This window comes from Peribacillus sp. NPDC058075 (assembly GCF_042885195.1).
Taxonomy (GTDB): domain Bacteria; phylum Bacillota; class Bacilli; order Bacillales; family DSM-1321; genus Peribacillus.
Genome location: NZ_JBHVSL010000001.1, coordinates 2,547,962 through 2,605,632 on the forward strand (window position 1 = coordinate 2,547,962; position 57,671 = coordinate 2,605,632).

The following is a 57,671-nucleotide window of genomic DNA, read 5'->3' on the forward strand; positions in this document are numbered from 1 at the left end:
GGGCTGCACTTTCTCTTTCCGTCCTTCTCGTCCTCATGATCGTCAGTGCGGTTTTTCGCGGATGGCACGCGCCAGTTGCTGTAATGATCTGTGTCCCGCTTGCCCTGATTGGTTCCGTTTGGAGTATGGTCATTTTCAGGCTGGAATGGAACCTTGCTGCGTTAATCGGCATGCTGATGCTCGGAGGAATTGTTGTCACAAACGGAATTGTGCTCGTCGACAAAATTGAACGAAATCTTGCAGAAGGATTGGAAACAAAACAAGCGATTCTGAAAGGAACCGCAACAAGAGTAAGACCGGTGATAATGACAGCGGGAGCAACCATCTTCACTCTTCTCCCATTGGCACTTTCGGGCGGCAGTAATGTACTTATTTCAAAAACACTCGGCGCAGTCGTCATCGGCGGAATGTTGAGTTCGACGCTCATCAGCCTTCTTGTTATCCCTATCATGTATCAATGGCTCCTTTCAAAGGCAAGAAAAACTAAAATCGATCAGCGCAGGAAGCTGCCGGCATAACAAAAGAGCTGTCCCATTTGGGGCAGCTCTTTTTACTAGCATTATTTATGTTGTGAGTTTACCGCCGGGTAGTGTCCTTTAATCTTCTTCCAGTTTTCCTTGTTCAGGCGCTGTCTGTCCACTGAATCAGGCTTGGAGAAATCCATATCTTTCGGATACAGGCTTGTTTTTGAAGCCGAAGCGGCTGAAGCTGTTCCAGCTGTTTTTGTGCCTTTTAACTTGCCATCCGATGTCCAATAATTCGTTTCCTGGAAGGTATACGGAGTAAAATCAGGACGTGATGTAAAGGAATTAAACATCGGAATGGCCGCTGATTCGTATTGGGTCATTGGCTGTAAACCAAGGATCAGTTCCATCGTCCGGAGTACGGCCGGTGTGTCATAGAACGTGCTGTCCACTTTACCAATTTGGGTATAAGGGCTGATCGCCAGGGCGACACTTCGATGGGCATCTACATGATCCACACCGCCCTGGGCATCATCTTCCACCACAAAGATCGTTGTGTTTTTCCAATACTTTGAGTGGCTGACCGTATCAACGAGTTTCCCCAGGGCATGGTCATTCTGAGCAACGATTTCCTGAGGGCCCCATTTAGAACCCCCTGTGTGATCATTCGGTAAATAGACCGTTTCAAAGTTAGGAAGGTTCCCGTTTTTTTCAAATTGCTTAAATTCTTTATTCCATTCTTCATAACGCGTAATATCAGAAATGTCCATATCCCAGCTCGGGTAGTTGGGGTCGTAGTACCCGCCAAAATCGGTCGTATCGGGGTTGTTGGGCAAATACGTTTTCGTTTTCGCATCGTATCGGTAGGCGAACTCCCCATAATTTCGGAAAGATTTTCCCGCTTTCATGGCGACATCCCAAATATATCCTTCCTTGGACCGGGTATAAGGTACTTCATCCAATTGGCTGCCTCCACCGCCGCCGTCAAAATCGTAATCACGGTTTTTGCCGGCGTAATTGGCCAGCCAGTTCTTTTGCACATAATCATTGGCTTTTCCGGCTGTTGTCCAGTTATGACCATCAGCACTTACTTCTGCATCTGCATAAAAATTATCAAGCGTCACAAACTGCTTCGCAAGCTTATGGTGGTTTGGTGTCACAGCCTTGCCATAGATGGCAAGGCTAGGGTCGCCATTTGCGTTCTTAACGTCTCCGAAGACTTGGTCATACGTTTGATTCTCTTTTATTACATAAATGACATGTTTGATAGGAGATTTTCCATGCCCCGGATAGCGGGGAACCGGAAAGGCTGCCCTATGATCCTTATTCAGTTTCCACCAGCTGTTTTTGGAGGCTTGATGAACAATGTTGTTTTTATTTGTCTGTGCAGTATATTTCTTCAATTGGTTCTGGTCAGGAACATCAAGGATGGAAAGCGATCCATTAATCATATTTCCAAGCCATTCTTTTGATTTGTCATTGGGGCCCGCCCCAATTCCCTTCGCGTTGATCACGTACATTTTCTGACTATCCTTGCCAAGATAAACCCCTGTGGGATACCATCCGGTTGGAATTAAGCCCTTTACCCGTAAATCATTCTGTTTTTTTACATCAATTATTGCCACATCATTGTTTCCTGCATTTGCTGCGAGAAGTGTTTCTCCGTCCTTGCTAATGGTTAAGGAATCCGGCTGGCTTCCGGTCGGAGCACCCTTATACGGGGCGAGGGACACCTTATTTGTTACAGTTAACTGCTTTGGATTGATGATGGAGATGTCATCACTGTCTGAATTCGCGGCATAAACCATGCCATTCACGGGATTCACGGCAATCGCATTAGGATGGAGTCCTACAGGGATTGTCTTTTTAACCGAGAGATCCTTCGTATTCAGCGCGGTAATGCTGCTCTCTCCCCAATTGCTCACATAGAGTGTACTACCGTCTTTGCTCAGCTCAGCGGCATAGGGCCTCTTGCCTACAGGGGTAGTGGCAGTAATTTGGTTGTTTTCAAGGTTAACTTTGGATACAGAGTCATTCACGTTATTTGCTACATATAAAAATTTGCCATCGGGGGACACTGAAATTCCCGCTGGATAAAATTCGGATTTTTTTTCATCTTTCATAAGGATTGAATCTTTTTCGGTCAATTTTCCATTAACGAAATCAAACTCACGCACTTTGTTGTTGCCGCCGGCAGATGCGTACATTTTTTTGCCGTCCGGACTGAAGGCTACTCCGAAATACAAAGCTTCTGGCCAATCATAAGGAATCGTCTGTTCGATCGTTTTCGTTGCAGTATTAATCACCTGAATGGACTGCGTCCCCGCACCAGCATTTGAGACGATGAGATGCTTTCCATCAGGAGAAAGTGCACCGCCAATAGGAAAACTCCCCAAATTGACCTGTTTACCTGCCGGTGTCAGCTGCCAACCATTTGGTGTAACTGAAGTCCCATCCCCTTTGGGCCCTGCCAAAAGGGTGTAGGCCGCTGATGCGCTTGACCCGATAAAAAGAGATGCTAACGCCACACCGGCAATTGTCTTCTTATACTTTCTAATCAAATTCATACTATTAGCTCCTAATCTTTGAATTTGCAATCCTATAGAAGCTTAACCTTTCTGTGTGAATTTACTATATTAAAGAAGTGAAAAAATTGTAAAAGTTGATCATTAAATGCAACTATAGGCATTTGCTCTGAAACGATTCATTTCAGGGTTTTTTTATTGAACATAATCCTCTCGCTTTCAGGGTAAGATAACGCAAGATGAAACAATGAATGACGGAGACGGACATGAATGTAAACTATTTTTACACGTTCAAGGAAGTGGCAAAATGGGGCAGCTATACACGGGCCGGCCAGGAGTTGGGGTACGCACAGTCAAGCGTCACCACACAGATTAAGAAGCTGGAAGACCGATAAGTTTAAACTCTTTGAACTTTCAGGCCAATGATTCGCCTTCAAAAACTGCCAAGCGAAGGCTGATGCACCTATGTATCTTACCTTACCAGCCTTCACGAGATCATGTAGTGCTGCCATTGTCTCTTCAATTGGCGTGTTGTAATCCCAGCGATGAATTTGGTACAGATCCACATAATCCGTTCCAAGGCGTTTTAGACTCTTATCAATTTCTCTCATAATATTTTTTCGGGATAATCCTATACTGTTCGGGCCCTTGCTCTTTAAATCTTTACCCAATGGAAAGTAAACCTTTGTTGCAATGACTACTTCATCTCGATTTGCAATCATCAATTACCCACGGATGCATCCAACGTTCCTTTTCTCCAAATCCCATACAACCAAGGCAAAGTTTAAATACATCCAATCCTGTGTTACCAAGTTTGGTATATTCCACTTGCAAATCCTCACTTTCCAAATGTTTTTAATCTTTCATTATTAGTATAAAAATATACGTAATTCTTACAATCGTTAAATGAGTATGATTTGTTTATTAATGAACAAGTCGGTTGAAATTGTTTATTAATCAGGATAATAAAATGGAAACACGAATAGAAGCCTTAACTTTTTTGAAAAAAGAAAAATTTAATTACAATGGAGTCTATTATTTATCCATTATTAAACCAGATTGTGAAAAGTTGCATTTAAACTAAACTGCCCTTTAGTAGAATAACAAAAAAGCTGCTATAGCAGCCCCAACCTTATTTAACTAACGCACCCGTTAGTTCAATAACAATTAAGTTAATAGATATGTCTAAAAGTCTCATATTTCCCATACTTGATAACAGTTTTAAATTCTTCCTCACCATTTTTATCTTTTAATAAAGCGTCCATCTTATCATCTTTAATATTGTAATGTCTCTTATTCAGAAAGCCTACACTTCGGATTGTTGGATGGTTTAAAATTGGTGATAAGTCACCATCTAACACATTAGTATCAACAAATCTAAAGTCAATTAGGTTAGGAAATTGATTTAAAAAATTCAAATTCTCAAGATTACCGCAAGAATTAAGACGTAGAACTCGAAGATTTTTCAGAGATAATAATTCCTCATTTGGTACAAATTTCTTTGATTGTTCAATATGTAAGAATTCTAGCGTATTGGATAATCCAGACATTCCAAAATCATTTTGTAATTTAGTACAATAATGTAATTCTAAACGTTTTAATTTGTTCATTTTTTCTATCCCAAGGAAATTTTGTATATTAGACCAGTTTAATTCAAGATAGAGTAGATTTTCAGGAATACTTTCAAAATTGTCCAGCTTACTCTTTTTATGATGCCATAGAGTTAAATACTCAATGTTTTCAAGCTGCATCTCATTAAATTTATCTTCTTTTAAGTTTAAGTTAGCCTGAAGATTATCTGGTATCTGTTCAAACCAAATTGTATTATTTCTCCAGTTATCCATTTTGAATCACCCCTGTATTCGCCATTATTGCTTTTATCTTATCACTTGGACTTATTGAACTAAACTGCCCCTTTAGTTGAACAAGAAAAATCCTTACTCCTTATTGAAATAAAGCACCTGATAGTTTAAGTACATTGCTTCACAATCTTTGATGCTTCTTTTTGTTTCCTAAACGAATCTGTGTTAACGGTACCGCTCTTCTTTAAATGGATTTGCTGTCATCGAATAGCCAAGCTCTTCCCAAAAACCAGCCTCGTCTACTTTCATAAACTCAATCCCTGAAACCCACTTTGAGCCTTTCCATAGATAAAATACTTCTGGTGGAATAAACCTTAGTGGATAACCATGTTTTGGATCAATATCCTGCCAATCATGATTTTTATCCTTCCAACGGTATACAAACAAAGAATCGTCCCCTAATAAAGGCTCTAGCGGCAGGTTTGCAGAATAACCAAATCTGTCCCCATTGTAGTAACCGTAAATTTTAATGTATTTTACACCTTCATTAATTTCAACAAATTTCAATAACTCTCTAAGTGCAATTCCTTCAAAAGTTGTATCAAATTTAGACCAGGTGGTAACACAATGCATGTTAACGTTTGATATGGTCTTGGGAAGCTCCATGATTTCCTTATAGGATAAGAACTTTTCTTCCTTCACCTCACCAAAAAGTCTGAAATTCCATGTGATTTCATTAAACTCGGGAACATCCCCTGTGTGCAATATTGGCCATTTTTCTGTTTCGAATTGGCCAGGTGGAAGCTGCTTTTTCATCATACACCATCCCTTTTTCATCATAAACGTTAATTAATTCAAAGTGCTTTGTATAGTATGCTTCAAAATAATGAAAGCAACCTGTAGTCAAATCCGTTATTTGGGATATACCTAAAATTTGGAACCAGTATATTCCCATAAATTTCTTATTCGACTATCCTGCTTCGTTAGTGCCATAAGAAAAAGGCTACCGCAGCAACCCCTGTTATTGAACTAAAGCACCCGTTAGTTTAAGTAGATTTCTTCACAAACTTTTTAGTATTTCAGTTAATACAGGAATGCTGCCCCTATAGTTCAACAAGTAAAATTTATTTACGTTTTTTGAACAACTTTATATTTTGCGAAATAAGGGAAGCTAAGCATGACGGTAAAAAATAAAACTAGTATTATCGGAAATTCTACATAAAAAGGAATATTAAAAGGGAGGAGATTACTTGAGTTAAGAATGAATAAGAAAATTGGTACTAACAATGCAACTATGATTCTGGTCATCATAGTAACTTCATGTTTAGTTCCGCATTTCTTGCATATAAGTGGCTGATAACCAAAACCAGCAGTAGTAGTCCTTCCCACTTCTCTCCATGTATATTGATTCCCGCAAATTTCACACTTTTGTATGTTCAAAAAAACACCTCTTTTACAGAGAATCTTAGCATGAACTCTAACCTTATTCTTCAAGAAAAATCCCCCAAAACTTATGCAACTAACCTGCCCCGATAGTTGCATAAAGAAATAAGCTACCTTAAAGACAGCTCCAATCTTCAGCTACGCACCTGTTAGTTGATTAAGGATGGTCTTTACACCATTAGACTATCAAATAAAATTCCAGAAAAAATTAACACCATCCCAATAATGATATGGACTTTTTTTTCATTCACTTTTGAATTTTCTAAAATAGTAAAGATGATTCCAATTAGGCCAATATATACAACACTTCTTATAAAATAAGATGTATTTACAAGAAAAAGGTTAGGAAACTTTTGATAAAGACCAGATGTAACACCCATAACAAACAAAAAAAGAGGAATTCTTAATTTCCAATACATTTCTTCACCCCATTTAATCAAGGAAATTATTCCATTATTTTATCATTAATCAATTCATAAATGAGTTATTAATGAACTAACCTGCCCCGTTAGTGCCATAATAAAAGGCTACCTTAAAGACGCTCCGATCTTCAGCTAACGCACCCGTTAGTTGAAGAACATTCTATTCACTTGTTAATATTAACTTTCGTGTTTTGGCATTATATATTTTATAACCAATTTCAAACATATGATCTTTTGTAACTGTCACCTCACAATGATAAGGGACTGAACTCCCATAAGCATCAAGTGCAGGAATATCATTGAAAGTAAACATTTCACCTGTATCGAGCATTTTAAAGTCAGCTACAGAAGAACGACCTGCTGAATCTATTTCGATAACACATTTCCCGTTGACGACATCATATTCCTTTAGCACAACATATTTTAGGCTTGGGACAGTAATCGCTAAAATTAATACACCCATTAAAAAAATTCCAAAGCTTTTACCTACTTTTAATAATGGATAGACTTTATCACGATACAAAGCAACAAAAGCAAATAGTGCGACTATTACTAACAAAGTTCCAAGTATGAGCATAAAATAATAAGTAAACACTTTTTCACTTCCTATTACAATCGAATGGAATCTCTTATAATTCTTGTTTCAACTATAAATTTTCACTTGCTTTCATATACGTTTCCCGAACCAATGATGTTTCAATTTATTTATTGCCAAATTAACCACAAAAAAAAAGCAAATCCTTATTTAACTAAACTGCCCCGTTAGTTCCATAAGAAAAAAGCTGCCTCAGAGACAGCTCCGATCTTCAGCTAACGCACCCGTTAGTTTAAGTGCAATTTTTCACAAAATGAGCCTGTAGTTCACATACAATATTAAATAATTTTATAATATTCCATGATGAATCCACCTATAAAAATCATGAAGAAAACAATTGAAGTGATTATACTAATTTTTTTAAGTTTCTTTGTTTTAACGATCATTAAATTTATTATAAACAGTAAAGCCATAGTGAGACTTATTATTGTTAATGCAGAAATTAATTTTTCTAAGAGACACATCCTAACCTTTTTCATTTACTCCATTCTTACCACTACAGGGAATCTCTTTATGTATTGTTTTTACTTTTAGTTACAAAATGAATAAAGATAATTATTATTGCTATAGCTGCACCACACACTAAAATTGGGAAGAAACCTGTATTGATGAAATGACTATAAATCCATGTATCATACATTAAACTCCACCTCAGTTTTTGTTTTTATTTAGTGTGAACTAAATTGTGGTGTTCCACTCAAAGTAAAAGTCCATATTTTTTTAAGAGAAAACAACCAGCGACAATAAAGAAAAATACAAATAATACAAAACTTTAGCGAACTGTACGAGTACACAGTTCGAAGAAACTATGCTTGTTGAACTAACCTGCCCCTTTAGTTCCATAAGAAAAAGCGCTGCTGATCAGCACCTGGCATTGAAGTAAAGCACCTGTTGGTTCAACAAGAAAAACATAATCAAGTTCCTCTAATGCCAAAAGAGCCTTGTTATATACGTTCCTTTCTTCTGATTTAGCTGTAATGATTGGATGGAAAATAAGGGGGAAACAATCAATAAGCTCAAAGAAGCGATAATAACGATCTGTTTAAATTTCTCAAATGTATACCCCATATAAATTCCTCTTTCCCTAAACACATGGTATCAAGTGAATTTTACCAGCACCTAGAGAGAAAGTAATCAACTCTCTAAATTTCCTCCACCTAAGAAGACCAAAAGAATGCAGCAGAGCGTTAATTTGGATCTTTGAACAAAATAAAAGAGACCACTTATTGATTAATAAATCACCAAACCTATCTTCTTTGTTTATATATAAACAATGCAAAAAACCCTATAATAATAGGGTAATGAAAGAGTCAGTAAAGATAATTGCTTCAAAATCAGGCTTACCTTTAAATCTGTCACGATTATTTCACCGTCCAATATTGTTCCATTTGGAATATCCAACTGGAGCTATTCAGGGAATTTTGTTGTGACCTCATTGTTTATCAAGACCTAATTATAAAAAAACCTTAATAAAGCCATGTATACTATGTACTCTCCTTTTTTCTTTTAGTGAACTAACGCACCTGTTAGTTTAAGTGCATTTGTTCACAAACATTTTCTAAAACAAGCCGTTTTCCCATAAGGAAACGGCTTGTTTATTGTTATATCTCTAATTTTTCGGTTTGTGTTTTCTCTTTTAGTGAATTAAGTTTCAAAGCAGAAGCTAGTATGATTACCATACTTACTACTCCAATCCATACAAGGGTAGATAAAGGTGAACTCCAAGTTAGCCCCTTTCCAAAGAAGAACAATTCACGCAAACCTTCTATCATAAAACGCATTGGCAACCAAGAATATATCCAATCTCGATAAAATGGGGACATCATTTCTGGAGCCATCGCAAGCAATGGTGCACCAAAGAAAAGCATTAAGATAAAAATAGGCATACCTTTAAGCCCCAATAGTGAAAGTACAGCTAATATCATTAGAAAAAAGCTAAAGGATGTAATTGATAAAAATAAAGCCGTATCCATGAAGCTCGGGATATTTAAACCAACTATACCATCTACTATCCAGGTTAAGCCAAATCCAATTACCAGAGCTACAACCGCCCCCATAAAAATTTGCCCTATCTTTGTGACAAGGTTTTCTTTTCTAGTACGGATCGGCATTTTGCTAATGGAAATAAAGATTATCGCAGCACTTGCCAAACTAGCCATCCATAGTGGCTGGAATAAGGAAACAGGAGCATTTCCATTCGCACTATTCGTGCCGATTTCATTCACATTAGTAACTGTTTTTGTAATAGGAGTTGCTAAGCTTGCAGCTTGTTTTGCTGTTAGGGTTGCTCCTTGTTTTTCAAAACCATCAAGGAGTTGTTTACGGACGTTGTTGTTCATATTGTCAACTATCCCATTCAATACCTGTCCTGCCATTGTTGAAGCTGCTGTATTCATTCCCTGATTGATATATATTTGAACTTCAGGAGAAGAAGGTGCTGGTGTCCTTAATGATGCCTGTTTAGCACTAAAATCTTTCGGAATGACCAACGTTGCATAATATTTTTGGTTATCCATTCCTTTTTGTGCATTTTCTTCTATTTTTACTTTAACCCATTTCACAGCAGGGTCTTCAACTTTTGTTGCTTTTGAATTTTTTTGCATCATTTCAACAATCGTTTGACCCATATTCATTTTTGGCTGATTAGGAATTTCCACTCCTTCATCCTCATTCACGATTGCAATCGGCAGATTTTTCGGTTGTGGATGGACCGATGGAAATAATGTAAGTGAGAAAATAAAAATAACTGCCAATGCAATGATTGGTGAAACTAATAACAGTTTGTTTTTGAACATATATTTATCCCTCCCTGTTTGTTGGTTATAATAATAAACAACCTGTTGTTTATTATATTTTTAATTCTATAATTGAATCATTTTCTGTTCAATAATCAAAAATGTCGGATGTGTTGGTTATGGAACACTTTTTATTAATGTGTTGGATAAAAGTAAGGGAGGAAGTACCTTGCGTGAAAGTAATACGGATTTACGGGTCATTCGGACAAAAGAATCCATCCGGGTTGCCCTAGTAGAATTAATCGATGAAAAAGGTTTCGAGGCCATTACAGTTAAAGACATTACAACCAGAGCGAGGATTAATCGAGGAACATTTTATGCACACTATCAAGACAAATTCGATTTAATAACTAAATGTGAAGACGAAATTATGCTTGAGATGTACAGAATTGCAAAACAGAACATCCCAGGAGTTATTGCCGTACTTGAAACCAATTCACCGACTTTAACACCATTACCCTTTGCAGTTTCAATTTTTGAATATCTAAATGAAAATAGTGGTTTTATGAAAGCGGTGTTAGGTCCAAAAGGAGATTTATCATTTCAAACAAGGCTGAAAGATTTTATTTGGAGAATAATGTTTGGGAATAACCCAGATGCACTTTTTAAGAAGGAGAATTTACTTGTTCCAGGACAATATTTAGCTTCCTATGTTGCATCTGCCCATATAGGAGTAATTCAACAATGGTTGGATAGTGGCAGGAAAGAATCTCCTCAAGAAATGGCACGAATTCTATCGACTATTACAGTTAATGGTCCCTTCTTTGCTGCTGGATTAAAAAAATAAATTAGTAAAAGGGACAGTACCTAAAAAAACAGGTACTGTCCCTTTATTCGTTAAAAATGCTGTGACTAAAGCGAATCTATTTCAACCTGCGGTAATCGTATGCAATGGACCATCTAAAGAAAGCCTTTGACCTCATTCTTTGAAGTCTCTGTATAATAACTGGATAGAAACGCTGCTTTATATTCCTCACCTGGTACTATAAAAGGTTTTGGATTATCCACCACAAACTTTTGGATTCCTTTTTTAATTCTCCTAAGTGTATTGTAGGACAAATCCTTTTTATGATTAAAAATGCTAGGTGCTCCAATATCCCAATCAATAATTTCGGAGGAAGATACCCAAGCCTTACTTTTCCGACCTGTACGTCTAAACTGTTTGGATCACCATGAGTCGGTTGTGGCCATGTTATCAGTTTACCATCGCAACGATCAATCATGAAAAATCTCTTTCGAATTGTAGCGCACCGTAATCACAAGCACGTAGCTCCTTAAATTCAACTTGATAGCCAAGTGATTGAAGCGCGCCTTTATGAATTAAAAACCTTAACAACATGAAATATTAATGGATAATGTGGTTTTAGAATACTATGAGTGATAACATAACACTATCTTAGATAATTTGTTTTGAAATCGAGTGATTTTTGCCTATTCTATAAGCGAAAATCTGTCATATTATGAGGTGGTTTAATGGCACGTGAGAAAAAATTTTCTACACAAGAAATTTTTAAAGCGACCAATTCGCTTTTATTAAAGCAAGGTTACGAGGGATTTTCTTTTAGCCTGTTAGCAGAAGCCTTACATGTTTCTAGAGCGGCAATTTACAAGCATTATATGAATAAAGAAGAACTTATTATTGATTATATGGTAAGTGAAATGGAAAAAATATTAAGTGATCTACAAGAGATCGACAGCACAGCTGATTTCACGTCACAATTAGATCAACTGCTAACGCTAATTTTTGCCTATTCGGATATTCATCAAATTTTAGGAATGGCACACCAAATTCAAGAAAATAGCTCGGATATTTCAATGAAAAAGAATCAGCTGCAAAAGCTGCATTTTGATATGTATTCACAACTGCAGTCATTAATCAATCTAGGAAAAAAGGAAAACCTACTTAGTGAAAAACTTCCTAATGACATGATATTGGGTTTCATCTTCCAAAGTATTGCAATTCCAAACCATAGAGGGATTCCACAAGAGGAATGGTTGCATTACATAAAAGAAGTTGTTGGTCATGGAATTTATAAAATTAAATAAGTGACACTAGTGTAACTTTAATCTATAATCAAAGTTACACTAGTGTTATTTTGTTTGTACAAACATCTTTTTCTCCAGAATGTGATGATTTCATTTTGGATTTTACTTTTAAAAGAATGAGGGTGTTCGAATATGTTTTTAGCTTTAAAGGAGTTAAAGAAAGGAAAACTTCGCTTCACGATGATTGGCCTGATCATCGTTTTAATAGCTTGGCTTGTGTTTATTCTTTCTGGTTTGGGTAATGGACTATCAACGTTAAGTGCAGCATCTATAAAAAATATGGATGCTGATTATGTAGTGTATGAAAAAGGTTCGGGTTCCACATTCAGCAAGTCTTTACTATCAGAGTCACTACTATCTGATATCGAAAAACAATCTAATGTAGAAGTGGTTTCTCCATTCGGTTCTGCGATGGGAGCCATTTTAAATGAAGATGGACCTGGAAATGAAGACAAAACGGATATAGCGATTTTAGGGATTAATCCAGGAACTTTTTTGGAACCTAAAGTGATTGAAGGTAAACAGTTAGATCAAGGTAACCAATTAGGTGTTCTAGCTAATGATGGATTAAAAGATCAAGGCTACAAAATTGGGGATAGCCTGTCTTTAGATGGCTCAATGGAAAAAATAAAAATCATCGGTTTTGTAGAAAACGAAACATATAATCATTTACCTGCTTTGTTTACAACGATGGATAAATGGCGTTTATATAAATTTTCCGCTCCTGGTTCTAATAATGGAATGGAAGATGCAGTCAATGCATTTGTTCTGCAAGGTCCAGATGTAAATCCTGAAACATTAGACAAAGAAATAAATGGTATCGAAACGGTATCCAAAAATAAAGCTATACAAGGAATGCCAGGGTATACAGCTGAAAATGGGACCATTATGATGATGCTTGTATTCTTGATCGTTATATCGGCTTTTGTGATTGCTGTATTCTTCTACGTATTAACGATACAAAAAACAAACCAATTTGGTGTGATGAAAGCCATTGGCGCAAGTAATAGCTTTATTGCAAAAGCCATTGTATCACAAGTATTCTTATTGTCTTTAATCGGCATTTTAGTAGGAATTGCTTTAACCTATGGAACAGCTTTGATTCTTCCGGAAGGCATGCCATTTAATTTAGATGTAAAACTTGTTGTCATTTATGGTGTTCTGCTTTTATTAATTAGTGTGCTTAGTTCGCTCATTTCCGTTCGGAAAATAACAAAAATCGATCCACTTACTGCACTTGGGAGGGTAGAATAATGGCTGGACTTCAATTAGAAAATGTATCAAAAATATATAAAGAAGGAGACAGTCAAGTCATTGCTCTCAATAATGTTTCCATGACTGTCGAACCAGGGCAATTTGTAGCAATTATTGGACCTTCCGGTTCTGGAAAAAGTACCTTTTTATCCATTGCTGGAGCGCTTTTACAATCTTCAAAAGGGAAAGTCATAATTGACGGTGTTAATATTGCCAACCTATCAGAGAAACAACTTTCCCAAGTTCGTTTAAATGAAATAGGCTTTATTTTGCAAACGTCAAACTTAATTCCTTACTTAACAGTTCTTGATCAACTGCTAGTTGTTAAAAAAATGGCTGGAGCTGTACGTGCTGCAGACAAAGCATTTGCAAAAGAGTTACTTATGGAATTAGGCTTAAGTTCTAAGTTGAATAAGTTTCCTAATGAATTATCTGGAGGAGAACGCCAACGTGCTGCCATTGCCCGTGCATTTATGAATAATTCTAAAATCATTCTTGCAGATGAGCCAACAGCTAGCCTTGATTCTAATCGAGCACATGAAGTGGTAAAATTGATTTCAAAAGAAGTAAAGGCACGGAAAAAAGCTGCCATTATGGTAACGCATGATGAGCGTATGCTGGAATACTGTGATCGTGTTTATCTTATAGAAGATGGCGTATTGACCCCTCTTGAAGACCATTCGTTACATGCGGTAAAACAATAAAGGGGAAAGTAATCGTTAGTAAAAAAGACTTTTCCAAAGTAATCCGGCTAAATAGCGTTCGATTGTGTCAAATGAATAAGCTTCATCTAAATTAAATCGTTTAGAGGAAGGATTAAAAGCTGTCTAGGCAGGAACATTGCAAGAAGGAATAGAGCCTCTGTCTTTCCTTCACTACAAATAGAGGCAGCAGAAATGCTGCCTCACTTTATTGTGAGCATCATCAGTAGTAAGTATCAATTTTCTTTTCTTTTTTATCAAAAGAAATGTCTATTCTTATAAAAGGGAATAAGTCTGCTATTCGTGTCTCTTCTTAATGGATTACTCCTTTAATAGCATTACGTAAGGCAACCTTTCTGGATAAAGGAGCGTAATATGATGGTTAAACTCACTCCTTGTATATTATGAGTCAAGAAAAAGGGGCAAAATGGTCCCTTTCCTATAGATGCATTGATTCCAAAAGGATTAGTGCTCTTTTATAATGAAAAAAATAAATACAATACATATTTACGAAAAATCAGGTGGTTCAAATATTTTAGTCAATAAATTAGAATTTTCTAAATCTGCATCAGGTTCTCCTTATACAGATACAAGCTATACAGCTAAAAAAGGGGGAAATATTCTTAAGAAATTTGGAAAAATCAAAACAAGAAAAGAATCATGTGCAAGAATACAATTGCGAATAAGCTTGACGTATCCTATAAAACAGGTCAACGTTTAATGAAAAAACTTGAAGACCTCGACATGATCCGCCAGGTACCTATGAAGAGAAAAAAGGATATGATGCACACAGCCAATGCCATCATTATTCAACCTGTGAAAGATGAAATGACCGGCAAGCCCCCTGTGAAAGAGTCCAGGAAGTGTCCGGCCATTAAAACAACTACCTCTTTCTTAAAACAAAATATTAAAAACAATAAACGTAAAACCGTCGCTCAATTCTCTCAAGTGGAAAACTTTCTAGAAAACCCTTTAAAACAAGCGAATTTTGTAGCCCGTTGGGTTCCGAGTGTATTTAGTAACCTAGTTGGTTCTTTCTACAAAAAAGCTGAAACTATACAGAAATTTTTGAAGGTTATTAAGTAATGTAATAGAGTGGTTGATTATTTTACTAACACTAGTAAACAGGAAATAGAAATCGGCACTAAAGCATTCAAGGAATTTGCGATGAAGGTTAAGAGTGGAGTTAAGATGCATAAAGGGCAATTTGCTTATTTAATGGAATTGTGAACAAGCATTTGAACGTTCGTTACTTTGATGCGGATTTTATGGACAATCTTAATTAATCTCAGAAAAGGTTTTTAACCGCCCAGAATATTTTATTCCTTTATTTAGTCTGATCAATTCTTTTCAAATTCTTTTTCTATTAAATATTTTTGCTGATTTTCTTAAGCAACTATCGGGGCAGGTTAGTGGAAAAAGAGAGATTATGATCTATCTCTCTTTTATGTGCATTTGACTCCTTATGCGAAAATTTTCTCTTTTTGTAGGATAAATTTCAAAAGAGTCTGGAATTATTTGTGTCGACTGGTAGAGCAATTCAGATACAGTTACACATTTATAGCCTCTATCGTATAAAAACCCCAAAATGTTATCTAATACAATAACTGTTTGAGAAGTCTGAGTAAATTCACTACCATGCCAATCATGAAATAGAATGATATTACCTGGTTTTACTCCTTTTGTTATATAATTATAAATTTGACTTGCAGGTGGGTTTGCCCAATCACGAGAGTCCTGATCCCATGACCATAAAACGACATCTTTTTTGTTTTTTAAAGCAGTATTAATAATTAAATCATTATAAAAACCACCTACAGGGCGGTAAAGAGTCGTTTTTAAACCAACCGTCTTCTGTATAATTTTATCTGTTTCTTCTATTTCTGATGATAGTTTTGCTGATGTAATATTTCCGTATATATGATGATAAGTATGATTGGCAATTTCGTGTCCTTCTTTTACTTCCCGTTTTAATAGCTCAGGAAATCTTATTACTTTATTACCAGCTACAAAAAAGGTCGCTTTAGCATCATATTTAGCTAATATATCAAGTATTTGTGAGGTAAGAAACGGATGAGGTCCATCATCAAAAGTAATGGCAACTAATTTTTCCTTTGTGTTAACTTCCCAAATAACATGTCCAGTTTTTTCATATTCCTCACGACTTTTAGTGGATGCGGACACATTTATTTGAAAGAAAAAAAAAGGAAATAATAAAAGAAAGATAAAAAACAATATTTTTTTCATTTGACACACTCCTCATTTAACGACTTAGTTTATGATGCCCTTATTAAAAATTTTAATGAAAAACACGAAGTGATTGGCAGTATTTAGGGTGTTGCTGAGGCAGCCTTCTAATATCAGTGTTGATCATGGCAATACCCATATATTTATCTCAACAATCCATGTACACGGAAATTGCAGAATTGTTAATGTTAGTACCGATATCTATTGGAGCTGCATTTTTTATACGGCTAGTTTGTTTTCTTCCTTTCCTAAATCTTATCTATGCTGCGTATAGCTTTTTATTAGGAAATATAATTAACTTTGGAAAGTTGAAGCAGATAAAACACGAAATAGAAAATACCTATAGTGAGTTTAGTAAAAAAACGGGTTTGCCTAGAACGTATTGTGATACATCAACATTAAATAGGTTTGCCTATTATTTGGACCACTTTTTAGCAGACAACCTAAAAGAATGTGCGCAAATGCTGGATAAAGAAAGAAAGCATAATCAAATGATGAATAAATTAGAAGATATTCATGAAGAAGCTGCGGCTGCGGCGGACTTGGTGGAACGTAACGGAGATCTACATCGCTATTATAAATAATTACTGATGTTTAACCATGCTATTCTTTAGTCTGGTTTCTTTTTTCATCTTAATTCAACAACACACTTTATCAGAGACTTTTAATAAAATAGCCCCTACTCAAAACGAGTAAGGGCTATGGATTATACTGCAAACAATTCAGTGAAAGTAGCTTCACCTGCCTTCTTATCTGCAGGTATCTTTTTAGCTTTCTGGAATTTAGATAATGCTAATTCAGTATCTTTTCCGAAGATAGAGTCAAGTGAGCCAGGGTTATATCCTTCGGTATAAAGTGCCGCCTGTTCTTCCATTGAGCGATAACCTGCGCTGATTTGAGCGTAAATCCCTTCTTTATAAGCACGCTTAATCATTTCTAAAGCAGAAGCTTTAACAACTGAATTCATACCAGAACCCATATTTTTAAAACTATCCAATAACGTTTGCAATGCTACTGTCATTTTCCATCGTCTTCTTTTTAAATTTTTGAGGCAACAAAAAAACGCCCTAAGGCGTTTCATCATTTCCCTAAATCATTAGATGTTTTAAATGCAAAATACTTCTGCACTATTTTGTAATAACCATAAACTATTAAATAGGCCAGTAAATAACTGACTGACTGCAGACCAATATATATTCCATCCATTTCTGTATTCTAATTTGCCAAGTAGGACAATTACAAATTCAAAGAAATTTGTACCTAATGTAAAAACCAGAAAGTTTGTAATAACAGTCATCTTTTCAAAATGGATGCTGGCTATAAATAAGCAACACGCTATAGGATAAAATCCTATATCATATAAAATTGCAACAAGTTCCTTATCCATCTTCCAAAAGTAAGCAAATCCAATTCCATTTATTAGAAAACTTGTCGCTGAACCAATTGGATAAAAAATAATGAAAAGCCTTGTTTGATTTCTTAACAAATATAACCCTAGGACCCAAGGAAGTATAAAACCAACAATAATATGGAAAAGCATACTTCACTCCTTCCTCACTTTATAAGCATATTAGATATCTTGCCCCGTTAATTTTACAAAGTATACAATAAACCTTTAACAGGCATTAAATAAAAAGCCACCCGATGGGCAGTTATCTCGCACCTGCATATTGATTCAATGTAATTCCAAGAAGAAAGGTTTTATTTTTTGCCCCTTTTTCTTTTTTGAAACCTTCTAGCATTCAGGGGATGGTCGTACATATGGTCAAATGACAATTGAAACGGCCATTCTTGCTACTCCTTCAACCATATCTGATTTCGAGCCTCCGGAAGAAAAAAAATATGAAATATACATTTCCGATGAACAACATGAAATTGAAGATACTGAAGAGATCATTGATAAGGTACCTAATTTTCATTTAACGGAAGTAGGGAACGCTGAAACCATGGGGATAATATCCGGTACTGTAACGAGCTGGAATGGCTCATATGGAACGGAAAGCAGTGGCAGGAGGATAGCAAAAGGAATATTTGAAGCTCTTGCCTTGCTGCCAAAACGCTTAGAGGGCTATACCAGGAGTCAAAAACGGAAGAAGACAGATATCGTGCAAAACAATTAAATGATTGGGCAAAAAAGTGTGAGAAGCGTGCCATTCGAATAAATAGCATCTTGGATGTAAGACCCATGGTTTCTATAAAAAAGAAAGACCTGGACGCTTATAAATTTCTTTTTAATTGTGATAATGTAGTCATTGACCTGAAGACAGGGGAATTAAGCCCTCATGATAGGGATTTGCTCTTTAAAGATTTCTCCAATCGAATATAAGAAGGATGCAAAATATCCGAACTGGATTAGATTCTTAGAAAGACTCATTGAATTTCTTCAGAAAGCCATTGGATATTTATTTACTGGTGTAACAAAGGAACAAATTATGTTTTTCCTTTCGGTAATGGTCGAAATGGTATATCAACATTCATAAATAAAATCCAGGATCTACTTGGGGATTACGGCAGGCAGACAAACAGTGACACTTTCTTAAAAAAGAAAAATACACCCTTTTCACCACAATAAAAAAACCCTGACACCAGAGGTGCCAAGGGTTTGAGATATTAATACATGGACATATATTGTTCGCGTTCCCATGGGTGAACTTGTGTTCTAAACATGTACTTACCGTTAATTTAATGTCATTCTTTCTTAAAAATACCTATTTATAAGGGTTCACTTGTATTTATCTATCAAAATAAATCATAATAACTCAAGCATTATCGGGCATTTATCGGGTGATTTTCGGGCAGAATTTTAGTGAACTATTCACCTTTTTTAATAAAACAAAATAAAAAAGCAAAGCGTGTTTAAGTCGTGTTGGTAGCACTTCTTAAACCGTCCGCCTACTCTGTGTAGGCAAACACTTGCTGTACCCATAGAGTAGCTTAATACATTATGGGTTTCTTCACAACGGTTTGCTAATCAATGGTGAATCGTTGCTTTTTTGTTTCCAAAGAGGAGACAAAGTTTATGAAGAAGCGTATTGATGTAATTTCAAATGAAGAAGCATATAACCATCTATCATCATTCATTGAAAGAGAAGAAATGAATAAAACAGTCCGTGTATACAGAGATACTATTCGTATGTCTATTAAGCGTACTGATGTATATGACAGACTTATCGCAATACTAGAAGTTCTTAAACGTCATAGCTGCAAGCAAATAGGTGTGAGCTACATGTGTAAAATTACAATTGCAGCTAAGCTTGAAGTTTCTTATAAAACCGTCCAACGTTTAATGAAAAAACTTGAAGTCCTCGGCATGATCCGCCAGGTACCTATGAAGAGAAAAAAGGATATGATGCAAACAGCTAACGCCATTATTATTCAACCTGTGAAAGATGAAATGTAAAAAAGATTGCTGAGCAACTTCTTCTTTTACTTGGTCTTATTATCTATGGGGCAGAAGGAAATAGGATATCGAGTAAAGGCATTGCAGAGAATATAAAAAGTTTCACGGTAACGCATACGCCTATAACTCTAGTAATTTTCATAAAATTAACTTTTTGTAGCCAATAACACACTAGAAATAATCCAATGACAACATTAGGAAGGAGATTGTTTCTGGAAGATAAAACGACTTGGAACATTGAGACTAAAATAATAACACCAGCGACAATAAATATGTAGTTTTTTACTCATTTTCCCTCCAAAAGGTTAAATTTCACTTCCCGCACTCCATTTTTGCAAACAATTCCAATTGCTGTGTAAATTTCATCATTCTACTGGTAAAAAATAAACATCGTTATTTAACAGAGCCAAGAAAATAAGAATTTAAGCTTCTTCAGTATTTTCATGACATTTCAAAGAATTAAAAAAAGCTGCGAACTGGATTCGTAGCTTTAATTTGAATATCTAGTTATTTGGAAAATCCTTGTTTTCTCTCCCTTTTCTGCTTGGTTATTAACTGCTTTAGGTTCATCTGGTTGTAATTCATTATTTTTCAATATATCTTTGAAGAACTTCAAAATTTTCACATTGATATCCCTTTTGTTTTCAATTCTAACACCGATTCTTCATGTCTTCTATGGCTTTCATGACATTTGCATATGTCTCAATCATTGAAAAATTGATGCCTTCATTTATAACTTGTGTTGCTAAATCAGGGCGAATGCCAGTAAAAACTACGTGCATTCCTAACAAATGAAGAATATCGTAAACCCTAAACAAATGGCTTGCAACGTTTGTATCGATGGTCACAATACCAGAGAAATCAATAATAAGACACTTAATATTTAATCGAGGAATACCCGGTAAAACCTTATTCAAGAAATATTCAACCCTATAAGAATCTACTTCTCCAATCAATGGGAGAATAGCAATCCCGTCTTGAATTGGAACAATGGGAGCTGATAATTCATTGATGGCTTTTTGCTGTTTGTTTATTTCTCTTTCTCTTTTATCGAGCAGAGTATCTTTTTCACGTTCGAAGGCAAGTATTGTTTCTGTAACACTGATGTCAAGCATATGACTAACTGTTTTATTTAAAGTCACTGTGTCTTCTACAGAAAGCTTATGTTCTATTGCAATTTTAGTCATTTGTTCTATAAAACCTAAACGAATAGAAGGATAGCGTCCTATCATGCCTGAAATTCTTCCTTTTAAAGCTGCTTGTCGCTCTCCATTTTCTTTGCTCATTTCAATAAAACGCTGTGGAACTCTATTTTCACCTAGCGTAATGGTTTCAGCCAAAAATTCTATAAAATCGATGTAAACATCATTATAATACTTCCTCTCTGCTTCGGGAAAATCAACACCTAACCTTCGAATAATATCATCAACGATTTTTTTAGCTAATGTTTCAGAGTTATCAATGAGGTATTTTGCTATCATCAAAAAGGAATTCATTTTACCACGTCCTTGTCATTGATATTATGATTTATTTAAATGGAATAAAGCTTGTTATCTTTAATGTAACTTTTTAAGTGTAGGTAGTCTACAATGTTTGCTTAATTAATATGTTTATTACAAAAATATTAACAAAAAACGCCTCTTTATGAAGCGTTTAGTCTTTGCTTAATTGGAAAAATCAATATATTGCCTTTAGATACTTCTTTAACTATAGTCTCTTAACTTCTTAAATATACTCAATGTCGAATTATAAATGAACTTATTCAAAATTCTTAAAATTAAAGGAATTTAAACCCAACTATATTATAAATGTGATTCACCTTCTTAAATGGAAACAAAGCCCCTCTCAATAAGAGAAGGGATTTTTCTTTTTAACTGTTTTTCCAAAAGATATTTTTTCCATGGTAATATAACTGGATAAAGGAATATATAGAAAGTACTTGCTAGTCATCTCTTTCACTTTAGCGTAAATAGTGGAACGTGGAACGCCAGTCATTTTAGCTATATCATTAACGCTTAAACCGTTAGATTCTCTTTCATCATACAGCTTTAACGCCTTTTTAACGTCCTTCTCGTCCTTCCCTTTACGTAGAGACCGTTATTGCATACGAATCAGCTACTAAACTATGGGACATCTACACGACCGTACCCAAGCACATAAAAAGGCTAAAAAACGACTATATAGAGTCGTTTTCCGATGTGGAAAAGGATGCCGAGGGAAAACTATTAGCTTACGTTTAAAGGTCGGGAAATTGTCTTATAGCTACGTTTTTAACAGATGATATGAAGGGAAGGAAGCAACATGGCTGCTGGAACTAAGAAACGTATGATGATACAGTTTCAAAAACGGTTTAAACAAACGTCAGGTACACGCTAGAAGAAAGCGTATGAGGAATATAAAATTAAATAAAGACCCAATCATACACATTTCCCCATTCATAAGATATGGAAAAAAGGTGTGTTAGACTATGGGCCGCGATTGGCGTCTAAATGAATTTGGTTTCCGTAATCCTCCTCATCATGTTTTCCTTCACCATTACCTTCACCATTTTAGTCCTTACCTTCACCATGTTAATCCTTACCTTCACCATGTTAATCCTTACCATTTTAATCCTCACTTTTACCATTTTAGTCCTCACTTTTACCATGTTAACCCTTATTATTAAGACGTAAGAGGTAAAGCCATCTTTTTTAAGGTGGCTTTTTGTGTGGATTGGTTTAAAAAGTGGAATTAGTAACCCACCAAAAGTATGGAAAGCGAGTTGCGAATTTTTAAAAAAGGGAATGAGTATTCCAAATTAGTAAAAAACACAACCACCTCTTCGACACATCAAATCGGCAATACAATAACCCAGCAAGCAAAAATTAAGTTGCGTAGAATCGCCCTCAGCAACACAAATCAGGCTAGTTTTCCCTGTCCTAATTCGGTTTCTTGAAATGAAATGGTTCCTGTACTTTTGCCATTAGCCGAGCGTTTAGGTCATGGCAGTATGCAAATCACAGCAGATGTTTACTCACATATTAGTAAAAAAATTGAACATGACACAATGGATAAATTCGAGGAGCATATGAAAAATGTCCTTGAATAATTTTTTAAAGTTTTTTCCGGGCATTTATCGGGCAGTTTATAACTTCATAAGATTTTATGAATAAATGCCCGAAATAAAAAAAACCCTGACACCAAAGGTGCCAAGGGTTTGAGATATTAATACATGGACATATATTGTTCGCGTTCCCATGGGTGTACTTGTGTTCTAAACATATCCCACTCGATTTCTTTTGCTTCGATGAAGTGTTCAAGTAAATGTTCACCTAATGCTTCTTTGATGACTTCATCAGATTTTAATGTTTCCAATGCAGCATATAAAGTAGCTGGTAGATCAACGATACCTACTTCTTCACGTTCTTCTTTATTCATAACATAGATGTTGCGGTCAACTGGAGCCGGTGGAGTCAAGTCGTTCTTTATACCGTCAAGACCAGCTTTTAGTAGAACTGCAAGTGCCAAGTATGGGTTTGCTGCTGGATCGACACTACGTACCTCAACGCGAGTACTTATTCCGCGTGATGCTGGGATACGGATTAATGGGCTACGGTTTTTAGCGGACCATGCAACATAACAAGGGGCTTCGTAACCAGGAACTAGACGTTTGTATGAGTTAACAGTTGGGTTTGTTACCGCAGTGAAGCTTGGAGCATGCTTAATGATACCTGCGATAAATTGCTCAGCTGTTTTGCTTAGTTCCAATTTACCTTCTTTATCATAAAATGCGTTTTCTTTGCCTTTGAATAAAGAGACGTTACAGTGCATACCAGATCCGTTAACACCGAACAATGGTTTTGGCATGAATGTCGCGTGTAAACCATGTTTGCGGGCAATCGTCTTAACAACCAATTTAAATGTTTGGATGTTATCACAAGCTGAGATCGCATCTGCATATTTAAAGTCAATTTCATGTTGTCCCGGAGCTACTTCATGGTGGGATGCTTCGATTTCAAATCCCATTTCTTCAAGCTCAAGAACGATATCACGACGGCAGTTTTCTCCTAGGTCAGTAGGTGCAAGGTCAAAGTATCCGCCTTTATCGTTCAATTCCAGCGTCGGCTCGCCTGCTGCATCCAGTTTGAATAGGAAGAATTCAGGTTCAGGTCCAAGATTGAAATCTGTGAAGCCCATTTCTCTTGCTTCTGCAAGAACACGTTTTAGGTTAGCACGTGGATCTCCATCAAAAGGTGTGCCATCCGTATTGTAAATATCACAGATTAAACGTGCCACTTTACCTTTTTCGGAAGTCCAAGGGAAGATAACCCATGTGTTTAAATCAGGATATAGGTACATATCAGACTCTTCGATACGAACGAAGCCTTCAATGGAAGATCCGTCAAACATCATTTTATTATCAAGTGCTTTTTCTAATTGACTGACTGGGATTTCAACGTTTTTAATTGTCCCTAAAATGTCAGTAAACTGTAAACGAATGTACTTAACATTTTCTTCTTTCGCTAAACGAGTGATGTCTTCACGTGTGAACTTTGCCAATTTCTATTCCCCCTAATAATTCTTAAATCATATTTTTTATTGGAAAAAACGGGACATATCCCCTTGTCTAAGAGATGTTCGATGCTTGCTTCCTTGTAAAAGCTCGGAACGCAGAAGCTTTCGGAGCTCCTCGTCACTAAGGTCATGCCTTATTTTTTCCGCTTGTTCTAATTCTTGAGTTTTAGGTAAATTCTGTTCCTTTACAGTGAAAATCTTTTTAATGCCGGCCAGATTGACTCCTTGTTCGATTAAATCTTTAATCTCAAGCAGCCGATCGATATCATTTAATGAAAAAACCCGACGATTTCCATCTGTTCTCATAGGAGTAATAAGTTGATGCTCTTCGTAATACCGAATTTGGCGTGCAGACAACTCAGTTAACTGCATGACGATTCCGATGGAAAAAAGAGGCATCGAACGCCGAATGTTGTTGCCGCTCATTCTTAGCATCCTCCTTTTGTTTATCTTAAAGTAATCTTATATCATGTTATTAAACTTGTCAATATGATGTTACATTTTATAACGTGAATTTTTTCAGAAAAATTAAACGATTTGTTACTACACAAATATTTCGACTATTGTTTTTACTGGAATCCAATTGTATCTGGATTCCCATTACCTGCCTAATTAAATTTCATTTACAATTGAATCAGCTTTTTGTCCATTAGCGCATTCACAGCAGTCAATACAGCTATTTTAACATGGGCGTATGTCAATCCGCCTTGAACGTAGGCAACATACGGAGCCCTTGTGGGACCATCTGCCGTCAGTTCAATGCTGGCCCCCTGTATAAAGGTGCCTGCAGCCATGATTACATCGTCCTCATATCCCGGCATATAAGCAGGATATGGTGTCACATGTGAATTGATTGGTGATGCATATTGGATGGCCTGACAGAAGGCAACCATCTTATCCCGGTCATCAAATTGAACGGATTGAATCAAGTCAGTTCGCTTCGCATCCCATTTTGGGGATGTATTCATACCGAGCTTTTCTAAAAAGGCAGCTGTGAACATGGCTCCTTTAACAGCTTGGCCCACTACATGCGGTGCAAGGAAGAATCCTTGGTACATTTCCTGCAGACTATAAAGCGACGCACCTGCTTCAGCCCCTATTCCTGGTGATGTTAACCGATAAGAGCAAGCTTCAACCAGGTCCTTTTTACCAACAATGTATCCACCGGTTTTCACTATCCCGCCGCCTGGATTTTTAATGAGTGAACCAGCCATTAAATCCGCTCCGACATGACATGGTTCTTGTGTCTCAACAAACTCTCCATAACAATTGTCCACGAACACGACGATTTCGGGGTTAATGTCTTTGACAAAGGAAATCATTTCCTTTATTTCATCGATCGTAAAGGAAGGACGTGTAGCATACCCTTTTGATCGCTGTATGCCGACCATCTTCGTATTTGGTTGAATGGCTTGTTTGACGGCTTCGAAATCAACGCTTCCAGTTTCCGCTAACGGAACGGCCTTATAGCTGATCTGAAAATCACGTAAAGATCCGATGCCCGTTCCCCGGATACCGACGATTTCTTCCAAAGTATCATACGGCTTTCCAGTTATGTATAACAATTCATCCCCTGGGCGCAATATGCCAAAAAGAGCGGTGGAGATGGCGTGTGTGCCTGATATAATTTGGGGGCGCACCAATCCAGCTTCCGCTCCAAAAACATCTGCGTATATCAATTCCAGCGTATCGCGGCCCATATCATCGTATCCATACCCTGTAGTAGGGTTGAAATGGGAATCACTCACTTTATGTGCTTGATAACTTTGTAATACGCGGAATTGATTTTCTTCAATTCTTTCGTCCACTTGCTTATGTAATGGAGAAATCATCGCTTCCACTTCCTGTGCAATGTTTTTCAACACTTCTCCATTTGTTAACTGCTGATACATCAAAATTCCCCTTTATAATGAATATTTCTCCAGCTGCCCGGTTATTGGATGATCAGCTAGACAAAAACCTTTGCATTCATATCTTTCCGATTCTTCATTAAAGGAGAGAGTGCGCAATATGGTTTCATTTTTCAGCTGTGATAATAGTTTACCCTCACTCGATGGCAGGAAAACATGATAAGGGATCATTTCTTCAATCACGTTCTTTTCAATTTCTTCCATGATTTCATTCAGATCCGATTGTTCATATGCACTGACCATTAATGAAGCACGACTGACTGACCTAACAAAATCAGCGTGAACCTTATCTTTCTTATTATACAATGTTAGCTGTGGAATGGAAGGGACATCTAAGTCATTTAGCAAATCCTGCACCGTTTTCTGATGATTAAAGTAATCTGTACTTGAAGAATCCACCACATGAAGCAATAGATCCGCTTCTTTCACTTCTTCCAGGGTCGAGCGGAATGCGGCTATTAAAGATGTCGGCAAATCTTGAATGAAGCCAACCGTATCCGTCAGCAGCACGGTAAATCCGCTAGGAAGAATCGCCTTTCGTGTCATGGGATCAAGTGTAGCGAATAACTGGTTCTCTTCGTAAGAATCCGCCTCCGTCAAACGGTTGAACAGTGTTGATTTACCTGCATTCGTGTATCCCACAAGGGCTATTTGAAAGGTCTTATTACGTTTCCTTCTGTCACGATAGCGTTCACGATGCTTCACTATGCCGCTTAATTGTTGCTTGATTTCATCTATTTTCCCACGAATGTGGCGGCGGTCACTTTCCAGCTTCGTCTCACCTGGTCCCCTGGTGCCGATTCCGCCGCCCAGCCTGGACATTGCCGTCCCCTGTCCGACCAAACGCGGCAATAAATATTGGAGCTGAGCAAGTTCGACTTGCAGCTTCCCCTCCCTGGATCGCGCCCGCTGAGCGAATATATCCAATATTAGCTGTGTCCGGTCAATGATCCTTGCCTCCAATTGCTTTGAAAGGTTCCGGATTTGGCTCGGGGAAAGTTCATCATTAAAGATAAATAAATCCGGCTCAAGTTCCTCTTCCAGATTCCGAAGTTCCTCCACTTTTCCTTTTCCTATATATGTAGCTGGATCGACGCTTTCCCTTTTCTGGGTGATGGTCATTAAAACCTCACCATTCGCCGTCTTCGCCAGTGAAGCCAGTTCATCAAGTGAATATTCAAAACGTTCATTAGTCTCAGTTGTTTGACACCCAATCAAAACGGCCTTTTCCTTTGTTGCTTCTTCCAAAACATGCACCACCTTCGGGTAGATTTCAGTTAATCATAACAAAAAAATGGATTATATAAAAATTTCCTGAAAACGTAGCTTTTAACCGTTTTAAAAATTCCGATAACATGCTAAAATCATATTGGCTTTATCATCAAAATCAAAAGACATAGAGGGACATTCATATGACATGGGAAGTATTAAGCTTCATAGGTACGATTGCATTCGCTATTAGCGGGACCATCATCGCCATGGAAGAAGAGTATGATATTTTAGGAGTTTATATTTTAGGAATAATAACCGCCTTTGGCGGAGGAGCAATCCGCAATCTGCTGATTGGTGTCCCCGTTTCGGCGTTATGGGATCAAAGTTTCTATTTTGTCATCGCTTTAATATCCATCACCATCGTTTTTGTTTTTCCTACAAACCTTTCAAAGCACTGGGATAGATGGGGAAACTTCAGTGATGCCATTGGCCTTTCAGCCTTTGCCATCCAAGGGGCGATGTATGCTGTGGAACTTAATCATCCATTAAGCGCCATCATTGTATCAGCTGCACTAACCGGATGCGGCGGCGGAATACTCCGTGACGTACTGGCCGGCAGAAAGCCATTGGTCTTCAGAAAAGAAATCTACGCAGTATGGGCCATCATTGCAGGCTTGGCCTTAGGGAGTGGTATATTATCCCAGTCATGGCAGCTTTATTCGCTTTTTGCCGTCATCACGATTTTGCGAGTCCTTTCCTACACCAACAATTGGCATCTCCCTAATAAAAAATGGGTGCCTAAAACATAAATTTGAAAAGCCCGCCATCTTGGTGGGCTTTTCCATGTCATTCTTTTTCATCATCCTCGAAAACCAAATCTTGGCTGGTAAGCGTCAGTAAATCGGATTTTTCAAATGAATCCTCCAGTAAAAGCCGCATTGCCTGGGCCCTAATTGACTTTTCAAGTACATTGCGGATATAACGTCCGTTTGAAAATGAAATAGGTCCCCGATATGAACGCAATATGATTAAATGTTCTTTTAATTTCCTTTCGGCATCCCGATTCATTAGATATTCTTTTTCCTGCAGCATCCGATCGGCTATTTCCATTAACTGTTCAATCGTATAATCCGGAAAATCAATAACAAGCGGGAATCTGGAATGAAGTCCGGGATTTAGGCTGAGGAAATAATCCATTTCCCTCGAATATCCAGCAAGGATCAAAATGAATTCGTGCTGCCGATCCTCCATATGCTTAACAAGGGTATCTATGGCTTCTTTGCCAAAATCCTTTTCGCCGCCTCTTCCCAAGGAATAGGCTTCATCAATAAATAAAATCCCGCCAATGGCCTTTTTAATTAAATCCCTTGTTTTTTGAGCAGTATGACCAATGTATTCCCCGACCAAATCTGCCCTCTCCGCTTCAATTAAATGCCCTTTCGATAGTACATTCATTTTTTGAAACAACTTACCGATCAAACGCGCAACCGTTGTTTTCCCCGTTCCGGGATTTCCCTTAAACATCATATGCAGTGCTTGCCTGCCAGTCTTCAGCCCTTTTGCTTCACGTTGTTTATTGATGTAAATCCATGCATATATCTCTTTTATCATCTTTTTCATTTCTTCCATCCCGACCAGCGATTTCAGCTCATCTTCAATCTCTTTCAATGCCACATGCTGGTGGGGGATTTCCTGCACCAAAATTTCTTTTATCGGCAGTTCCTTTTGTAGCGCTTTTCTGTTTTCCGCATTAAACACAATATTGATTTGCCCGTTATTTTTCATACGGATCGGTTGTTCCAATGCATTCACCTCTCCATCTTGGACCCTTACTCTAATTCCGCAAATTTTCATTCGATTTATGATGGTTACAACTAACCCATCGGAAAATTCGATTATTTAAGCCGTTTTCCCTTCCTGAAAAGCGACTTATTCTGACAGAATTCTTTCCTTGGAGGATATGTTACGACAATCTCCATTCCCATTCACCAATTTATATAGGGGAATGTCATTTCCTGCGGTTTCCCGGAAAATAATCCGTCCCTTGATATATATTCAAAACAGGTACGTAAAATTATCGATTCTTTTAAAAAGAACAGCGAAATGCACGCAAAAAAAAACAGGTCGCTATAAGCAAAACCTGTTTTTTACATACATTTATATGATTATTCCTTCACTTCGTAATCAATCTGAACATTACGTTGTGGAGCAAATGTAGAGATCGCATGTTTATAGACTAATTGCTGTTTGCCCTCCGACTCAAATAAAACGGTAAAATTATCGAACCCTTTCACTTGTCCTCTAATCTGGAACCCGTTTAATAAAAATACCGTCACATACGTACCATCTTTCCGTAATTGATTAAGAAACTGATCTTGAATATTTACTGATTGTTTCATGAACTAGTCCTCCTCTTTTCTCTCTAAATTTATGTATTCGCCTTCACTGAAAAGCTTTCCTGCTATAAATCCAGATATTTCATGTATTTTTTTTGGAATACCCTCGAGATCGGTCATATCAAACCAATTTACATCCATTTTATTCCGAAACCAGGTCAATTGCCTTTTTGCATAACGACGGGAGTTTTGCTTTAGTGTCTCAACCGCTTCATCCAATGAAGCCATATCATCAAAATAATCGTAGATTTCTTTATAGCCTATAGCCTGGATCGATTGACAATCTCTCAGGCCTTTTTCATGAAATGACTCCACTTCTTGAATCAGCCCTTCTTCTACCATGACATCAACACGTTGATCGATGCGTTGATATAACTTTTCACGTTCCATTGTCAACCCAATGATGCACGTATCATATTTCAATTCTGTAGGCTGTTCATTCAGCTGTTCACTCATCGTTTTACCGGTACAATGAAAAATCTCAAGGGCCCTGATCACCCTTCTTACATTATTAGGATGAATCCGATTCGCACTTTCCGGATCAACGCTGCGTAATTGTTCAAAAACGGGATCAATTCCTGCCTCCCTTACCTGTTTTTCGAGTTCCTCCCTATAAACAGGGTCGGATGGCGCCTCCGAAAATTGATAATCATAAATGACCGATTGTATGTATAATCCTGTTCCACCGACGATAATGGGGAGTTTACCTCTGCTTTGGATATCCTCAATACAAGCATTTGCCCGCTCTTGGAACTCTGCCGCACTAAATGGTTCATCCGGGTCTTTAATATCAAGTAAATAATGTGGAATTCCTTCTGTTTCTTCCCTCTTGATTTTAGCAGTCCCAATATCCATCCCTTTATAAACCTGCATGGAGTCTCCGCTAATAATTTCACCATTAAATAACTTTGCCATCTCAATGCTCATCTTTGTCTTCCCAACTGCAGTCGGTCCAATGATCACGAGAAGTTTGCCTTTTTGTTGTTTCACAATCTCACTGCCTTAATTGATTTTTTCCCTATCTTATCATAATCTCGAAGAAAGCAGCTAAACATCTACCCATTATGTCCAATTCAGGTACTTTTATTCAACTTTTCATCTTTATAACTCTTGGATAGTCAGAGTGTAAAATACCAAAAATGCATTTGAAGCTCATAGCTCCATTTACGGAACTGTGGAAAAATGAATCCCCTTCTCCTGATAGCAGGGGTTTCTAATTCCGATAATTGAATCATGCCTTTTTATCAATTCTCAATTTTGTATTTTTCCATTTACGGGTATGATCATCGTAACGGCCGTTTCTTCTTCCGAGGAATGTACATGAATCTCTCCATCATATCTGTTCACTAAGTCTTTAACGATGAACAATCCTTGTCCGCGAACTTTGCCCTTTTGTGCCTTTTTGGTTGAAAATCCGCTGGTGAATATATTCTCCAGATCTAATTCCGAAATCATTGGTCCGGTGTTCGTTACCATAAACGTATACTTTTCAACATCGGCTTTACATGCTATATTCATTCGGCGTTCTTGTTCTGGCAATTCAATCGTTGCCTCAATCGCATTGTCTATAACATTTGATAATAATTTTATCAAATCAGTTGTTTTGACCCGATTGAAGGATTCGGGTGATACATCGATTTCAATATCGATGTTATAATTCTGGGCCGAGAGCCTTTTCGTCTCTAACAGGACAGATAATCCCGGATGACTCACATCCAATTTCATCGATTCAATCGAATGCACTTCTTTTGAAAGACCTGATAAGTATTCGAGTGCTTTTGCGTTCTCCTCTAATTTAAGCAGTCCATGTATCACCTGTATATGATTGGAAAAATCATGCCTTAATGAGCGGACTGAAGCAATGAGCGATTGAAATTCCGATTGATACGTATCTTCCGTATCCCCCACTTCACGTGTCAGTTCCTTTTGATACCATTTTTGAATGACAAAAAAGGTAACCAGCAGCATGATAACAAATCCACCATTATAAACAAGAATGGCAATGCTGCTTTTCATTACCTTGCCGTTAATGGCATTAATATCCTCTGCGCTCACATCAATGCCTAAAAAACCAATAATGTCTCCATCTTGATTTTTCATTGGCACTCCCACAGTCAAATACTCACCGTATTCGGGATCTTCTAGAATCCCGGTAATGAAGCTTTTGCCTTCATAACCCTGTTTGACCTGCTCCGGCGGAACAGTACATGCACCACCGATAGGAAAATCCCCTGTATGATCTTTTGAAAATCCAGTAATCATGCACTTGGATACTCTCGGATTATCAATCAAAATGGTATAAACATATAATGCTCCTATTTTTTCTCGGGCATCCTCTAAGTATGCTTTTATATCCGTATATTCCCGGCTCTTTACTTGGTTATTGAGAAATCGCTGATAAGCCTCCATATCCATCGAGTCGGCTATAGATCTAGCGGCTACCAAGTTTTGATTAGCAACGGATTTTTGCACAGAATTTTTAATGCTTAAATATGTTGAAAACATATTTAAAAAAATGAAAACAATCAATAAAAGGATGGTCAAATAAAGAAATGCCCTTAACTTTTTATTTTTCATAGGATTAAACTTACCTCATCTCTAGCAGCTAAAAGTTAACGAACCTATTCTGAGTTTACTATATAAAGTGACAAAGAAATAGAGAAAAATCTAATATTCTCTGTAATCCCGGGCATATAATACTATAATTAATCAAATAATTAACAGTTTATCCACTATTTTTTGATCATCTAACTTTTTATATTTTAATCTAAACCACCCTAACTATTAATAATTTCTATTAAATCAATTTATTTCCATATAAATAATTATATCAGTATAATTTCGTATATAAAAATGAGGGAAATCATGGTTGGATGTTCGATGTTTTCACTTCAAATAAATAATTTTACCCTTTATATGAAAATATTACAAGAATCTACCTGTAAAATCACACCATAATTCATATGATTTGTGCAAAATAGCGAATCACGCCTTTTTCAATAGTACATAATCACTAATTCCTCATTAATGAAAACGCCAGTTCAATGAGGAGATCTCCTGAATAAAAAAAATGAATCAGAGCCTGATCCCCTGATTCCATTTACATTTGATAGCTTTTATTTAATCGAATGGATGACTGCCCGCTCATACATCTTTTTAGTTACTTGATAATAGAGCAGTTGAAAAAGAAAATACGTTGTGATGACGATGGCCGAATAGACAAACAAATTGGATCCCAATAAATTGCTTAATGCCACGTAGGCGACTATGGCATGAATCATTCCTATCAGAAAAGGAGCGAAAAAGAGAATCCGTATTTCCGCACTTAAAATTTGCCGTATTTCTTTTTTTGTCAGGCCCAATCGATGAAGGGCGTGAATTTGAATTTTTTTATCTTCTAAATTCGTAAAAACTCGCAGATACATCATGCTTCCTTGGACGATAAAGAATAATAAACTGACAAACAATCCGATAAAAAGTATCAAAATGCTCCCCTGTTTCATTTCTTGATAAATCGGAGCTCTTGTTTGCAATTGATTATGGTCAGGATTATTAGACATTTTTTCGATTTTAGCAGCTGTTCCCATTGATTCTTCCCAATCCTTAACTTCATACCCTCGTACTCTTACCTTCTCTTTTAAAGGTACATGAGCAGTGATTTCATGATACAGGTGATCATCGACCACCATCAGGGTGGTTGCTGATTTTATGGGAGCGACTATCGATTGATTGCGCTGACCAACCATTGTTACCTGTATGGTTTGTTTACCATAGTAAAGCTCCTTTTGCTCCCCCTTTTGGACGAATTGATAGTCAAGTCCTCCATAAGGAAAAATGTATAAGGCTTCTCTTCCAGATAGCTTTGCTGGATCAATTTTTCGCAATGCAGCCGCATTGTTATAATCACTTTCCGAGATTAATAATGACAAATTTTCATTGGATTCTCCCGTTCTCATATGAGGTACCATATGGGAAATGGGCACACCAGTCATATTAACTTCGTAAAGGATCTTGAATCCATCTTCCTTTAATATTTTCTCCACTGCGGATGGTTCAATAACGGAATAAATGGAAGCGTCATTTTCAACCCATCCAATTGATTGCGGAATATTATCCATCCCTTGCTTTTTTAAATCTGCACTGAACATGAAAAGTGTTCCTGCAGCTGTCAAAATCACGGCTGTAATGATCGAGGTCAAAAAGAATAATCTAGAATAGTCCTTAATATTAAATATCAGATTTGTTTGCGTGATTAAATTCGTTCCGCCATATAAGCTTTTCTTCTTCCGGTAAAGCCTGCTGCAAAAAGCGACAATACTTTGGCTGAATAAAAAATAAGTGCCGATCAGTACGAAGAATAAAATGGGCATCACTCGAATATAAGAATTGTTCAACGACATAGTGCCTGCCAAATAATAAGAAACGCTTAAGCAAACTGCTGATAAAGCAATTAACCACTTTGAAACGAAGGGCGTCTTTTTTGGTTTTTGTTTATCTTTTAGTAAATCGGCCACCTCCGCATTTCCAATGTGGAATAAAGAAAGGAGCGATAATAGCTGAAATAGCAAGATGAAACCGACAATCGTATAAACAAAGGCCTCAGGGACAAAGACAAACGAAATTGGCTGCTCTGCAGCTAATAACCAAGAAACTGCCATCAAAAATAACTTTGAGAACAAAAATCCCAACCCTACTCCTATCAGGATAGATATGAGGGAAACTATCGTTTGCTCCAGGTAAATCAGCTTTCTTAATTGGGATTTGGACATTCCAAGCAGTGTCAGCAGCCCGAACTCTTTTTTTCGCGGATGTATAAATGCGGCATTCGAATAAGCGATAAAGAAAACTGAAAATATGATGATCACTATTTCAGCTGCAATGAGCCCCTTACTAATTAACTGTCCCCCAGGGATATTCGCCTGGACCACATCTGGATGAAAAATAAATGATGCGTAAATAAAAAAGATGGAGACCGAAAGGACAATACTGAAAAAATAAGCTAGATAACGTTGTGCATTTCCTTGGATATTTCTCTTAGCGAGAAGTCGGATGTTCATGAAAGACTCCTCCCAAAACGCTTAACGTATCTAAAATCCTTTGGTGGAAGCTCTGTCTTTCCCCTCCGCTGTGAACCTCCGAAAAGAACTTGCCATCCTTTATGAATAAAATCCGGTCACAGAAGCTGGCGGCAGTCGGGTCATGAGTGACCATGAGGATGGTTGCTCCCTTTTTTTCCTGAAGTGTCGTGAGGGTATCCATTACCTGCTTGGCGGATTTGGAATCCAAATTACCAGTAGGTTCATCCGCTAAAATAATGGAAGGCTCATGAATCATCGCTCTTGCACAAGCCGTTCGTTGCTGCTGACCTCCGGAAATTTCATAAGTCCGCTTTTCTAAAATCCCTTCTATACCAAGAAGGCGCGCCAACTGATTTACCCTGTTTTCCATTTCCTCCAATTTATAATGATCTAAAGCTAAAGGAAGGAGGATATTTTCTCGAACGGTAAGTGTATCAAGAAGGTTGAAGTCTTGAAAAACAAATCCAATTTCCCTCCTGCGAAACAAAGCCAGGTCTTGATTGTTTAATTCATTAGGATTTTGATCATTTAGAATGACTTTCCCTGTGGTGGGCTTATCAATCGTGGCCATTAAGTTAAGCAGAGTGGTTTTCCCGCTGCCTGATGGACCCATCACCCCGACAAATTCCCCTTTCTGTACATTCATGGCAAAATTATGTAACGCTTTATGAAATAAATTCCCCTGCTTTTGAAAATAAGTTTTCGATAATTGTTCCGCTATTAAAATTGACATCCTTAATACCTCCCTTTCTTACCGTAAGTATAATGAATAAAGCGGGAGGCTCCCATCGAAGTTTATTACATATTCGTTTAGCACCCTTACAATTCTGTCACCTATCATGTAAGGTATTTGACTTAAAGAAAAATTCCACTGTAGTCCCTTCGGATACTATCGATCGAATCGTAACCCCATGCCCAAGTCTGTTAACGATTTCCTTCACTAGATATAATCCCATTCCAGTTGACTCTTGTTGGACTCGCCCGTTCTCTCCAGTAAAAAATGGATCAAACACTCTCTTTACATCATGCGGGACAATTCCAATTCCCTGATCTGTTATCCTGAGGAAAATCCCCGACTCTTTTTCCACAATGCTGAACGTTATGCTGTCATGCTTTTCCTGCTTTGAATACTTCAGTGCATTAAAGACCACCTGACTAATGGCGAAGTGGAACCACTTACGATCCGTATTCACAAAAACATTCTCAAGCTCCGTTTCAAGCCTGGGATAAATGAACCGTTTGATGAACTGTTTCTTTTCCTGGTTAATCACTTGCTTGACTAGATTAATTAAGTCAACACGCTCCGATTTTACATCCTCCGAAAAACGCTGCAGCCTTGCTCCATGCAATATAATTTCCAGCCCTCTGCGAAATCGATCATTTTCTTCTTCTATCCCTTTTAGATATTCCTTCATCGTCTCATCCGAAAATGCCCTGTTGCCTTCTTGAACCAGCAAGGAAATGACTGATACAGGAGTCTTCATTTGATGAACCCATTGATGAATCAACAGCTCATATTGCTCCTTCTGTTTGATTTGTTCTTGTAATTGTCCAATTGTTACCTGATTCATTTGTTGAAAAAGATCCATCCACAACGTTTGTTCATTTGACAGGGGGTCCCTAAAGGCTTCGACATATTCAAATGATAAGCTCGGTTCCTGCTTCATCCTTGCTAATTGATTAAGAAAACGGAAATGCCTTATATAATCGCCCGCTAAAAATAAAAGCATCATAAACAACGCCAGAATAATTAAATAAATAATATTTGAAACCGATAAGTGATTCCCCGCTTCCAAAACGGCTAGTGTATAAGCAATAATAAGCAGGCTTACCAATAGAACGGTATAAAATATAAAATAAAGACGGTCTCTCATAAAGGATTTCAGCTTCACTTTTCTTCACCATGCACTATTTTTAGCCGATATCCTTTTCCCCTAGAGGTTGTTATGGCATGCTTGACGCCGATATCCTCAAGCTTTTTCCGAACCCTAGTAACATTGACGGTCAATGTATTGTCATCAACAAATGAATCATCATTCCATAATGCTTCAAGCAAATCTTCGCGCGAGACAATCGTGTCATACTGTCGTAGTAAACAGCTCAATAATTTCAACTCATTTTGAGTTAACGTTACCTGATTGTCTTGAAATTCGATCATCGCTTTTTCCGTATAAAGCGTTAATCCATCCATTTCCTTAATATGTTGGTGGAATGAAGATATTTCCGCATATTCACCGTAAACCCTACGTAGGACACTCTTTATTTTCGCCAGTACCACTTCCAAATGAAACGGTTTTGTTAAATAATCATCTCCCCCATATTCAATGGCCATGACTTGGTTCATTTCATCTGTCCTTGCAGATATGAATATGATGGGAACCTTAGAAACCGTCCTTATTAGCCGGCACCAATGGAAACCATCATAATAGGGCAGATTAATATCCAATAAAACCAAATCTGGCTTTATCTCTTGGAACTCCGCAAAGACTTGATCCAGTTGCTTCACTTCAAAAACCTCATATCCATACCTTGTTAAGTAATTGACCAAGATTCCAGCTATTTTGGAATCGTCTTCAACCAATAATATTTTATACATCTTTTTCTCCTCATTAACATGACAATAAAAAACCTTGATTGGTATGAGCCAATCAAGGGGCTTACAATAAAATTAGTTTTCTTCCGGGATTTTCAATCCTTCAATGAAGGATTGAAAACTCGATGCAACTTTATAAATATTTTCATCCTGACTAGATGGATCCGAATACCAACCCTGATCCCAGAAGTAAACTCCCTTTTCCTCTTCGTTATCTATCAGCAAGATTTTACCTGCACATGTATCATTACCTATTATAATGCAATTCTTATGTAAGTCTTCCCTATTTTCTTCATGCCATTTCTGTAAATCCAGTTCTTTATCTTGAAGCTCTAATCCATAAAGTACATTTAAGCAAACGAGCGTGTCTAATCCATCTACATAAAACTTACTGTTTCGGACCGCAGTTGTTCCGCCATTATGCGTAAGGAGAAATTGTTGATAATCTGCTGGGATCTCAAAACCCACAAATTCCTGAAAATTACTCACTGCTTCTTGTGTCGCCTTGCCATATCCGGTAATATTAACCATTCTATCACTCCATTTCAGTTTATTGTAGTAAAATCAATTGATAATCTTATTCTATAAGGCTATTTCACTTGCTAATCGCTGCATATAAAATGGCCAGGTCCTACACTCCATTAATGGAGATCCTTTAATAATAAAATATTCAATATTTCTAAGAAAATAATACTTTTTTTAAATATATTAACATAATTTTACTTTCCTTTTCAGTATTTTCTGATATTTTTTTGACAATTTCGTTAAGAAAATAGCTATTTTATAAGGAGTTTTTGTCGAAAAATCGATAAATTGTATAATTCGAAAATAAATCAGGAGTTTTCGATGATATATCTCCATTTTCGAAGATATGTTCCCGATCTCGCAGATAAAAATATTATTCTATTAAAAAAGGCGCCCATTTCAAGGTTGGGCGCCTTTTTACAACTCAGATAATTTTATAGTCATCATAAGTAATTAATAACCTGCTCATAGAAACTGTCTCAGCACGTACCTTATTCTTATCACGACAATAAGCAATGATGGAACTATTGGGTATTTTAGCTGTACAATTCCATTTATTATATTTCTCATTGTACCTAGAGGATATTTCGATATTCTCACCACGGACCTTTAACATCCTGCGTTCTACCAAAGGCATCATCTCCAATTCCGATAATATTATTTACCCTAAATCAGATAAAATATTCTTGGTCTCCTTCAAGCATGGCATATTCAAAGATTATGGACATTGTAGTGTTCTATAGAATAGCCTTAATATTTTATCGGAATATTAAGATAAATCTCAAAACCCACCAAATAACTCTTATTTAAAACTATAAAATTATATTCGTATCACAAAAGAAATATTTGAAATTAAGAGATTAGAGTCGTATGATTAGTAGTATCGGCGGAAAACACATAAATCAAAATAATTGAGTTTAAAGGGGAATTAGATATGGTAGATGTAGTCACAAAACCTGAACATGAAACACTTAATATTTCTGCAAACCAAGAACAATTGGACATCCTAGATCAGCTTTTAAAGCCTGAGGTTCAGGAATCATTGAACACTTTAGTTGAGCAGTTACCAAAACTGACTGAGTTAGTGAATATTTTAACAAAGTCATATGATTTCGCTCAATCGGTTGCGACTGATGATGTCTTGAAAAATGATACGGTCAGCGCCATTTCGGAAATCGCTACACCTGTAGTGGGCTCAGTGAAAGGGCTTGCGGCTAATGCCATCGAAGCTAAGGATCGTGCTGAAGCCAATACTGATGTGATCGGTCTTTTTGGTCTGTTAAAAATGATGAAAGACCCGCAAGCACAAAAGCTTTTCCGTTTCGCCCAAGCTTTTCTTGAAGTCTCTTCAGAACGTAAAAACGAAAAATAATTTGATAAACTTTCAATCAGTAAGGACGGGGGATTAACTATGTCAAAACAAATCGTCATCTTAGGTGCGGGTTACGCTGGATTGCTATCTGCCTTATCCGTACGTGAATATTACAAAAGAGATGAAGTGCAGGTTACCGTGGTGAACCAATTTCCAACGCACCAAATCATCACCGAATTGCACCGTCTTGCAGGCGGATCCATTTCCGAACAAGCCGTTTCCATTCCGTTGGAAAAGCTTTTCAAAGGAAAAGATATCGACCTTGTCATTTCCAAAGTGGAGTCTTTCTCAGTTGATAACAAAGAAGTGAAACTTGCCAATGGTTCCACTTTATCTTATGATGCCCTGGTTGTTGCTTTGGGAAGCCAAACAGGATTCTTCGGCATTCCGGGACTTGAGGAAAACAGCATGGTCTTGAAATCCGTTAATGATGCAAACAAGATCTACAAACATATCGAAGATCGCATTCGCGAATATGCCCAAACAAATAATGAAGCGGACGCAACCATCGTAATCGGCGGCGGCGGATTGACGGGCGTTGAGCTAATCGGTGAAATCGTGGATCATTTCCCTAAAATCGCTAAAAAATTCGGAGTGGATTTCAAGGATTTGAAAATCAAGCTTGTGGAAGCTGGTCCAAAAATCCTTCCGGTCCTGCCTGATCACTTGATCGAACGTGCGATGACAAGCTTGGAAGCACGCGGCGTTGAGTTCTTGACAGGTCTGCCTGTAACGGGTGTTAAAGGCAATCAAATCGAATTGAAAGACGGACAAACGATAACGGCCAATACGCTTGTTTGGACAGGCGGAGTTGCGGCTCTTCCTATCGTAGGCGAATCAGGCCTTGAAGTGGACCGCGGCAAAGCAACTGTTAATGAGTATTTGCAATCCAAATCCCATAAAGACGTATTCGTTGTCGGGGACAGTGCCGTTGCTTTCCCTCCAGAAGGCGGCCGTCCATACGCTCCTACTGCTCAAAATGCTTGGCAAATGGGTGAGCTTGTTGGTTACAACCTATTTGCATCCTTTGAAGGCAAGAAACTTGAAGAATTCTCACCTGTAAACTCAGGTACACTTGCGAGCCTTGGCCGTAAGGATGCGGTGGCAACGGTTGGGGCCAATAACACGTCCCTTAAAGGCCTTCCGGCTACATTGATGAAAGAAGCAAGTAATGTTCGCTATCTATCACACATCAAAGCCCTATTCAGCTTGGCTTATTAATTTTTAAGATATAGCCTCATTAAATTTAAGAGGACCATTCATCATTTGGATGAATGGTCCTCATTTGCAATTAAAGGGCTATATTTATCGAAATCAAATGCTAACCTGGTTGATGCTGAATCTAAGGAAAAATCCCTCAGGTAATTTTGCATTTGTCAAGATCCGGGTTTCTTTTAAGCGTTTATCATTATAAGAGGAGACTTCCATCAATTCTTCATCCATATAAGCAGGATGAGTCATGATCTCCACGCTCGCCCCATCCATTACCCTCCCCTTCAAGTTTTGAAAGTAATCTTCAACCACCATTTCTCCATAAAAATCATCCAGGAATACATCTGTAACGGTTTGAATCCCAGCAAGTTGCGTTCCGGCATTACGCACTGGCAATCCATATTTATCTGACAGCTTTTTAATAACCGGTAGAAATGCTGTGATCCCATGTACATGATGATGGCTGTCAAAATGAGTCGGGAATAGACCAAATTCCAAGAATCTTTCGATTTGTGCTGACCACTCCCTCTCCAATTCGCTCAAGGAAATACCAGCCGGGTCCCCATATACCAACCCCTGCTTCTTAAAGAAACCAGATTCGTCAACCAAACTCGGAACATCACTCAACAATGGTTTCCCCCATGTCAGCACTAAGTGTATACCTACCTTCAACGATGGTGTCTTCTTTGCGATTTCAATCGCATGCTCTGTTGCTTTCGCATTCATCATGATCGTTGCCGAATTGACAATTCCATATTTGTGGCTATCCAAAATCCCATAATTCACCGCTTTAGTTAACCCGAAATCATCTGCATTTACAAGGACTTCAATCATGATAAATTATCCTGCAACTCCTTTTTTTCAAAAAACTGCGGCAGATACTCTTTATGTGCCTCCAGCATTTCGTCTAAGATAAGCTTTGCAACCCGGTCACTTGGAACGAGCGGATTGATCGTCATGGCAAGCAACGCAGTATCATAGTCCCCCGAAATTGCAGCTTCAATGGCTACCCTTTCAAAGGATTTGATTTGCTGTATTAATCCGCGGACAGCGACAGGAAGCTCTCCTACATTGATTGGCTTAGGACCATCCTTAGTTATCACGCAACTGGTTTCGATCGCCGAGCCGTAAGGGATGCCTTCAATCGCACCATGATTGACCGTATTTACCGCTTGAATATCTCGCTTATCCGTATGCATCGAGCAAATCAACCGCACAGCCGCATCGCTGTAATACGCACCTCCGCGCTCTTCTAGCTGCGGCGGCTTGATAGCCAGATCCTGGTCTTTGTATAACTCGAATAAACCTGCTTCAAGTCTTTGAACGACCTCTGCACGTGTTTCCCCTTTTTCTGCATCCTTCAATTCTTGGGCCAGCACATCTCCCGTTTTGTAATAGTAGTTATGGTATGGACACGGAAACAGGTTTAACGCTCTAAGGAATTCCGGCTCCCAGCCCATTGCATGGATATTCTTCATCGTGACAGCTTTAGCTGGATCCGTAATTAAATTGATGATTTGATCTTTGACACTCTCGCCATCAACGAATACATCCAATCCGTAAACCATATGGTTCAAGCCAGCAAAGTCGATCCGGACTCTTGATGGCTCCACATCCATCAAATCCGCAACACCTCGTTCCATACCAATCGGCACATTGCAAAGTCCGATGATTTTGGAAATATTACTGTGACGCAGAACTGCTTCCGTTACCATTCCTGCAGGATTCGTGAAGTTAATCAGCCATGCTTCCGGACATAATTCCTCCATTTCATGAGCAATATCCAAAATGACGGGAATCGTTCTAAAAGCCTTGAAAAGCCCGCCAGGTCCATTCGTCTCCTGTCCGATCACTCCGTGTTTCAATGGAATCTTTTCATCAAGTGCCCTTGCTGCGAGCTGGCCAACCCGCAGCTGGGTTGTTACATAATCTGCACCTTTAAGCGCTTTCTTTCTATCTAGCGTGAGGTGGACATCAATATTCACACCAGCCTTTTCAATCATCCTTCTTGCCAAATTCCCGACAATTTCAAGCTTTTCCTTTCCCGCTTCGATGTCCACAAGCCAAATTTCACTCACGGGAAGTTCTTCATGATATTTGATGAAACCTTCGATCAGTTCAGGCGTATAGCTCGAACCTCCGCCAATCGTGACAATCTTCAGCCCCTTGTTCATTCAGCAGTCCTCTCCTTCACAGCATCTGCATGCAGGAATTCTTCGCGTAGGTCAATCATTTCAATGGCAAGATCCTTTAAAGTCATCGCTGTCATTAAATGATCTTGGGCATGCACCAGGATAATGGGAAGATCAAAATGGTCCCCGCCAGCTTCAGCATGGATTAATTGGGTTTGGTATTTATGCGCTTGCAGTAATTCCGTTTCAGCCTCGGCTATTTTCACGCGGGCAGAATCAAAATTCCTTTTCTTTGCTTCCTGCATCGCTTCCATTGCAAAGCTTCTCGCATTCCCGCTATATAAAATCAATTGAAAGGATAGTTGGTATAATTCTTCTTTTTCCATTTTCATCACTACTTTCTTAAACGCTTAGCGTTTCTGAATCTTTTGTAAGCTCTGTTTTATTTTTGGTATCTATCTTCACTTGAGCATAAACGAATGGTAAATAAATCGCTGTTGAAATGACTAAGTTGATCGCAGCCAAGACCGCTCCAGACATATGCCCGCCTGTGGCCAGGAATCCACCAACAATCGGAGGGGTAACCCAAGGAATCTTAGCAACGATCGGGAAAACCATTCCGCTGCTTACCGCAATATAAGAGATCACCGTTGTAATTACCGGGCCAAGAACAAATGGGATGAACCACATTGGATTCAGAACGATAGGCAAACCGAAAAGAATGGGTTCGTTAATCTGGAACAATCCTGGTGCCCCTCCGAGTGCAATCATCTGTTTATACCGTTTCCGGCCGGCAATGATCATGGCAATGATGAGGCCCAATGTTGCACCAGATCCGCCTAAATAAACAAATGCATCCAGGAAAGAACCCGCCAATACCCCGTATTGGTCCATGTCTTTGACGCCTTTTGCATATAAATCGATATTCTTCACTCCCGAACTTTCAAAAAGCGGTGTCGTTATCCCGCCAAGGATATTGGGTCCATGCAAACCGATCATCCATAATAAATGAACAAGAAAAACTAGTAAAATAGCGAATGGCAATGAATCTACTGCACTTTGTAATGGAGATACAATCACTTTACTCAACCAGTCATTCAATACCTGCCCCTCTGTAGCTTTACGGAATAGCAGTCCGAATATACCAGCGATAAAGATCGTTGCCATACCCGGCACTAACTTTGCAAAAGAACGGGCAACCGCAGGAGGTACCCCATCAGGAAGCTTGATGACTAAATACTTCACTCGGGAAAGTCTCACAAATATTTCAGTGGCTACCAAGGCAACGACAATTCCTGTAAATAGAGCTGTAGCATTAAAATAGTTCACGCTTACAAAACCCCAGGCCCCGCCTGTAACATCCTTATCATCGATGGTTAAAGTGACATTTCCGATTTGAGGCAATAATAAGAAGAAACAGGCTGCGGATACCAGCATCGCTTCAAAACCATCGTCACCGTATGATCGTGCCAATTTGTAAGAGATGCCGAATACAGCGAATACCGTCATGAATGCAAAGGTTCCAAACCAAATATCTCCGCCGAGCGTATTCCATGCAGGACCGAAGATGGCCTCCATCATTCTTCCGTAAGGCTTGATGACTTGCCCTAAATTATTAAACAGGACGGCGAATGACCCGATCATTGTAATCGCTATCATTCCAATCAATGCGTCACGAATTGCCAGCAAATGCCGGTTATTTCCTACCTTTACCGCCCCAGGCATAATATACTTATCAATAAAAGTCATCATATCCTTATTCTCCTTTTATTAAAGTAGTGGCTTGTTTTAGCACTTCTTCACCATTACAAAGTCCATAGAACATTGGATTGATGGTTGCGACTGGAATTCCCTTTTCTTTTCCCGCTTCCTGAAGCTTAGAAAGAAGGTATCTAACCTGCGGACCTAATAAAATCACATCGGCCTTATCTATTTCATTGTTCACTTCTGTAGAACCAACCGCCCATATATGACACTCTACCCCTTGTTTTTTAGCACTTTCCTCCATCTTGGTAACTAATAAACTAGTAGACATCCCTGCAGAACAACATAATAAGATATTCATTGAAATTACCCCCCTTTTTTAATGATTGATTATTCAGTATTTTCAAGTAAGACTAAACCGCATTTAGTGTACTACTCATGTTACTTTGTTTTATCACTTCCCTTGAAAGGCTATGAAATGGGTATTATTACCCCATACATACATTGTAGTTACAAATTGGAAAAATATCAACACAATTTTTAATTTGTTACTACAAATTTTTGATTTAAAGTTGATTATTGAACTTATCCGAGATAATCTATATGTATAGATTGGGAATGAACATAGGAGGAATCACTGTGGAGACTATGAATAAAGAAGCGGCATTGCATTCCATAGTTAAGGAATCGATTATCGATCTCATAAAAAATGGCGAATATCAACCGAATACAAAATTACCGACCGAGGCTGAATTTTGTAAAATATACGGAGTAAGCAGGACAACAGTTCGTACGGCCTTACAGCAATTGAACGTCGAAGGCTACATCTACCGTGTTCAAGGCAAAGGGACCTTCGTTTCGGAGAATAAAGTGAAGCAATTTCTTTCAAGCACGGTTGAAAAATTCTCTGAGCAAGTCACGATGCAAGGAAAAAACCCTTCTACAAAGGTCATTAGCTTAAAGGTGATTGAAGCAAACGCCACCCTTGCCAAGCTTTTCAAACAAAATATTGGAGACCCCGTAAACAAACTGGAACGGATACGTTACGTTAACGACATCCCCCTTCAATATGAAATTGCCTTTCTCCCTTGGTATAAAACACCCGGGCTTAATATCGAAGCCTGTGAAAGATCACTTTTTAAAGTACTTGAGACACAATTCAATTTAAAAGTAAAAAAAACAGTCGAACACTTGGAGTTTTCACTTGCCGACGATTCCATTTCTGACAAATTGGATGTACCGAACGGTTCACCTTGTTTTTCATTGGAAACTTACACATATGAGAATGACGGATCGGTCATTGAATTCTCTAAAACTCTCTTTAGAGCCGATCGTGCGCACTTTGTCATCGAGCGCAACTATTGAAATAAGACGGATGCCTTATTAATTTAAGGCATCCTAGTCTGTAGACAAACTCGATTATTTTAAGTGTTTGTAAGATTGGAACGTTGAATTCCCTCCAGGCACTCCCTCCAATCAACTGGAACGTTTTTTTAATAAAAACTGCATGCAAACTTATTAGTCTTCTAGAGGCAATCATAACGATTGCCTCTTTTTGTTGTATATCTTATAGAGATTTACATAATTACAAATAAATACATTTCATGAGTAAAATTGACAAATATATCATAATCACCTAATCTAGAAGACTAGGAGATATCTCATACTATTAATTTATTAGGCAGGTGGATTTTATGTGCGGTTTTGTTGGATGTATTCACGAATATCCGAAAGCCATAAATTCAAATACGAAGGAAACGATTCAGAAGATGAACACGATCATTACCCATAGGGGCCCGGATGATGAAGGATATTACTTTGATGAGTTTGTGAATTTTGGATTTAGGAGATTAAGCATAATCGATATAGATAATGGTAACCAACCCCTTTCATATGAAAATGAAAGATATTGGATCATTTTCAATGGCGAAATCTATAATTATATTGAACTAAGAAAAGAACTCATTGATGAAGGATACGAGTTTACGACAGATTCTGATACGGAAGTAATATTGGCCCTCTTTAGTAGCCAAAAAGAGCAAACTGTCCAGACTGCGAGGCATGTTCTCTTTTGTCATTTGGGATAAAATCGAACTAAAGCTTTTTGGTGCAAGGGACCACTTTGGAATCAAGCCTTTTTTCTATTGTGAGCAAGATGATGTTACTTATTTTGCATCAGAAAAAAAGAGTATTTTGACAGCCATGAATGAAGAGCTGAATATGAATTCATTACAGCATTTTCTCAGTTTTCAATATGTCCCCGAACCATCGACGCTATCCAAGAATATCGAAAAGTTATTACCAGGGCATTATTTCACTAAAGAACCTGGAAAGAAAATGGATATAAAAAGTTTCTGGAAACCTATCTTTCATCCTTCCAATATAGACGATTCAAAGGTCATAAAAGAAATACAAGACACTATGATGGATTCCGTAAACGTCCATATGAGAAGTGATGTTCCAGTTGGATCTTTTTTATCGGGCGGGATTGATTCATCATTTATCTGCTCCATCGCAAAAGAGATTAACCCTAAGCTCAAAACTTTTTCTGTTGGGTTCGAAAGGGATGGATATAGTGAAATAAACATTGCACAGGAAACAGCAGCCGCCCTGAATGTAGAAAATATAAGCTATATCATAAGTCCTGAAGAATTCTTGGCGGAACTTCCGAAGATCATCTGGCATATGGATGACCCTTTAGCGGACCCCGCTGCCGTTCCACTATATTTTGTCGCCCGGGAAGCTAAAAAACACGTCAAGGTCGCCTTGTCCGGTGAGGGGGCAGATGAGTTATTCGGCGGATATAATATATACCGGGAGCCCCATTCCCTGCGCATGTTTTCCTATTTTCCAACACCATTGAACAAAGTGTTGAAGGCGATTTCCTCTGTTTTGCCTGAAGGTGTTAGAGGAAAGAGTTTTATAGAGCGTGGAGTGACACCTTTAGAAAACCGATATATCGGGAACGCCAACATATTCGGCGAGAAAGAGAAAAAACTAATACTTGTGAATTATCTCAACGGACTAGAAAATGAGAAAGTGACAAATCCCATCTATTCAAGTTCCTTAGGGTATGATCCTATAACCCAAATGCAGAACATTGATATTCAAACTTGGCTAAAAGGTGATATTTTATTGAAGGCAGATAAAATGTCCATGGCGAATTCTTTAGAGGTGAGAGTTCCCTTTTTGGATAAATGCGTTTTCAATACGGCTTCAAAACTTAATATGGATCAAAAGGTGAGAAATGGAACGACCAAATACATGCTCCGAAAAGCGGCCCGAGGGATCGTGCCGGAACATGTATGGAGCAGAAAAAAGCTAGGCTTTCCTGTTCCGATACGCCATTGGTTAAAGGATGAGTTATACGATTGGGCAGTAAGGTTAATCCAGGAAAGCCCGACTGACTACCTTTTTAATAAAGCGCATATTATAGAATTACTTGAAAGCCATGTAAATAATAAAGCGGACAACAGCCGGAAGCTCTGGACCATTTTGACGTTTATGACTTGGCATCAAATTTATATAGAAAAACAATATGAGCCCCATGCTTTGGGTTCCCTAGGTATACCTTCGCTACCATAGTAACACATGATTAATTTCAAAATTGCATTTAAAGTTTTTTCATATTGAAAAGGTTCTGAATTGTTGTATGTATGGAATCATTTTTGATAATTAAGGGCCAACATTACTGCGATTAAAAGCCCTCAATGAATATCATTGAGGGCTTTTAACCTCTCCACCATTATGCAATAGGGGAAAAGGGATTCTTTTTTGCTCAAGGCTAAGTTAAATCTTATCTACTGCTGCTGCTTTTTGAGCCATGTTTTTGTGACGTTAATCATTTCTTCTTGTTGTTTCTTGGCTGAAATAATTGCTTCATTATCTCCCTTTTGCTTTCCGTATACACCAAATTGACCGTGGTTTCCCCCCGCAATCATATGCATGTTTGCCTCTTTAGATAGTAAGTGCTTTGTCTTCATAATCTTCTCTACTGTAGATAGCCCATCATGTTCTGCATATAACGATAGCATTGGAACTTTCATTTTTGAAAAGTCATTCGAGTCACTGGGATATGAACCGAGAAGGATAATCCCTTCCACCTCTTTTGGATTTTCATAAGCATATGCGGAGGCGGCTACTCCTCCTAACGAGTGTCCAGCAACGTACCATTTCTCCACTGCTGGATAGGCATCTTTAGCTTCCGTCGCTTTATTTTTATCAAACAAAGCGAAATTGAACCTCATATTTGGGATAACGACTGTATATCCCTCTTTCGATAATTCTTTTGCATAATATCCGTATGCTTCCGGCTCAACCTTGGCACCTGGATACAGGACAATGCCCACTTTCTTGGTTTTTGTCGGTTCGAATGTAACAAACCCATATTCCTTTATTAGATTCCCCTTTCCAACTAAAGCATACAATTCATCTGATGGTTTGTATGTTTGTTCTGACCATATGTAAAAGCCGCCGAAAGCGATAATCATTAATAGAATTATACTAACGAGAATATTTTTAAAAACTTTTTTCATTTTATACCTCACTATTCCTAAGTTTTTTTCTAACTGTTTCTGTGCTATATATCCCACCTTATTAGGTGTAATCTGTACGAATCCTCTCTCTCTCTTTGTTTGAAAGCCAGCTATCAATCATTCCGGAATCCTCAATCTATGACGTATTCAATGGCTGCTTAATAGTAATATCGCTATTTATGGACATTTTTGATGCTTCCATCTTGTTTACATTTAAAGTTTCTAATGTAGACCCTTGATACTTATATAAACCACATATAAAGCCTACCCATTATAGTCTCCGATATAGGTATTTACAATCTTTCCTGAATATGAATTTCACATTAAACTAAAATTATATGTAAAGCTATTTCTTGTGATTTATATATATAGTATGAAAAAAACAAAATTGGGGGTGAAGAGTTGGATACTATTTTATATTTTTGTTATTCAATCGTTTATATTATTCTTTTTATCATGGGAATAATATTACTTCGACAGGAACGTAAACTCTTTTCGTATTCAAGCTTTCTTCTTCTAGTTACTTTCGGGCTTATCGTAGATAACTTAATTATTGCCTCCGGAAAGTTCATTGGCGATGGCCCTTTGTTAGAGTCATTAAATGCATTACGTTTCTGGAGTCATGGATTTATCACTCCCACATTGATCTTGTTTGGATGGGGAATGGCGAAAAGGATACATATCCCTTTTACAAAAAAAATGATAGCACTCTATTTTTTCCTTTTCCTTACAGCTGGACTTATCATCTATGAATTTATTGAAAATATGCATAAGACATTTGTACCAATCTACGAGTATGGCGTTTTAAGATATGTTAGTGAGGAATCTTCAGGCCCGCCTTTCATGGTGCTTATAGTAACCTTTATATTATTGGTAATCAGCATCAACATATATATAAGAACACGTTGGATTTGGATGCTTTTAGGGGTCATAATCATGATAGTCGGAAGTGCCATACCTATTCCCATAGAAAGTTCAGCTGTTACCAATGCATTTGAATTAATTTTTTTATGTTTACTATGGCTTACAAACTATAAGCTAGAACCTCGCTCCCTACAAACAAAGTGATTCATCCTTGAAAATGGAAGAGCATAAAACTATAAGATAAACAATGGTAATAATGATTCACAATTTGCTTTAAATACTCTTTGCACCCAAGCATCAATGAAAGATTGCTTGGGTGCTTTTATCACCAAAAAACGAGTATCCATTCAATTTAACAGTTGGTATATGACGAATTTCTCAAAAGGATTAGTTTCAGTCAAGCCAGGTAACATCACCTCATCCTTCAGTTCGAAGGCGGTTTGATTTTCGAGGAAAAAAATATAATCCTGTGAAGCATAAAATAAAATCAGTTCGATTTGGCGCGGTTCTTTTTCAAAGGAAAGTAATATATTATTGATGATTTTCATGAAGATCTGTACCGAGAATGGGTTAAAGAAATAAAAGCGATTGTCTTTCCTATCAATATCATATTCTTCCGCCAAGCAACACCGGAATTCTATATTGTTATGGTTGTTTTTCCTTTTCTTCATGTAGCCATTCAGGTTCTCGATCGCTTCTTTATAGAAGTTTTCATTCATCTCCACGCCAACCACAGATGATTGATATAAATGATGGATGAAAAAATTCAAGCGTCCTTTACCGCATCCAAAATCCACTAAGCGATCATTTCTTTTCAGTTCATATTTTTTGAATAAATGTTCTAATGCGCTGTAAGGCGTAGGTTCGTATCGGTGATAATGCAAAGAATCATTGAATTTTTTTTGTTCACCTTCCGTTTTGATGTTCAGCATTTCGTCATAATTCGTTTCTTCCATTGTTAATGCACCTGCTTCATGATTTTTCAATAAAGGGATTCCTAACTAAAAACCCCGGATAGGTTGATCTAATCCAGGGTAAGGTTTTGTTATAGGAATGTCCAGACAATTAATTGGATTTTGCTTTAGTTACATAATCATTAAAATCAGAGATGCTTGGGTTGGCCATATAATGACCGCCTTCCACTTGGATCGTCTGACCTGTAATGAACTTGGACTCATCAGATGCAAGGAATAGAACGGTATAACCGATATCATCCGCTTCACCATGATATGGCAATGCATTAAATTTGGCAAAAATATCGAGTACGGCCGGAGGCATATTATTTTTTGCTGCTGGAGTTAAAATAAGGCCCGGTGCCACTCCATTACAACGAATATGATTTTTACCATACTGTGCAGCGATATAACGGGTCAAATTCACTACCCCCGCTTTGGACGCACCATATGCAGAACGTACCGAGTCACCTGTAAATCCAGCCATGGAGGCCGTATTGATGATCGAACCTCCTCCCGCTTTAATCATGTGAGGAATCGCAAACCTGCTTCCCAATAGCACACTTTTTAAATTCACATCCATAAGTCGGTCCCATTCCTCCAAATCTAAATTCACGACATCCAGATCTTTATGCAGGTTCGTTAAACCCACATTATTAACAAGTACCGTAACCGTTCCATATTGTTCAATGGTAAAGTCGACTGCTGCCTGGATGGAATCTGCTTGCCCAGCATCCAAGAATACTCCAGCCGCTTCCCCACCTTGTTTTTTAATGTTTTCTGCTGCTTCTTTCGCTCCTGCTTCGTTAAAATCAGCAATTACGACTTTTGCGCCTTCTTTAGCCATTAGTGTCGATATGGATAACCCTATACCTGAAACTCCACCTGTCACTAATGCTACTTTACCTTGCACTCTTCCCATAATAATCCACCTGCTCTTCAAAAATATGAATATTTTTTCATGACCAATAGTACAAGAATACACCATATATAAAGTCGTTACAAATAATTATACTTGCAGTTCATTTCCGTAAACATGCAGATTATTAGAATCTGTAAACCTATGAAAAAGTTTAATTTACCAAATTTAAAACAGAAAAAAGCTGAAGCATCAAATGTGCTTCAGCTTTCTTCATTTTTCTTCTTCATCATCCCATATGATCCATTCATGAGCCTCAAGGATTTCCAGAAATTTCATCAAGCGAGGTAAGGCTGGTTCCGCTTCCTCACCAAAATGTTCACTCATCGCTTCAGAAATCTGATTGACATTTCTTTGGAACTCCATCTGTTTAATGGCATATGCCCCAAACTTATCAAGCTTGATTTTACGGACTGATGGTTGTTTAAAGAAACGAATGGTAATTCGTTCCACAAAATTGGTCCTTTGAATGACTAAAAAGGTTGCTTCCGAAGATTCTTGTACCATAGTGACGCGTTTTCCCAAAAGGGGAACCATGGTTAACAGGTTCCTCTTTTTTGATTGGCGTTTACGAAGCATCTTCTTTTTTCCCTTTGCTGGATACGAACCATAGCAATCCAGCTAGAGCAAGGAATAATAGGAAAGGTAGCAAATTGCTGGCTAATTTAGCCGCAGCCGGAACTTGGACACCTGCTGCGATCAATATGGCAATAAGTACACCAATCAATGATTCACCCGCTATTAAACCAGATGCAAATAATACACCTCTATCAACCCGTGCTTTAAGCGCTTCTTTTGTTTTCGAGAAGAACTCAACGAAGAAACGAATAAATCCACCGATCATGATTGGGGCACTAGTATGAACCGGCAAGTAAATGCCGACAGCAACAACAAGTGAATTTAGACCGAAAAATTCTAATGTGATTGAAATAGCCGCACCGATAAAGATGAGAGTCCAAGGTAAATCTCCCCCAAGGACACCTTCAGCAAGTATTTTCATTAGAGCCGCTTTAGGTGCAGGCAGTTCTGCAGAACCCATCGTATATGCGTTATCCATTAGAATCAGGATAAAACCAATGACTGAAGCTGACGCAACAACACCGATCATCATGGCAACTTGTTGCTTCCATGGTGTTCCGCCGACGATATATCCTGTTTTTAGATCTTGGGAAACATCACCTGAAACCGCAAGTGCTGTACAAATGATCGCGGCAACCGTTAAAGCGGCTACCATTCCCGTCGTACCAGTAAAACCAGTTGCTTTATAGACAATCGCTACAATCAATAGTGTGGCTATCGTCATTCCTGAGACTGGAGAAGAAGAACTACCGACGATTCCAACAACCCTTGAAGCCACTGTCACGAATAAAAATCCAAAAATCGCGATTGCAATCGCACCAATGATTCCTACATCTGTTATAGGTGTGAAAGCAATGATTAATATAACGATGATCGTTCCCAGCCAAACGTATTTAGCCGGTATGTCTTGTTCAGTACGGATAGATCCCGATTTTAGTTGTCCTTTATTGGCTTTTACGCCTTTAAAAGTATCAATAACTGAACTGAAAAGTATTGGCAATGTTTTGATCAATGTGATCAATCCGCCAGTTGCAACGGCACCAGCACCAATATAGCGTATATAATTATCCCAAATTCCCCATGCATCCAATTCACCGATCGGTACATCAGAAGGGAAAATGGCCGTTCCATTGCTTCCGCCAAAAAAGCTGATGGCCGGTATTAAAACAACCCAGGCTAATAAACCCCCACCTAGCATTTGTCCTGCAACACGCGGTCCGATAATATAACCTACACCCAAAAGGGAAGGAAAGGCATCAAGACCAACCACTGCATTTTTAAAATTCGTGATTCCTGTTTCAACCTCAGTCTTGAAAAGCTTAAACCCATCACCAAGCCCTTTAACCACACCGCCGATAACCAAACCGGCTCCGATTAGCTTGGCGCTTGTACCACCCTTTTCTCCTGACTTCAGGACCTCTGCACATGCCGTACCTTCAGGATAAGGCAATGTTTCATGTTCCCTTACAATCAAAAGCTGGCGAAGGGGAACCATCATGAAGACCCCTAAAAATCCCCCAGTTAATACAACGAAAATGATGAATGCTTGACTCACGTCCATGTCCCACATGAATAATGCCGGAATGGTAAATACAGCACCGGCACCAATAGCCTCACCTGCCGTGGTCATCGTTTGCACAATATTGTTTTCTAATATTGAATCCCTGCGAAAAACCCCTCTTAATATAGCCATTGAAATTACCGCTGCGGGTATTGAAGCAGAGACAGTTAAACCAATAAGTAGGCCTAAGTATGCATTTGCCGCCCCGAATACGATTGCAAGAATGATCCCTAGAATGATTGCAGTTGCAGTCAATTCCGGCAGAGATTTAGATGCAGAGACGTACGGGACGAATTTACTCTCTTTTGAATTGTTCGACAATTTAGCCACTTCCTATGTTAAACTTTAAAATCACAGAGAACATTATATCACTGTAATTTAAAGTCATGCAATGGGAAAATTACGCATATCAAAAGTTTGATTATATCAAAAATTCAGTTTAGTCGATTAGGTTTTAAAATATATAAAAATAATATTTTTCTAATAACCATCGGTTTTTGGCTTATTCGTTACACGAAGCTACTGCCTATCATTCATTCAATGACAGTATCATCAATACTCCTCCTTATTAGCTCCATAGGCAAATAGCCCACTGGGTTATTGCACATTAAAATGAGATCTAACATACCCTGAAAAATCAAGTCTTAAAAAAAGGAATGATAATTCATGGTCTCCTATATGGACTATACTTCACCATCCACACAATACTTTTTCGATATTAATAAAAGCAATTTAATGAAAAAAGACAACCAAAACTATATAAATATATTAGGTATCAAACAATTGAACACCCTCGAAAATGTTTCATTATTAGATATTTACCTTAGTACAGACAATGTCGTAGAACCGCATTATCACCAAAATGCAGCAGAGCTCGTGTATTGCATTTCTGGAGCGGCAACCGTTTCATTACTGAATCCTTTTACAAAGCAAATACAAAATTATCCCATTAATCCCGGTCAAGTAGCCAACGTCCCACAAGGTTGGTGGCATTATGAAGTAGCTAATACGGATAATACTCATTTGCTCGCCATTTTTAATGCACCAACACCTGAGGTGATCCTCGGTTCCGATCTATTGAAATTGACGCCAGCAAATATTATGGCCCATACTTATTGCATGGATGAAAACCAATGGAAAAAAGCAATTGCACCGGTTCAGCCATCAACATTCATCGGTCCGCCAGTCAACTGCCATCGAGCAGATGAAGAGAGGCAGCAATATCCTCAATATATTAATCACTATGATAACCAAGTGTATACTGCCCCGGCATACAACTATCAATACCAGCCCAATCCCCCATATTATTATTGAAGATAGTTGTCGTTAACATGATTAACCCTGTTCAAGGCCTATACACCTTCTTGGATGACGTCTAAGGGAGAACTTCATTACATAAAGGTTCTCCCTTGCTTTTCATTACATGACCCGTTTAAAAAGTCGAATTCATTTTCTTCGCCACATCTTACATTATGGCGGCAACCCGATGTTGTTTATGGGTGTAAAAAAATCCATAACATGCTTGGATACAATTATCCGTTATACAATCTACATATATTCTACCGAGTTTCTTTTTATAATATAAAAGATTCTCAAATTGATCCCCCTCAATAACAACAGATCATTCACTTCTGCGGTTGGCCAGGACTTTTAAAGGAATCTCCCCATATCAAAGTGTTCAATCCTAATACTTTGTATCTTTCTGGAATTTGGTTTTTTATATTTTCATAAGTCCTTTAAACTTCATCAACTGACCGATTTGCAATGGTATTAACTATTTAGTTTTTTTGAAGTGGAGTGACCAAGACCAATACTTGATTCGGTCCGGTACGCTTTAATACAAAATATCCTTTCTCCGCTTTTGTTGCGACTCCATCATCATTTGGCCAGCAATATCCATGAGTTTCACATGTTCCATCATCTCGAACCCGTATTTGACCAATTAGCCCTACAGCCACCCATTCTTGTCGGTTTACACGAGAAACGTATTCTTGGTTAGGGTTCCAATCCGGATTAAGGATGGGTTGCTTTACTGTACTTTCTGGAATAATCACATTCCCTTTTTTATCTTTTTGGGGTGGAAGAGTGACATCATGGTATTTTTTTCTTCCCCATTCATCGATTTGATATTTCCCTTGCCAGCGCAAACCTCCACTATTCCCCAATACACCAGGTGTTGCACTAGTAATGCCCAAAATAAAAGGGGCGGTTGAAGTGGCTTTCTGAATTTTGTCTTCATTTGATGCTACAACAAAGTAGCCAACATCAATTGGGTTTCCATCAGCAGTTTCAAACATCTCTGCGTAATCACCCGCCGGAGTGCCATATGCCCCATCAATGAACATATTACCGTTATTCAGAAGTTTTCCAACTAGTCCTGTAGTGTCATACGGCTCTGCTCCGAAAGCTACATTCCACGAAAAAGTTGGGTCACCATCTAAATCGTTAACAGCTCCGTTTCTTCCCATAATATGGGCTCCTTCAAAACCATTTGTTGAGGTAAAGTTACCTTCAGCATGGGAGGTATCACCACTGGCGATTGTTCCTACTCCCTCTGCATGTGAAGTAAGGCCGCTGGAGAATGTTGCAACGCCTTCTGCGTGGGAAAAGTTTCCGCTTGCTACCGGTCCTGGTAAAATGGTTATGTCTGGAGTTCCCCCTTCCGCATGAGACGCAAATCCACTTGCTGTTGTACCAACTCCTTCCGCGTGAGCACTATTCCCACTGGCCAACGTTGGAGTTGGATTGCCTACTTGATCAATTGCTCCACCCTCAGCGTGTGAGGCCCTTCCACTAGCCGTTGTACCTTCCCCTTCGGCATGGGCATTCAACCCCAGTGTCGAATCATTTGCATTTCCCGTAGTGGTCAGGAAGCCTTCTGCATGCGAATTTTCCCCAAATGCCCTTGTTTCTCTCCCTTCGGCATGGGAAGCTGATCCACTGGCGTTTGTAGCAACCCCCTCGGAATGAGAAGCTTCTCCACTGGCAGATGTACTTTGCCCTTCCGTGTGAGAACGATTTCCACTGGCTACTGAACCCTCCCCTTCGGCATGGGAAGCATTTCCACTGGCGGTTGTACTTAACCCTTCCGCGTGGGAAGCAAATCCACTCGCAGTTGTATTGACGCTTTCTGCATGAGAACCAATTCCACTGGAAATTGTACTAATTCCTTCAGCATGGGCAGCAGGATTACTGGCAGAGGTTTGGAAGCCTTCTGCGTGTGCAGCAGGTCCACTAGCTGTTGTCCCTATGCCTTCTGCGTGAGCACCATCCCCGCTTGCTAAGGTGGGAACTGGATTACCCATTTGATCTACTCCGCCTCCTTCCGCATGGGAGGCCCTGCCGCTTGCTGTATTTCCTTCTCCTTCCGCATGTGCGTTAACACCGCTGATTGTTGTTTGCGTATTCAAACCTTCTGTATGTGAATTAGCTCCGGCTGCTGTTGTATTGTTACCTTCTGCATGCGAATTATCTTCACTTGCATTTGTTGCAAAACCTTCCGCATGTGAGGCAACTCCGCTTGCTGTCGTAGTAGTTCCCTCTGCGTGTGCCGTATTAGCTGTGGCCGTTGTCCGAAACCCTTCCGCATGGGAGGAGATTCCCGTCGCAATTGTTTCACTTCCTTCCGCATGGGAAGTATTTGCACTAGCGGTAGTCAGATATCCCTCCGCGTGGGAAGCTACCCCGCTTGCTGTCGTAGTAGTTCCCTCTGCGTGTGCCGTATCAGCTGTTGTTTCGGTATCATACCCTTCTGTGTGTGCTGCATTACCACCTGAAGTTGTGGTACTTCCTTCCGCATGAGAAGCAGTCCCGTTAACAATTGTATTCATTCCTTCAGCATGAGAGGCTGTCCCATTAGCAGTTGTATTGATTCCTTC

49 protein-coding genes and 8 pseudogenes (2 of these 57 running past the window's edge) are annotated in these 57,671 nt (G+C 38.3%); 19 read left to right on the top strand and 38 right to left on the bottom strand.

Annotated features, from left to right (window positions below; genetic code table 11):
* Positions 1 to 518, top strand: partial view of an efflux RND transporter permease subunit gene (locus tag ACFVS1_RS12660; RefSeq protein ID WP_387547847.1) — the final stretch only. Its footprint begins 2,608 nt before the window's first position; the window shows 518 of its 3,126 coding nt (coding positions 2,609-3,126); the start codon falls outside the window, past its left edge; it ends in the stop codon at positions 516 to 518.
* Positions 519 to 559: 41 nt separating this feature from the next.
* On the opposite strand, the gene ACFVS1_RS12665 is transcribed toward ACFVS1_RS12660, so the two are convergent.
* On the bottom strand, positions 560 to 3,031 hold the full coding sequence (locus tag ACFVS1_RS12665) for a bifunctional YncE family protein/alkaline phosphatase family protein (RefSeq protein WP_387547849.1): 2,472 nt from the start codon (positions 3,029 to 3,031) through the stop codon (positions 560 to 562).
* 224 nt (positions 3,032 to 3,255) lie between these two features.
* On the opposite strand from ACFVS1_RS12665, the pseudogene ACFVS1_RS12670 reads away from it, so the two are divergent.
* Positions 3,256 to 3,378: pseudogene (locus tag ACFVS1_RS12670) on the top strand (helix-turn-helix domain-containing protein); the annotation flags it as partial.
* Between the two features lie 18 nt (positions 3,379 to 3,396).
* On the opposite strand, the pseudogene ACFVS1_RS12675 reads toward ACFVS1_RS12670, so the two are convergent.
* From ACFVS1_RS12675 to ACFVS1_RS12705, 7 genes and pseudogenes are all read right to left on the bottom strand, one after another.
* Positions 3,397 to 3,817 (bottom strand): annotated as a pseudogene (locus tag ACFVS1_RS12675) (aldo/keto reductase); the annotation flags it as partial.
* Positions 3,818 to 4,161: 344 nt separating this feature from the next.
* Complete coding sequence (locus ACFVS1_RS12680) at positions 4,162 to 4,833, bottom strand: hypothetical protein (RefSeq protein ID WP_387547851.1); 672 nt, start codon at positions 4,831 to 4,833, stop codon at positions 4,162 to 4,164.
* A 183-nt stretch (positions 4,834 to 5,016) separates the two neighbouring features.
* Positions 5,017 to 5,607, bottom strand: a complete 591-nt coding sequence (locus tag ACFVS1_RS12685; protein ID WP_252270609.1) for a molybdopterin-dependent oxidoreductase — start codon at positions 5,605 to 5,607, stop codon at positions 5,017 to 5,019.
* A 312-nt stretch (positions 5,608 to 5,919) separates the two neighbouring features.
* Entirely contained in the window at positions 5,920 to 6,285 is a 366-nt protein-coding gene (locus ACFVS1_RS12690) for a TIGR04104 family putative zinc finger protein (RefSeq protein ID WP_387547853.1), read from the bottom strand.
* Positions 6,286 to 6,404: 119 nt separating this feature from the next.
* Positions 6,405 to 6,653 carry a hypothetical protein gene (locus ACFVS1_RS12695; RefSeq protein WP_214751089.1) on the bottom strand — a complete coding sequence of 83 codons (249 nt, stop codon included), beginning with the start codon at positions 6,651 to 6,653 and terminating at the stop codon, positions 6,405 to 6,407.
* A 163-nt stretch (positions 6,654 to 6,816) separates the two neighbouring features.
* Positions 6,817 to 7,251 carry a hypothetical protein gene (locus tag ACFVS1_RS12700; RefSeq protein WP_352921177.1) on the bottom strand — a complete coding sequence of 145 codons (435 nt, stop codon included), beginning with the start codon at positions 7,249 to 7,251 and terminating at the stop codon, positions 6,817 to 6,819.
* Between the two features lie 1,601 nt (positions 7,252 to 8,852).
* Positions 8,853 to 10,046: a YhgE/Pip domain-containing protein gene (locus tag ACFVS1_RS12705; RefSeq protein ID WP_387547857.1), complete on the bottom strand. Its 1,194-nt coding sequence runs from the start codon at positions 10,044 to 10,046 to the stop codon at positions 8,853 to 8,855.
* A gap of 169 nt (positions 10,047 to 10,215) precedes the next feature.
* Here ACFVS1_RS12705 and ACFVS1_RS12710 point away from each other — a divergent pair, with 169 nt between their 5' ends.
* Positions 10,216 to 10,833: a TetR/AcrR family transcriptional regulator gene (locus ACFVS1_RS12710; protein WP_387547860.1), complete on the top strand. Its 618-nt coding sequence runs from the start codon at positions 10,216 to 10,218 to the stop codon at positions 10,831 to 10,833.
* 194 nt (positions 10,834 to 11,027) lie between these two features.
* Here ACFVS1_RS12710 and ACFVS1_RS12715 read toward each other — a convergent pair.
* Positions 11,028 to 11,355 (bottom strand): annotated as a pseudogene (locus tag ACFVS1_RS12715) (DNA cytosine methyltransferase); the annotation flags it as partial.
* Positions 11,356 to 11,519: 164 nt separating this feature from the next.
* On the opposite strand from ACFVS1_RS12715, the gene ACFVS1_RS12720 reads away from it, so the two are divergent.
* From ACFVS1_RS12720 to ACFVS1_RS12740, 5 genes are all read left to right on the top strand, one after another.
* Entirely contained in the window at positions 11,520 to 12,092 is a 573-nt protein-coding gene (locus ACFVS1_RS12720; protein WP_387547862.1) for a TetR/AcrR family transcriptional regulator, read from the top strand.
* 132 nt (positions 12,093 to 12,224) lie between these two features.
* Positions 12,225 to 13,346: an ABC transporter permease gene (locus ACFVS1_RS12725; RefSeq protein ID WP_387547864.1), complete on the top strand. Its 1,122-nt coding sequence runs from the start codon at positions 12,225 to 12,227 to the stop codon at positions 13,344 to 13,346.
* Positions 13,346 to 14,050 (top strand): ABC transporter ATP-binding protein, encoded by a 705-nt coding sequence (locus ACFVS1_RS12730; RefSeq protein ID WP_352921186.1) that lies wholly within the window; start codon positions 13,346 to 13,348, stop codon positions 14,048 to 14,050. Before ACFVS1_RS12725 ends, ACFVS1_RS12730 begins: the two co-directional genes overlap by 1 nt.
* 478 nt (positions 14,051 to 14,528) lie before the next feature.
* Positions 14,529 to 14,768: a hypothetical protein gene (locus ACFVS1_RS12735; protein ID WP_387547868.1), complete on the top strand. Its 240-nt coding sequence runs from the start codon at positions 14,529 to 14,531 to the stop codon at positions 14,766 to 14,768.
* On the top strand, positions 14,768 to 15,133 hold the full coding sequence (locus ACFVS1_RS12740; protein ID WP_387547870.1) for a hypothetical protein: 366 nt from the start codon (positions 14,768 to 14,770) through the stop codon (positions 15,131 to 15,133). Before ACFVS1_RS12735 ends, ACFVS1_RS12740 begins: the two co-directional genes overlap by 1 nt.
* A 348-nt stretch (positions 15,134 to 15,481) precedes the next feature.
* On the opposite strand, the gene ACFVS1_RS12745 is transcribed toward ACFVS1_RS12740, so the two are convergent.
* Positions 15,482 to 16,294, bottom strand: coding sequence for a polysaccharide deacetylase family protein (locus ACFVS1_RS12745; protein ID WP_387547872.1), 813 nt, complete (start codon positions 16,292 to 16,294; stop codon positions 15,482 to 15,484).
* A 185-nt stretch (positions 16,295 to 16,479) separates the two neighbouring features.
* On the opposite strand from ACFVS1_RS12745, the gene ACFVS1_RS12750 reads away from it, so the two are divergent.
* Positions 16,480 to 16,878: a hypothetical protein gene (locus ACFVS1_RS12750; RefSeq protein WP_387547874.1), complete on the top strand. Its 399-nt coding sequence runs from the start codon at positions 16,480 to 16,482 to the stop codon at positions 16,876 to 16,878.
* A 122-nt stretch (positions 16,879 to 17,000) separates the two neighbouring features.
* Here the strand turns inward: ACFVS1_RS12750 and ACFVS1_RS12755 are convergent, their stop codons facing one another.
* Positions 17,001 to 17,315, bottom strand: coding sequence for a peptidoglycan-binding protein (locus ACFVS1_RS12755; RefSeq protein ID WP_387547876.1), 315 nt, complete (start codon positions 17,313 to 17,315; stop codon positions 17,001 to 17,003).
* An 84-nt stretch (positions 17,316 to 17,399) separates the two neighbouring features.
* Positions 17,400 to 17,834 carry a hypothetical protein gene (locus ACFVS1_RS12760; protein WP_387547879.1) on the bottom strand — a complete coding sequence of 145 codons (435 nt, stop codon included), beginning with the start codon at positions 17,832 to 17,834 and terminating at the stop codon, positions 17,400 to 17,402.
* Between the two features lie 199 nt (positions 17,835 to 18,033).
* Here ACFVS1_RS12760 and ACFVS1_RS12765 point away from each other — a divergent pair.
* Both ACFVS1_RS12765 and ACFVS1_RS12770 read left to right on the top strand, forming a co-directional pair.
* Positions 18,034 to 18,845, top strand: a pseudogene (locus tag ACFVS1_RS12765) (phage/plasmid primase, P4 family); the annotation flags it as partial.
* Between the two features lie 468 nt (positions 18,846 to 19,313).
* A pseudogene (locus ACFVS1_RS12770) lies at positions 19,314 to 19,691 on the top strand (helix-turn-helix domain-containing protein); the annotation flags it as partial.
* A gap of 653 nt (positions 19,692 to 20,344) precedes the next feature.
* Here the strand turns inward: ACFVS1_RS12770 and ACFVS1_RS12775 are convergent.
* Both ACFVS1_RS12775 and ACFVS1_RS12780 read right to left on the bottom strand, forming a co-directional pair.
* Positions 20,345 to 21,190: an STAS domain-containing protein gene (locus ACFVS1_RS12775; protein WP_387547882.1), complete on the bottom strand. Its 846-nt coding sequence runs from the start codon at positions 21,188 to 21,190 to the stop codon at positions 20,345 to 20,347.
* A 451-nt stretch (positions 21,191 to 21,641) separates the two neighbouring features.
* Positions 21,642 to 21,782, bottom strand: a pseudogene (locus tag ACFVS1_RS12780) (helix-turn-helix domain-containing protein); the annotation flags it as partial.
* 874 nt (positions 21,783 to 22,656) lie between these two features.
* Between ACFVS1_RS12780 and ACFVS1_RS26895 the strand changes: the two are divergent.
* Positions 22,657 to 22,782 (top strand): annotated as a pseudogene (locus ACFVS1_RS26895) (site-specific integrase); the annotation flags it as partial.
* 116 nt (positions 22,783 to 22,898) lie between these two features.
* Here the strand turns inward: ACFVS1_RS26895 and glnA are convergent.
* The 4 genes from glnA to hflX form a co-directional block, all read right to left on the bottom strand.
* On the bottom strand, positions 22,899 to 24,233 hold the full coding sequence (glnA, locus tag ACFVS1_RS12785; protein ID WP_352921305.1) for a type I glutamate--ammonia ligase: 1,335 nt from the start codon (positions 24,231 to 24,233) through the stop codon (positions 22,899 to 22,901).
* A 36-nt stretch (positions 24,234 to 24,269) separates the two neighbouring features.
* Complete coding sequence (locus ACFVS1_RS12790) at positions 24,270 to 24,674, bottom strand: MerR family transcriptional regulator (protein ID WP_101226049.1); 405 nt, start codon at positions 24,672 to 24,674, stop codon at positions 24,270 to 24,272.
* A gap of 197 nt (positions 24,675 to 24,871) precedes the next feature.
* On the bottom strand, positions 24,872 to 26,140 hold the full coding sequence (locus ACFVS1_RS12795; protein ID WP_387547885.1) for a methionine gamma-lyase family protein: 1,269 nt from the start codon (positions 26,138 to 26,140) through the stop codon (positions 24,872 to 24,874).
* Between the two features lie 12 nt (positions 26,141 to 26,152).
* Positions 26,153 to 27,406: a GTPase HflX gene (hflX, locus tag ACFVS1_RS12800; protein WP_387547888.1), complete on the bottom strand. Its 1,254-nt coding sequence runs from the start codon at positions 27,404 to 27,406 to the stop codon at positions 26,153 to 26,155.
* A 164-nt stretch (positions 27,407 to 27,570) separates the two neighbouring features.
* Between hflX and ACFVS1_RS12805 the strand changes: the two genes are divergently transcribed.
* Positions 27,571 to 28,179 (top strand): trimeric intracellular cation channel family protein, encoded by a 609-nt coding sequence (locus tag ACFVS1_RS12805; RefSeq protein ID WP_352921309.1) that lies wholly within the window; start codon positions 27,571 to 27,573, stop codon positions 28,177 to 28,179.
* Between the two features lie 37 nt (positions 28,180 to 28,216).
* On the opposite strand, the gene spoVK is transcribed toward ACFVS1_RS12805, so the two are convergent.
* The 9 genes from spoVK to ACFVS1_RS12850 form a co-directional block, all read right to left on the bottom strand.
* Positions 28,217 to 29,173, bottom strand: coding sequence for a stage V sporulation protein K (gene spoVK / locus ACFVS1_RS12810; protein WP_352921311.1), 957 nt, complete (start codon positions 29,171 to 29,173; stop codon positions 28,217 to 28,219).
* A 362-nt stretch (positions 29,174 to 29,535) separates the two neighbouring features.
* Positions 29,536 to 29,769, bottom strand: a complete 234-nt coding sequence (gene hfq, locus ACFVS1_RS12815) for an RNA chaperone Hfq (protein WP_034313436.1) — start codon at positions 29,767 to 29,769, stop codon at positions 29,536 to 29,538.
* Between the two features lie 3 nt (positions 29,770 to 29,772).
* Entirely contained in the window at positions 29,773 to 30,693 is a 921-nt protein-coding gene (miaA, locus tag ACFVS1_RS12820) for a tRNA (adenosine(37)-N6)-dimethylallyltransferase MiaA (protein ID WP_387549342.1), read from the bottom strand.
* 324 nt (positions 30,694 to 31,017) lie between these two features.
* A complete protein-coding gene (locus ACFVS1_RS12825; RefSeq protein WP_352921314.1) occupies positions 31,018 to 32,343 on the bottom strand; it encodes a sensor histidine kinase in 1,326 nt (441 codons plus the stop codon).
* 539 nt (positions 32,344 to 32,882) lie between these two features.
* On the bottom strand, positions 32,883 to 34,823 hold the full coding sequence (locus tag ACFVS1_RS12830; protein WP_387547891.1) for an FtsX-like permease family protein: 1,941 nt from the start codon (positions 34,821 to 34,823) through the stop codon (positions 32,883 to 32,885).
* Positions 34,801 to 35,577, bottom strand: a complete 777-nt coding sequence (locus tag ACFVS1_RS12835; RefSeq protein ID WP_352921318.1) for an ABC transporter ATP-binding protein — start codon at positions 35,575 to 35,577, stop codon at positions 34,801 to 34,803. The genes ACFVS1_RS12830 and ACFVS1_RS12835 overlap by 23 nt, the downstream gene beginning before the upstream one ends.
* Before the next feature lie 97 nt (positions 35,578 to 35,674).
* Positions 35,675 to 36,736, bottom strand: a complete 1,062-nt coding sequence (locus tag ACFVS1_RS12840; RefSeq protein WP_387547894.1) for a sensor histidine kinase — start codon at positions 36,734 to 36,736, stop codon at positions 35,675 to 35,677.
* Positions 36,733 to 37,440 (bottom strand): response regulator transcription factor, encoded by a 708-nt coding sequence (locus tag ACFVS1_RS12845; RefSeq protein ID WP_387547896.1) that lies wholly within the window; start codon positions 37,438 to 37,440, stop codon positions 36,733 to 36,735. Before ACFVS1_RS12845 ends, ACFVS1_RS12840 begins: the two co-directional genes overlap by 4 nt.
* A gap of 72 nt (positions 37,441 to 37,512) precedes the next feature.
* Positions 37,513 to 37,968 (bottom strand): SMI1/KNR4 family protein, encoded by a 456-nt coding sequence (locus ACFVS1_RS12850; protein ID WP_352921323.1) that lies wholly within the window; start codon positions 37,966 to 37,968, stop codon positions 37,513 to 37,515.
* 928 nt (positions 37,969 to 38,896) lie between these two features.
* On the opposite strand from ACFVS1_RS12850, the gene ACFVS1_RS12855 reads away from it, so the two are divergent.
* On the top strand, positions 38,897 to 39,334 hold the full coding sequence (locus tag ACFVS1_RS12855) for a helical membrane plugin domain-containing protein (RefSeq protein ID WP_352921325.1): 438 nt from the start codon (positions 38,897 to 38,899) through the stop codon (positions 39,332 to 39,334).
* Positions 39,335 to 39,373: 39 nt separating this feature from the next.
* Entirely contained in the window at positions 39,374 to 40,555 is a 1,182-nt protein-coding gene (locus tag ACFVS1_RS12860) for an NAD(P)/FAD-dependent oxidoreductase (protein ID WP_387547898.1), read from the top strand.
* A gap of 93 nt (positions 40,556 to 40,648) precedes the next feature.
* Here the strand turns inward: ACFVS1_RS12860 and chbG are convergent, their stop codons facing one another.
* From chbG to ACFVS1_RS12885, 5 genes are read right to left on the bottom strand one after another with little or no spacing between them, the layout of a single operon-like run.
* Positions 40,649 to 41,380, bottom strand: a complete 732-nt coding sequence (gene chbG, locus ACFVS1_RS12865; RefSeq protein WP_352921329.1) for a chitin disaccharide deacetylase — start codon at positions 41,378 to 41,380, stop codon at positions 40,649 to 40,651.
* Positions 41,377 to 42,720, bottom strand: coding sequence for a 6-phospho-beta-glucosidase (locus ACFVS1_RS12870; protein WP_387547902.1), 1,344 nt, complete (start codon positions 42,718 to 42,720; stop codon positions 41,377 to 41,379). Before ACFVS1_RS12870 ends, chbG begins: the two co-directional genes overlap by 4 nt.
* Positions 42,717 to 43,064, bottom strand: a complete 348-nt coding sequence (locus tag ACFVS1_RS12875; RefSeq protein ID WP_214750952.1) for a PTS sugar transporter subunit IIA — start codon at positions 43,062 to 43,064, stop codon at positions 42,717 to 42,719. The genes ACFVS1_RS12870 and ACFVS1_RS12875 overlap by 4 nt, the downstream gene beginning before the upstream one ends.
* 16 nt (positions 43,065 to 43,080) lie before the next feature.
* Positions 43,081 to 44,430, bottom strand: coding sequence for a PTS sugar transporter subunit IIC (locus ACFVS1_RS12880; protein WP_352921334.1), 1,350 nt, complete (start codon positions 44,428 to 44,430; stop codon positions 43,081 to 43,083).
* 4 nt (positions 44,431 to 44,434) lie between these two features.
* Entirely contained in the window at positions 44,435 to 44,743 is a 309-nt protein-coding gene (locus ACFVS1_RS12885; protein ID WP_048684685.1) for a PTS sugar transporter subunit IIB, read from the bottom strand.
* A 287-nt stretch (positions 44,744 to 45,030) separates the two neighbouring features.
* Between ACFVS1_RS12885 and ACFVS1_RS12890 the strand changes: the two genes are divergently transcribed.
* Positions 45,031 to 45,747, top strand: a complete 717-nt coding sequence (locus tag ACFVS1_RS12890) for a GntR family transcriptional regulator (protein WP_241591321.1) — start codon at positions 45,031 to 45,033, stop codon at positions 45,745 to 45,747.
* A 329-nt stretch (positions 45,748 to 46,076) separates the two neighbouring features.
* Positions 46,077 to 47,967 (top strand): annotated as a pseudogene (gene asnB, locus ACFVS1_RS12895) (asparagine synthase (glutamine-hydrolyzing)).
* 215 nt (positions 47,968 to 48,182) lie between these two features.
* On the opposite strand, the gene ACFVS1_RS12900 reads toward asnB, so the two are convergent.
* Positions 48,183 to 48,917 (bottom strand): alpha/beta fold hydrolase, encoded by a 735-nt coding sequence (locus ACFVS1_RS12900; protein ID WP_387547905.1) that lies wholly within the window; start codon positions 48,915 to 48,917, stop codon positions 48,183 to 48,185.
* A 402-nt stretch (positions 48,918 to 49,319) separates the two neighbouring features.
* Here ACFVS1_RS12900 and ACFVS1_RS12905 point away from each other — a divergent pair, with 402 nt between their 5' ends.
* Positions 49,320 to 49,985, top strand: coding sequence for a hypothetical protein (locus ACFVS1_RS12905; RefSeq protein WP_387547907.1), 666 nt, complete (start codon positions 49,320 to 49,322; stop codon positions 49,983 to 49,985).
* Positions 49,986 to 50,128: 143 nt separating this feature from the next.
* Here ACFVS1_RS12905 and ACFVS1_RS12910 read toward each other — a convergent pair whose 3' ends face one another.
* The 4 genes from ACFVS1_RS12910 to ACFVS1_RS12925 form a co-directional block, all read right to left on the bottom strand.
* Positions 50,129 to 50,737, bottom strand: coding sequence for an SAM-dependent methyltransferase (locus ACFVS1_RS12910; protein ID WP_387549345.1), 609 nt, complete (start codon positions 50,735 to 50,737; stop codon positions 50,129 to 50,131).
* A 109-nt stretch (positions 50,738 to 50,846) separates the two neighbouring features.
* Entirely contained in the window at positions 50,847 to 51,656 is an 810-nt protein-coding gene (locus ACFVS1_RS12915) for an SDR family NAD(P)-dependent oxidoreductase (protein WP_387547909.1), read from the bottom strand.
* A gap of 210 nt (positions 51,657 to 51,866) precedes the next feature.
* Positions 51,867 to 52,232, bottom strand: a complete 366-nt coding sequence (locus tag ACFVS1_RS12920) for a PqqD family protein (RefSeq protein ID WP_387547910.1) — start codon at positions 52,230 to 52,232, stop codon at positions 51,867 to 51,869.
* Positions 52,222 to 54,114 (bottom strand): OPT family oligopeptide transporter, encoded by a 1,893-nt coding sequence (locus ACFVS1_RS12925; RefSeq protein WP_352921347.1) that lies wholly within the window; start codon positions 54,112 to 54,114, stop codon positions 52,222 to 52,224. The genes ACFVS1_RS12920 and ACFVS1_RS12925 overlap by 11 nt, the downstream gene beginning before the upstream one ends.
* A gap of 345 nt (positions 54,115 to 54,459) precedes the next feature.
* On the opposite strand from ACFVS1_RS12925, the gene ACFVS1_RS12930 reads away from it, so the two are divergent.
* Entirely contained in the window at positions 54,460 to 55,107 is a 648-nt protein-coding gene (locus ACFVS1_RS12930; protein ID WP_387547913.1) for a cupin domain-containing protein, read from the top strand.
* A 464-nt stretch (positions 55,108 to 55,571) separates the two neighbouring features.
* Here ACFVS1_RS12930 and ACFVS1_RS12935 read toward each other — a convergent pair whose 3' ends face one another.
* A protein-coding gene (locus ACFVS1_RS12935) for a peptidase G2 autoproteolytic cleavage domain-containing protein (protein WP_387547916.1) crosses the window boundary here: on the bottom strand, positions 55,572 to 57,671 show its 3' portion. Its footprint extends 48 nt past the window's final position; the window shows 2,100 of its 2,148 coding nt (coding positions 49-2,148); its start codon lies beyond the right edge, outside the window; the stop codon is at positions 55,572 to 55,574.

Coding starts and splice junctions, on each gene's coding strand:
- ACFVS1_RS12665 (WP_387547849.1), bottom strand. CDS start 3,031: ATGAATTTGATTAGAAAGTATAAGAAGACAATTGCCGGTGTGGCGTTA.
- ACFVS1_RS12680 (WP_387547851.1), bottom strand. CDS start 4,833: ATGGATAACTGGAGAAATAATACAATTTGGTTTGAACAGATACCAGAT.
- ACFVS1_RS12685 (WP_252270609.1), bottom strand. CDS start 5,607: ATGAAAAAGCAGCTTCCACCTGGCCAATTCGAAACAGAAAAATGGCCA.
- ACFVS1_RS12695 (WP_214751089.1), bottom strand. CDS start 6,653: ATGTATTGGAAATTAAGAATTCCTCTTTTTTTGTTTGTTATGGGTGTT.
- ACFVS1_RS12705 (WP_387547857.1), bottom strand. CDS start 10,046: ATGTTCAAAAACAAACTGTTATTAGTTTCACCAATCATTGCATTGGCA.
- ACFVS1_RS12720 (WP_387547862.1), top strand. CDS start 11,520: ATGGCACGTGAGAAAAAATTTTCTACACAAGAAATTTTTAAAGCGACC.
- ACFVS1_RS12725 (WP_387547864.1), top strand. CDS start 12,225: ATGTTTTTAGCTTTAAAGGAGTTAAAGAAAGGAAAACTTCGCTTCACG.
- ACFVS1_RS12730 (WP_352921186.1), top strand. CDS start 13,346: ATGGCTGGACTTCAATTAGAAAATGTATCAAAAATATATAAAGAAGGA.
- ACFVS1_RS12735 (WP_387547868.1), top strand. CDS start 14,529: ATGAAAAAAATAAATACAATACATATTTACGAAAAATCAGGTGGTTCA.
- ACFVS1_RS12740 (WP_387547870.1), top strand. CDS start 14,768: ATGAAAAAACTTGAAGACCTCGACATGATCCGCCAGGTACCTATGAAG.
- ACFVS1_RS12745 (WP_387547872.1), bottom strand. CDS start 16,294: ATGAAAAAAATATTGTTTTTTATCTTTCTTTTATTATTTCCTTTTTTT.
- ACFVS1_RS12750 (WP_387547874.1), top strand. CDS start 16,480: ATGTTAGTACCGATATCTATTGGAGCTGCATTTTTTATACGGCTAGTT.
- ACFVS1_RS12755 (WP_387547876.1), bottom strand. CDS start 17,315: ATGACAGTAGCATTGCAAACGTTATTGGATAGTTTTAAAAATATGGGT.
- ACFVS1_RS12760 (WP_387547879.1), bottom strand. CDS start 17,834: ATGCTTTTCCATATTATTGTTGGTTTTATACTTCCTTGGGTCCTAGGG.
- ACFVS1_RS12775 (WP_387547882.1), bottom strand. CDS start 21,190: ATGAATTCCTTTTTGATGATAGCAAAATACCTCATTGATAACTCTGAA.
- ACFVS1_RS12790 (WP_101226049.1), bottom strand. CDS start 24,674: ATGAGCGGCAACAACATTCGGCGTTCGATGCCTCTTTTTTCCATCGGA.
- ACFVS1_RS12795 (WP_387547885.1), bottom strand. CDS start 26,140: ATGTATCAGCAGTTAACAAATGGAGAAGTGTTGAAAAACATTGCACAG.
- ACFVS1_RS12805 (WP_352921309.1), top strand. CDS start 27,571: ATGACATGGGAAGTATTAAGCTTCATAGGTACGATTGCATTCGCTATT.
- hfq (WP_034313436.1), bottom strand. CDS start 29,769: ATGAAACAATCAGTAAATATTCAAGATCAGTTTCTTAATCAATTACGG.
- miaA (WP_387549342.1), bottom strand. CDS start 30,693: ATGAGCATTGAGATGGCAAAGTTATTTAATGGTGAAATTATTAGCGGA.
- ACFVS1_RS12825 (WP_352921314.1), bottom strand. CDS start 32,343: ATGAAAAATAAAAAGTTAAGGGCATTTCTTTATTTGACCATCCTTTTA.
- ACFVS1_RS12830 (WP_387547891.1), bottom strand. CDS start 34,823: ATGAACATCCGACTTCTCGCTAAGAGAAATATCCAAGGAAATGCACAA.
- ACFVS1_RS12835 (WP_352921318.1), bottom strand. CDS start 35,577: ATGTCAATTTTAATAGCGGAACAATTATCGAAAACTTATTTTCAAAAG.
- ACFVS1_RS12845 (WP_387547896.1), bottom strand. CDS start 37,440: ATGTATAAAATATTATTGGTTGAAGACGATTCCAAAATAGCTGGAATC.
- ACFVS1_RS12850 (WP_352921323.1), bottom strand. CDS start 37,968: ATGGTTAATATTACCGGATATGGCAAGGCGACACAAGAAGCAGTGAGT.
- ACFVS1_RS12855 (WP_352921325.1), top strand. CDS start 38,897: ATGGTAGATGTAGTCACAAAACCTGAACATGAAACACTTAATATTTCT.
- ACFVS1_RS12860 (WP_387547898.1), top strand. CDS start 39,374: ATGTCAAAACAAATCGTCATCTTAGGTGCGGGTTACGCTGGATTGCTA.
- chbG (WP_352921329.1), bottom strand. CDS start 41,380: ATGATTGAAGTCCTTGTAAATGCAGATGATTTCGGGTTAACTAAAGCG.
- ACFVS1_RS12870 (WP_387547902.1), bottom strand. CDS start 42,720: ATGAACAAGGGGCTGAAGATTGTCACGATTGGCGGAGGTTCGAGCTAT.
- ACFVS1_RS12875 (WP_214750952.1), bottom strand. CDS start 43,064: ATGGAAAAAGAAGAATTATACCAACTATCCTTTCAATTGATTTTATAT.
- ACFVS1_RS12880 (WP_352921334.1), bottom strand. CDS start 44,430: ATGATGACTTTTATTGATAAGTATATTATGCCTGGGGCGGTAAAGGTA.
- ACFVS1_RS12885 (WP_048684685.1), bottom strand. CDS start 44,743: ATGAATATCTTATTATGTTGTTCTGCAGGGATGTCTACTAGTTTATTA.
- ACFVS1_RS12890 (WP_241591321.1), top strand. CDS start 45,031: ATGAATAAAGAAGCGGCATTGCATTCCATAGTTAAGGAATCGATTATC.
- ACFVS1_RS12900 (WP_387547905.1), bottom strand. CDS start 48,917: ATGAAAAAAGTTTTTAAAAATATTCTCGTTAGTATAATTCTATTAATG.
- ACFVS1_RS12910 (WP_387549345.1), bottom strand. CDS start 50,737: ATGGAAGAAACGAATTATGACGAAATGCTGAACATCAAAACGGAAGGT.
- ACFVS1_RS12915 (WP_387547909.1), bottom strand. CDS start 51,656: ATGGGAAGAGTGCAAGGTAAAGTAGCATTAGTGACAGGTGGAGTTTCA.
- ACFVS1_RS12920 (WP_387547910.1), bottom strand. CDS start 52,232: ATGCTTCGTAAACGCCAATCAAAAAAGAGGAACCTGTTAACCATGGTT.
- ACFVS1_RS12930 (WP_387547913.1), top strand. CDS start 54,460: ATGGTCTCCTATATGGACTATACTTCACCATCCACACAATACTTTTTC.